The following is a 57,671-nucleotide window of genomic DNA, read 5'->3' as shown; positions in this document are numbered from 1 at the left end:
TAATAACCTGATTCATACAGTAAAAACAGGTTAGATGCCCGAAAAATATTTAATTTATCGCATTTCTCAGTGATTCATTGAGTTTTTTATTGTGAAAGGCTGTATTCCCTTTCAGTAAGCTGATAAAATCCTGCCCCATCACAACGTAACCAGCGTCGCCGTACAACGACGCTTATTTGCACAAATCCATTGACAAAAGAAGGCTGAACAGGCATATTCCTCGGCCTTTGAATTGTCCTCGATAGAATATATTTGGGAGTTGGACCTTGGCTAATATCAAATCAGCTAAGAAACGCGCCGTACAGTCTGAGAAACGCCGTCAGCATAACGCAAGCCGTCGTTCTATGGTGCGTACTTTTATCAAGAAAGTATACGCGGCTATCGCTGCTGGCGATAAAGAAGCTGCACAGAACGCATTTAATGACATGCAACCAATTGTTGATCGTCACGCCTGTAAAGGTCTGATCCACAAAAACAAAGCAGCACGTCATAAATCTGCTCTGGCAGCACAAATTAAAGCAATGTAATTCGTTGCTTTAATTATGCTGAAAAAAACCGGCTTTTGCCGGTTTTTTTGTATATACCCTTCGTCTTTCAAGCTGCCTCTTTGTTGGCTGCGCTCGTTCACCCCAGTCACCGTTTTTATAAACATACGGTTATCTATGCTCCCGGGGATTAATGAAAGGCTCCTGCCTTTCACCGAAGGTCAGCCTTTGGCTGTGCAAATTCGTTCCCGACGAATTTGTCTCTCCCTTGCCGTCGCGATGCAACTCGAAATCCACTGGGTATACTCACTGAGTTCATATCGGTATTATCTTTCTGGTTTATTTTTTAACGGAACATTGAATAAATCAGAGAAATCTTTGTTACATACGCGCTGAACCGCCGGATGTTGGATCATTCTTTCAGCAAAAATGACATAATACTCTTCTTGTACTGATTCCAGCCTGCCTATCTCAATAATATCGCTATCAGCAAAAGTATCATTGGCATAGAAAGACGGAGCGATAAAAATGGCATTATGGTACATGCCAAACGCTTTCATTAACGCTGCGTCGTCAAACTCTCCCAATACTTCAACCTCAAGATTTTTATTACGTATCCATGTCAGCAGTTTTCTGCCCAGCATTGAACGGCGGCCGGGGATCAGCAAACGACGCTCTTCCAGACACTCAGGGAAGGGTTTTTCCGGGATAGGTTCGCGGCAGTAAAAACTGATGCTGCACTCTCCCAGCTTGACGGAAAACAGGCCTTCCTGTTGCGTGGAATCAACCGGGCAATCAGATAAAATCATGTCCAGTTTATGTTGACTGAGTTGTTCAAGCAGCATTTCATGGGTTGATTCAAAGCAACGCAGATGGATTTTTTCATGCTCCACTACTGCGGTTTCTAATACCTTACTGACCAGACGTTTGGACAGGGCATCTGCGACGCCGACATCAAATAGCAGGTTTGATTCTCTGCTGTAGGTGACGATATCCAGCATTTCCTGACTGAGCATAAACATCTTATCAGCATAGCGGAAAATGAGTTGCCCCAGTTCTGACGGAACTAATCCTCTTCCCTGACGCTTAAACAGTTTTCCACCCAGGCGTTCTTCCAGCGCCTTAATTTGGCCGGTAATAGTCTGTGGTGTCAGGTATAGAGCCTCAGCAGCCCCGACAACAGAACCTTCTTTACAAACATGCCAAAAGTAGTAAAGGTGGTTAAAGTTTAAATGTGAAACCCGCATATATTTATCCTTGTGTATCACCTCACATCTGTACAACAGCCGTGACCTTACGTTTCAGGCTGCCAGATTATGATGCTCTCCTGTTTTCTTCTAATATGAATATTCACGGTACAGCAGGTGAGACGTTATACCGTGAATATTAAGAGGATGAATTAATTTGGAATTGTCTCGATTATGCGCTTAAATTAGTCTATTCGACGGCATTTGGCTATGTTTTTTTCTTTGCCAAAACTTTCTTTGGCAAGCGTTTATTGAGCAAACCATAGCCAATAAAAGCAGCAGTGGACGAGCCAATCAATATCCCTAAACGTGAGTAGGTACTGAAGTCTTCACTAAGTCCTTCAAATGCCAGACCGGAAATAAAAATAGACATTGTAAAGCCGATTCCACACAGGACAGAGACTGCAAAGATTTGCTGCATTCCAATTCCTGCTGGTAGTTTGGCAATACCCAGTTTCACTGAGAGCCAGCTAATCAGGAAAATGCCCAAAGGTTTCCCGATAAACAAGCCAAGTGCAACACCTACAGGTAACATCCCGCTTAAACCTTCCAGAGAGACTCCTTGTAGTGAAATCCCGGCATTGGCAAAAGCAAAGAGTGGCAGGATTAAGTACGCGACCCACGGATGCAAACCATGCTCAAGTGCTTCGGAAGGTGAATGACCGTTTTTGCAATGCAGAGGGATCAGGAACCCGACGATAACTCCCGCTAACGTGGCATGAACACCTGATTTAAGGATACAAACCCACAGAATTACTCCAACCATCAGATAAGCGGATGTTTTGGCAACACCGCGCCAGTTCATCCATACCAGAAGCCCTGTCATTACCGCAGCCAGCCCCAGTGCAACCAGTGAAACGCTTTTGGTGTAGAACAGAGCAATAATAATGATGACTCCTAAATCATCAATAATTGCCAGAGCGAGCAAAAATACTTTTAGTGCGGTAGGTACGCGGTTTCCTAAGAGAGCCATCACTCCAAGTGCGAATGCAATATCGGTGGCGGCGGGAATTGCCCAACCCTGACGGGTGATTTCATCATTGCCGTTAAAGAGGAGATAAATGAATGCGGGGGCAAGCATACCACCGACGGCAGCGATGGCAGGAAAAATCGCTTTATCACGGCTGGCTAAAGAACCTTCCATGAGTTCTCGCTTCACTTCCAGACCCACAATCAGGAAGAAAACAGCCATCAGTCCATCATTTATCCATAGTAATAATGGCTTATTGATTTCCAGTGCAGCAAACTGAACCGCAACGGGCAGGTTAAGAAATTGGTGGTAGATATTCTGCAATGGCGTATTGGCCATCACTAGCGCAATAATGGCAGCAATAATCAGGAGGATCCCCCCGGCTGCTTCTAATTTTAAAAATTGGCGAATAATTGCGGTCATAGATTAGTAATCCATAAGATAAATTAGTTTGTAGATCGTATGGCTATAGAATCTACGGTATTAAATGTTGTTGTTATGAATAATATGGGTATAAATAATGAAATGGAGAGTAATATAGGTCATAAATACTATGACAATTATTGTTTCGGAAAAAGTCGATTATTTGTGTTGTATTGATCGAAATATTCGAGTTGTGATGAAGTAATGTACATTTGAGCTCAGTTTTGTCACTCGGTTTCAATTCACTGTCGGTGTCAGATGAGGGAAGGTTTAAAAGATAAAGTGTATTTTGTTGATATCATCCGGATAAAGCTAGAATTCAAATAATTCATTGAAATTTGTCATCTGACCAATATTGACTATTTCACTATATATTGAATTTGTTAGCACTGATATTTATTTTGAATAGTGATAATAATGGGATGCTTTTAATCATGCTTTATTAAAAGTATTAAGTGAATTTATCTTTATAAGATTAATGTTATTCCGATGTTTTGTAGCGTGCTGTTTTCTATTATTTATTAACCATATTTAATGGAGGCTATTATGAAGTTTATAGAATTTTCAGAAGGATTTCATGTTATTGAAGACGTTTGCGCTAATAATGTTAGAAATGACTTACGTTTGAATATCTCATCTCATGGTGAAGTGGGTGTCATGAAAACACCAACGGGTCTTATAAAAGCAGATCAATTAATGAATATTTTAAAATCTAAACTGAATCTGTTTAAATATAACCATATCCGTTTGTTATTCTGCAATTCAGCAGATGGGTCTGATCCCTTCGCTGCCCAATTTTCTCGTTTATTAGATAGCTCTCGCCATGTGCTCGTAGAGGCCTACACAGGAGAGATTAATATATTTGGTATGGAATATTTTGGTGATTATGAGTATGAAAACGGAGAAATAAGGAAAGATGAGAGGCGAAATTTTACTTTCGAGTCAAATTTAAATGCTAACTACCCAATTTGGGAACATGTCAGAAGGGCACAAACAGAACATAAAAGAGAATATAATATCAGTCCGGTTAGAAATCCCAGTTCTGTCTTTGGCTATACCATGGGATTAGAAGAGTATAGTACTCGAATGGCTTCTTACTATAAGAATGCTTTTGAAGAGTTGGGGAATACTCGGATGAAAAGAATATTGAAAGATGATATTAATCCAGAATATTTATACCGACTTCGTAAAAATTCTGGAAAAGAACCTTATGAGCGGAAACTTTTGACGTATTATAAGAATATATTAGAAACCTATTGTGATACTCTTGAACCCGTGCATGAGATCGACCTGCTATCTAGCAGGATTTTCTTTTGTAACGGAAAAAGAGTAAGAAAAGATGATTGGATGAAAGAAATAAATGAAACTCGATATACATAAGGTATATTTTTGAATGCTGTAAAATCAAAACTCGTTTTGCCAGTTGTTTTCGCTCTTGAAAACCACATGAAATTAAGTTAAATATTATTTATCAATTATAATAAAAAAACAGGCGAAACGTTATCATGGATATGTTGGTATTACTTGCTGTACTTGGCGCAGCTTTATTACACGCAAGTTGGAATGCAGTAGTAAAAGTGAATGCTGATAAGTTGTTAGGGATCTCGCTTATCGCCTTTTTTTCCGGGTTGATATCAACTTTGGGGCTATTCTGGGTAGGATTGCCGACATTCAATTCTTTGCCGTGGCTGGCATTATCCTGTATTTTGCAAATTAGTTATTGCCTGTTTTTAAGCCGTTCTTATGCAATGGGGGATTTTAATCAGATCTATCCCATCGCCAGAGGGTGTGCGCCACTGATTACCGCGTTGTTGAGTTGGGTTATTTTACAGGAAACGTTACCACCTTTAGCGATGCTGGGTGTGGGTTTAATTATTGTGGGCGTTATTTTTATTGCATTTCCTTATGGGAAGAAATCTCTCCGGCTGGATCGCAGGGCATTGATTGCAGCGATGACAACTTCTTTTTTTACTGCCTGTTACACATTGTTGGATGGTGTGGGTGCCCGTGCCAGTGATAACGCCCTGACTTATATTTTGTGGCTGTTTGCTGTCTATGGTTGGGTAATGGGCGGGGTGATGTATTTCAAATACAGAAATACTGTTGGGCAAAGTATTCGTCAGTATTGGAAACCGGGGCTTCTTGGTGGATTAATGCAGCTGGGGAGTTATGGTATTGCCATTTGGGCCATGAGCCATGTTCCTATTGTACTGGTCGCTGCATTGCGTGAAACCAGCATATTGTTTGCAATGCTATTATCGGTTTTTATCTTACGGGAACCGTTTAGCAAAATGCGGTTGTTGGCTTGTGTGGTTATTGTAGCTGGTATCATTCTTACTAAAAGTTAAAATATGTATTTTATGCATCCTGAAAAATCATCATGCTACCATCACACTTTACTACTGCCATAGACGCTACTCTTTTTGAGCTTTCAGTTATAGCGTGATAGTTATGTTGTCTTAATGGTGATGGGCAATGCACATCTTGATCTTCTAGGTATATAGAGACTCCTTTTTCCACTAAATGCCATTTCAACATCTTAACTTTCCATCTGGTAACATACTCACTATATGGACAAGCTATCTTAGCCCATGGATCACAAATCCATGAATTGTTAAACGAAATCTCATAAATATTATCTAATTTTGGTAGATTTGATGAGTTTTCAGGTAAGGTTACAGCTACGAAAGAATGGTCATAAGGGTAGCTTAAACTTATACAGAGTACATAAATTGGTAAACTTTTATTATCACTGTTTCTTTTATCGTTGAAGTAATTTAAAATTTCTTGGGTCTTTTGTTCAGATAGATAAACAAATGCTGATATAGATAATTCACCACAGTTGCCAACTAACTCCTCACCAGAATTGAATCTAGATAAAGAATATTGATGTATATCTCTAATTAAATTAATGTTGTTAATTTTTTTTAAGAACTGCTTGTGTTTATCTACTCTTTTTACGATAGCCTCCGGTGTATGCATCGCTTGTTTATGTTTAAGTAATTTTGATACATCTCGGTAAATTTTATTCGATGTTTTACCACGATAAATCTTCCGAGCATATTTAATTGCATCTTCTAAAATAACTTCAATCATAGCCGACTCTTCTTTGTGATTAAAATAATCAATCAAAATATTCAAATTTTGAATCACTGATTGTAACTGTACCATCAGGGTTTATGATAGCTTGAGCCAAAACTTGGTAATCACTATGTAACATCATGTTCAATGTATAAGAACGTAATGGATATCCCGGATTGTCTGATGATAGTTGATCTATTGCTTTGTAGTCTGAAAGCCAAATATCGCTTTTTGCCTACCCATTCATGCATTTTGTTCTGCCAAATACATAAAAACAGCAGTAGATAATTCATTACAATTTTCAATCAATAAGTTTTCATGCTCATATTTTTGAATTATACGGGCATACTTTTCTTGTATTGTTGTAATAACGGATAGTTAATTTTGGAATTCGGTGAGTTTTCTCTCTCTGGTACGTAGACTTATCTGGTTTTCAGGGAAAGGCTTAAAATTAGCAGAAGAAATATTTGTGGTTTTTCCTTTGAAAATATTGTGTGAGTGTCTCATTGCATCCTTTAATATATCTTCTATCATTTTGATACCTTTATTACATTTTTAGCTCATTTAAAAATAACACTCTCTACTGTTTTTTTTAAAAATGCAATATTTATAAAATAGAAACTTGTTTAAACATCATTAAGTAATAAATAAAGTTAATCTGTTAGAAATAAAAAAATAAATAAACAAAAAAATCCCCCGGACCATCAATATATTATGAAAGCGATCAGGGGGATTTTTTATTAAATACTTTGTAATTTATTAAATTACTTAGTCAAATCATCAAAAAACTTCTTCACGCCATCAAGGAAGCTTTTGGAGCGTGGGCTATTGGTTTCCCCGCTTTTTCCGCCAAAAGATTCGCCCAGCTGACGCATCAGTTCTTTCTGTTCTTCGTTCAGTTTAACCGGAGTTTCTACGACAACACGGCACAGTAAGTCACCTTGTACGCCACCACGAACGGATTTAACGCCTTTACCTTTCATGCGGAACAGTTTGCCGGTCTGAGTTTCCGCCGGGATTTTCAGACTGACGCGACCATCAAGAGTCGGTACTTCAATTTCGCCACCCAGTGCCGCAGTTGCAAAGTTGATTGGTACTTCACAATAAAGGTTGCTGCCATCACGTTCGAAGATATGGTGCGCTTTAACCTGAACCTGAACGTACAAATCACCTGCCGGAGCGCCGTGTTCGCCAGCTTCACCTTCACCGCTTAAGCGAATGCGGTCACCGGTATCGACACCTGCCGGGATTTTAACGGACAGTGTTTTGTATTTTTCAACGCGACCGTGACCGTGGCATTTGTTACATGGTTCTTTGATGATTTTTCCGCGGCCATGACATTGAGGACATGGCTGCTGAACTGTAAAGAAGCCCTGACGCATATGTACCTGACCAGCACCCTGACAGGTAGAACAGGTTTCCGGGCTGGTGCCTGCTTTTGCACCACTGCCATGGCAGCTTTCACAGGATTCCAGTGTTGGGATACGGATCTCTTTGGTCACACCACGGACAGCTTCTTCCAGTGTCAAATCCATGCTGTAGCGCAGATCAGAGCCACGGCTTGGACGTTGTTGACGACGGCCACCACCGAAAATATCTCCGAAAACGTCACCAAAGATATCGCTAAAGTCAGCCCCACCACCGAAGCCGCCAGCACCGCCGCCCATACCACCTTGTTCAAAGGCGGCATGACCATATTGGTCATAAGCTGCGCGCTTCTGAGAATCGGTCAGGATCTCATACGCTTCTTTAATTTCTTTAAATTTGCCTTCAGCTTCTTTATCACCCTGATTACGGTCAGGGTGAAATTTCATAGCCAGTCGCTTATAGGCTTTTTTGATCTCTTTTTCATCAGCAGTCTTGGAGACACCCAAAACTTCGTAGTAGTCTTTTTTTGCCATCGTATTGTTTACCCCTAACACGCACAAACGGGCGTAGAGTGTTACCTCAACGCCCGTGCTAGTTAACAAGTAACAGGCGTCCTGTTACTTTGCCCGCTAAGGGCTATTATTTTTTGTCTTTAACTTCTTCGAATTCAGCGTCTACCGCGTCGTCGTCTTTCTTGGCGGTGTTGCCTGCGTCTGCATCAGCTGCGCCTGCCTGAGCCTGCTGCTGTGCGATTTCCAGAAGTTTCTTGGATGCTTCAACCAGAGCCTGAATTTTCGCTTCGATTTCAGCTTTATCTTCGCCTTTCACCGCAGTTTCCAGCTCAGAAACAGCTTTCTCGATAGCGGTTTTTTCGTCAGCAGTCAGTTTGTCGCCAGCTTCTTCAACTTGCTTACGAGTGCCGTGAACCAGTTGATCTGCCTGATTGCGAGTCTGAACCAGCTCTTCGAACTTACGGTCAGCTTCTGCGTTAGCTTCTGCATCACGTACCATTTGCTGGATTTCTTCTTCATTCAGACCAGACGATGCTTTAATGGTGATGTTCTGTTCACGACCAGAGTTTTTGTCTTTCGCAGAAACGTGCAGGATACCATCGGCATCGATGTCGAAAGTCACTTCGATCTGAGGCATACCACGAGGTGCTGGCTGAATGCCGTCCAGGTTGAACTGGCCCAGAGATTTGTTATCGCTGGAACGCTTACGCTCACCCTGCAATACGTGGATAGTTACCGCAGACTGGTTGTCTTCTGCTGTAGAGAACACTTGGCTGTGTTTAGTTGGGATAGTGGTGTTCTTCGTAATCAGAGAAGTCATCACGCCACCCATGGTTTCGATACCCAGAGACAGTGGAGTTACGTCCAACAGCAGAACGTCTTTCACATCACCTGCCAGTACACCGCCCTGAACTGCTGCACCCATTGCAACTGCTTCATCTGGGTTAACATCTTTACGTGGTTCTTTACCGAAGAAATCGGCAACAGCTTTCTGAACCATTGGCATACGAGTCTGACCACCAACCAGAATAACATCCTGAATGTCAGATACAGACAGGCCAGCGTCATTCAGTGCAACTTTCAGTGGCTCGATAGAACGTTTCACCAGATCTTCAACCAGAGATTCCAGTTTCGCACGGGTGACTTTAACGTTCATGTGCTTAGGACCGGTTGCGTCTGCAGTGATGTATGGCAGGTTCACGTCAGTCTGCTGAGCGGAAGACAGCTCGATTTTCGCTTTTTCTGCTGCTTCTTTCAGGCGCTGCATAGCCAGTGGGTCGTTACGCAGATCGATACCTTGTTCTTTCTTGAACTCATCAACCAGATAGTTGATCATGCGGCTGTCGAAGTCTTCACCACCCAAGTGAGTATCACCGTTGGTTGCCAGAACTTCATACGTTTTTTCGCCGTCAACTTCGTCGATTTCGATGATAGAGATATCGAAAGTACCACCACCCAAGTCGTAAACTGCGATAGTGCGGTTACCAATTTCTTTATCCAGACCATAAGCCAGAGCTGCCGCAGTTGGTTCGTTAATGATACGTTTAACTTCCAGACCTGCGATACGGCCCGCATCTTTGGTTGCCTGACGCTGTGCATCGTTGAAATAAGCAGGAACAGTGATAACGGCTTCTGTTACTGGCTCACCCAGATAATCTTCTGCGGTTTTCTTCATTTTTTTCAGGACTTCAGCAGAAACCTGAGGTGGTGCCATTTTCTGGCCTTTTACTTCCAGCCATGCGTCACCGTTGTCTGCGTTGGTGATTTTGTATGGCATGATAGCAACGTCACGCTGAACTTCTTCGTCCTGAAAACGACGGCCAATCAAACGCTTGATGGCAAACAGGGTGTTTTGCGGGTTAGTAACAGCCTGACGTTTAGCTGGTTGACCAACCAGAGTTTCACCATCCTGAGTATATGCGATGATTGAAGGGGTTGTACGATCACCTTCGCTGTTTTCAAGCACACGTGCTGTTGTGCCGTCCATAATTGCTACACAAGAGTTGGTAGTTCCCAAGTCGATACCAATGATTTTACCCATCTAAACGCCTCCACAAAGAATTCATATATTCGGTCAAGTTACTACGCTATATGAGGATGAATGTTTGCTTTTCAATGGCACTGTCTGCCAGAAATTCCTCACTGTATATTTTCAGCCGTTACTGAAGTGTCAGTAGTAACTGTAGTTGAGACTTAGATGGGGTCATTCAGCGCATCATCAAGGGGGAGATTGAAAAAAAATTGAGATTTAATAAAAAAATTTTTCTGGGGGCATTGTGTAGTTGATGCCATCACATTATGATCCGCGGCCTTTTATGGTTTTCTGGCGTAGAAAATCGCTATGAAAATATTTTTTAACATTTTGTTTTATTTGGATTTATAGGGAAAATATGAGTTCTAATCAGTTGGCGAACCCAGGCCCATTGGGTTTGATGGGTTTTGGCATGACAACCATTTTATTGAATCTGCATAATGCGGGTTTTTTCCCATTAACGTCTGTTATTTTAAGTATGGGAATTTTTTATGGTGGTTTGGCTCAGGTGCTGGCAGGCATCATTGAGTACAAAAAAGGAAATACATTCGGTGCAACTGCATTTACTTCTTACGGAATGTTCTGGCTGAGTCTGATTGGTGTGCTGTTCTTACCAAAAATGGGTCTGGCAGAAGCAACCAGCCCTGAATTCCTCGGCGTTTACCTTGCTCTGTGGGGCATTTTCACGCTGTTTATGTTCTTTGGTACTCTGAAAGCTAACCGCACTTTGCAGTTCATTTTCGGTAGCCTGACTGTGCTGTTCGCTCTGCTGGCGGTTGGTAACATCACTGGTAACGCCAGTCTGCTGACTTTTGCCGGTTTTGAAGGTGTTATTTGTGGTGCAAGTGCTTTCTATCTGGCAATGGCTGAAGTTCTGAATGAACAGTATGGCCGCACCATTCTGCCAATTGGTGAGAAAAAACACGCCTGATATCAGATGTAATTAGCTGATTGGCAAAAAGGAACAGGATGAGTCGTTTTACTCATCCTGTTTTTTTATCTTAATTATTTCTTGCGTTATATTGTCTGGTTACCTGATATTGTTTTTTTACTCAGATAAAGCCCTAATAACACCCCTATCGCAGACAGCATCAGCATGTAGTATGCGGGAGCTAATTGCGTATATTGCATTAACAGAGTGATGATAATTGGTGTTAACCCACCAAAAATGGCATAGGCCAGATTGTATGAAAAAGAAATGCCGCTGAAGCGGACTTCCGGTGGGTAGCTGTGAACCATAATAAAAGGTACAGCGCCGATGACTCCTACGGAGAATCCTACAATTGCATACGCACTGTATAACCTGATGGGGTCATGACTGATATTGTGATAGAAGAACCAAGCGGCTGCGCCCAGTAATATGCTGCCTGCCAGTAAAACCTTGCCAGCCCCCCATTTATCGCAGAAATGCCCGACCAATACGCAGCTAATAAAAAGTGACACAATCGCCAGACTGTTGGCTTTCAGTGTCATGGGTTGCTCAAGATGGAAAACTGTCTGCATATAGGTAGGCGCCATTAAAATGACGACGACAATACCCGCAGAAAGAAGCCAGGTCAGCAACATGGAAACAGTAATGGCTCGTTTATGATTCTGAATGACGGATTTCAGGGGTAAACCATCTGATAATGCTTTACGTGCCTGCATTTCCTTAAATATTGGTGTTTCATGCAGCCAGCGACGTAGGTACATGGCACATAGGCCAAAGAGACCACCGAGGAAGAAAGGCAAACGCCATGCCCAGTCTAGAACTTCCTGTTTACTGTAAACCGAAGTAATTGCTGTTGCTATCAGAGAGCCAAGCAAAATACCGAGAGTCAATCCCGCAGTCAGTATTCCGCAGGCAAAACCGATATGTTTACGGGGAACATGCTCTGCGACGAAGACCCATGCGCCGGGAACTTCGCCACCAATTGCCGCTCCTTGCATAATTCGCATAACTAACAGAAGTAGTGGGGCGATAATGCCAATTGTAGCGTAGGTCGGTAACATGCCGATAATTAATGTAGGTAAAGCCATTAGTAGGATACTGAGAGAAAACATTTTTTTGCGCCCGACCAGATCACCAAAATGTGCCATGATGATCCCGCCTAAAGGCCGCGCCAGATAACCGGCGGCAAAAATCCCAAAAGTCTGGAGTTGCCGGAGCCATTCAGGAATGTCAGCAGGGAAAAATAGCTCCCCCAGCACGACGGCAAAAAAGACAAAGATAATAAAATCATAAAACTCTAATGCACCGCCTAAAGCTGCCAGAGAAAGCGTTTTATAATCCTGTTTGTTGAGAGAACGATTATGATGTTGTGACATAAGGTACCGATTTATAGTTATAAAATATTTTTCATATGAGTTTATATACTTTATGGATCTCAATATGTAGTTAAGGAAATTTCATATTGAAAAACAACAGGTATACTGATGATTCTATCAGACTCTAATAAAGCTAAAAACAAATCTAATTTAATATTAAAAGGTATTTAATCTGTAGTTTTTGTAAGGTGGGGTAACATCATAATATTATAGATATTAATTTTCATTTTTAGAAAAAACAAGTCACAAGCAAAGTGAAAGTTTATCTTGTGGAAAATATTTTTATTTTATTTCAATGGGATGTGAAAAACCTTTAATCATTGCTTCATGATAATTCTTGAAAACATCAACAGCTTGACTAATTGTCCTATGATGTAAAACATCTTTCATACAATAAGTATCCAATTCTATTGGAATAACAGAAAGACACTACCATCAATGATAGCTCTCTTTCCTAATTATTATCTGGTTCAATCATATTGATCTATAAACATGGTATTGAATATATGAATCCATTCATTGTTTTCTATAAAATAAAACAATGAATTAAATTGACGATAAGCATTATCTGTTTCTAATAATATGATTTATTTTATTATTCTGATTTTGTACACAGCGCAGAGCCGTTATCGTGTCATCGCACTGTGTTTTGATAATCGAAAACCCTAAGAGATAGGCCTGTTACAGGCCTAATAATAAGCTATGAGGTTTTTTCAACATCCATTCCGGCATCTTTCCAGCCGGAAAAACCTTTTTTAAAGTGGCGGGCACGAATGCCTTTGGCACGTAGTAATTCAAGGGCATTGGCAGAAAGAACGCAGTAGGGGCCGCGGCAGTAGGCGATAAGATTTGAGCTGGAAGTCAGTTCATCTAATCTGCGCTCCAGTTCATCAATCGGGATATTGATGGCATTGGGTAAATGCCCCTGATTGAACTCCTCTTTTGGCCTGACATCTAATAGTATGGTGCTCTTTTCCTTGATTCGGTCTAACAGTTCATCCCATGAAATAGCTTCCTGATTATCCATATCATCAATCAATCTGCGCATTTCTGCCCGGTTAAACTCAGCATATTTCTGGATAGCGGTAATGATATCCATAACCGGACCATCCCCCGGACGATAAAAAACATGTTTACCGACTTTACGGGATTGCAGGATCCCTGAGCGTTTTAAATGTTGCAGATGCTGGGATGTGTTGGCAATAGACAGACCGGAAAGTTCTGACAGGCATTCGACGGATTGCTCAGAATTCATCAGGCACTCAAGTAATGTCAGGCGATGGACATTTCCCAGTACTTTGGCTATTTCGGCAATCTCAGCAAGAATTTGTTTATCAAACATTGACGTCTGGTTCCCAATATCATGATATTCAATGAATCTATTGAATATCATGATATCAAAGTTTTTCCGATGGTTCGAGCACTGGGCAAGGTGATGACTAATATGACTTGTATACTTCGCCTTTCAAGTTGCTTTTTTGTTGGCGGTGTTCACTCACTCAGTTACCGTTTTTATAAATATAGGGTTATCTAGGCTCATGGGGTGAACTCACTTATCGCCGTGACGCAGCTTGCTTTTAACGAGTATGAGTTATCTGGAATATCGCGATCATAGTCACATTTTCATGACGAAAAATTTGAGTGATTTACAAAAGAAACTAAGCTTTAAAATTGAATTATCACTATTTTAAACATTTACACAGATATATTTGTTGTTCTTTAAGTTGAAGTTATTGTCAGTTGCTTCACTTGAAGATTTTTAGGGTATAACTCCTGACAATGATTTCCTTACCTGCTGTATTGGAAGGGTTGTCAGGTTTTTTTTCGCCTGAATAAAGCGCACCACTTTGTATTCCATTCAATATACCCATAGTCTTTCAAGTTGTCCTTTTGTGGGCTGCATTCTACTCATTCTGGTTATCGTTTCATAAGTATAGTTTATCTATACTTCTGGGATGCTAAGAGGATTCTGCCTTTCACCGAGCAGTTGCTGCCACGGTATATCTTGAAATCCATGGGGTGTAGAAAAATAACACGCTATGGAAGAACGGGGAAAAAAATAGTATGAAATACCAGCTATTAGCTCAGGAAATTATTGCGGATGTTGGTGGTCAAGGGAACATCATCAGTCTTATCCATTGTGCAACCCGGCTACGATTTAAATTACGGAATAGTGCTTTGGCTGACATTGGCAAGTTAAAAGCTCAGTCAGGTATTATTACGGTTGTCGAAAGTGGAGGTCAGTTTCAGGTCGTTATCGGAAACCAAGTCGGCGATGTTTATCAGGCGGTTCAGCAAGAACTGGCTTCTGCTGAGCAAATATCAGATACCGCAGAGATCCCGAACCCCGCTAATAATAAAAAAGATAGTCTTTTTAACCAGTTTATTGATGTTGTATCCGGTATTTTCACTCCATTTTTAGGTGTTATGGCAGCGGCGGGTATTTTGAAGGGGATGCTTGCGGTTGCTGTTACTCTGAAATGGATGTCTCTTGATAGCGGGACTTATCACGTCTGGTATGCTGCCAGCGACTCTTTGTTCTATTTTTTTCCACTATTGCTCGGTTATACCGCGGGTAAGAAATTCGGCGGTAATCCTTTTATTACAATGGCTATCGGGGGAGCATTGGTTCATCCAATGATTATCTCTGCCTTTAATGCATCAACAGTGGCGGGAAGCACTACAGAGTACTTTATGGGTATCCCGCTCTCATTCCTGAACTACAGCGCATCGGTAATTCCCATTATTTTTGCTTCCTGGGTTAGCTGTAAAGTGGAGAGAAAGCTGAATGATCACATCCATGCCACGATTAAGGGATTTGTCACTCCTCTTATTTGCCTCATATTGATTGTTCCACTGGTGTTTCTGGTTATCGGGCCAATGGCTACATGGTTGAGCCAATTACTGGCGGGGGGTTATCAGGCGGTATATGGGGTGGCTCCTGCACTGGCTGGGGCGGTTATGGGAGCAGTCTGGCAGGTTTTTGTGATTTTTGGCCTCCATTGGGGATTTGTTCCTCTTGCTATCAATAATTTGACGGTTCTCGGGCACGATACACTAACACCTCTGTTGCTTCCCGCAGTGATAGGGCAAACAGGGGCAGCCTTTGGGGTATTTCTGCGTACCCGGGATGCGAAATTAAAAATGCTGGCGGGTTCTGCGGCGACGTCTGGTGTGTTTGGGATTACTGAGCCGGCGGTTTACGGTGTGACGTTGCCTTACCGACGCCCATTCGTTTTTGGTTGTATTGCGGGGGCAATTGGTGGCTCGGTTGTGGGGTATTACCATAGCGCAATTTATTCAGCGGGGCTGATGAATATTTTTTCCTTCACTCAGATGATCCCACCCACAGGCATTAATAACACGGTGTGGGGAGCGATGATTGGCACAGCACTGGCCTTTATCATTTCCACTGTACTAACGTGGCTGTTCGGGCTTCCGGCCTCTTCGAATCCTTCGCTCAAGCCTTCTACAAAAGAAAGTTAACAGTGAAAATATCATTAAAACAAGATTAATCAATTGGTTATTAACCCAAGAGGATATTTGTATGAAACAGTTTCCGACACATTTTTTGTGGGGAGGAGCCATTGCTGCCAATCAGGTTGAAGGCGCTTATTTAGCTGACGGGAAAGGCCTTTCTACTTCGGATGTCCAGCCGCAGGGCATTATGGGGCCGGTTATCGAGCGAAAGTCTGAGAGTACCCAATACCTTAAAGATATCGCTATCGATTTTTATCATCGTTATCCCGAAGATATTGCTCTGTTTGCAGAAATGGGGTTCACCTGTTTGCGTACTTCAATCGCATGGAGCCGGATTTTTCCTCAGGGCGATGAAACACAAGCCAATGAAGCGGGTCTGGCATTTTATGACCGGCTATTTGATGAAATGATGAAATACGGGATTCAGCCAGTCATTACATTATCCCATTATGAAATGCCGTGGACATTAGTTAAAAAATACGGTGGATGGGGAAATCGTAAATTAATTGATTTCTTTGAGCGTTATGCACACACAGTTTTTACGCGTTATCAGAAGAAAGTAAAATTATGGCTGACATTTAATGAAATCAATATGTCATTACATGAACCACTAACGGGTGTCGGGTTGCCGAAAAACAGTACTCAATCAGAAATCTATCAGGCTATTCATCATCAATTGGTTGCCAGTGCCCGCGTGGTAAAACTTTGCCATGAAATTATCCCTGATGCCCGTATCGGCAATATGTTACTGGGTGGGCTGATGTATCCACTGACCTGTAAACCGGATGATGTGTTGGCTACACTCCGGCAAAACCAGAAATGGCTGTTTTTCGGTGATGTTCAGGCTCGTGGGGCATATCCGGGTTATATGCTGCGTTATTTCTGGGAAAACGGTATTGAAGTCACGATCACTGAGCAGGATAAGCTTGAAATGCAAAATACGGTGGATTTTATCTCATTCAGTTATTACATGAGTGGATGTACTTCCGGCAATGAAGCGGACTATCAGAAAAAGCAGGGCAATATTCTGAATATGATCCCGAACCCACATCTGGCCAGTTCAGAATGGGGATGGCAGATAGACCCTGTAGGGTTGAGAACGTTACTGAATTTATTATGGGATCGTTATCAGAAGCCGCTGTTTATTGTTGAGAATGGTCTGGGCGCTAAAGATACCCTAGAAGTCGATGGCACAATTCAGGATGATTACCGTATTCGCTACCTTAATGATCATCTCGTGCAGGTCAGGGAAGCTATTGAAGATGGTGTGGATGTCATGGGTTATACCAGCTGGGGAGCCATCGATTTGGTTAGTGCCTCAAAAGGGGAAATTTCCAAGCGTTACGGGTATATCTATGTCGATCAGAATGAGCAGGGAACCGGAACACTGGAACGCCGTCGTAAGAAAAGTTTCTATTGGTATAAACAGGTTATTGAAACTCATGGTGGCAGCCTGATTTAAGCCAGCTCGGCTTCTCAAAGGTTCTGATGTATTCAGAACCTTTTCAAAACATAATTCCTGCTGGTTGAACAATAGCAAGCTGAGTAATGACACTTGTCAGCCAGCATTAAGATCTTAACGGCGGGCACTTTTAGGTCTGAAGGCTGAGACAATGCTGTCATCAGTTTCGATATAGGGGCCATCTAACAACTGAATGCAATAAGGCACACTGGCAAAAATCCCCGGAACTAAGACCTTGCCGCTATCATCTTTCAGCCCTTCCAGCGTTTCTGCAATAGCTTTAGGCTGCCCGGGTAAGTTAAGAATTAATGCCTGATTGCGGATCACACCTACCTGACGGGATAAAATTGCAGTGGGCACAAATTGAAGGCTGATTTGGCGCATCTGCTCACCAAATCCGGGCATTTCACGATCAGCGACGGCCAGAGTTGCATCCGGGGTGACATCACGACGAGCAGGGCCTGTTCCACCGGTTGTCAGAACCAGATGACAGCCCAATTCATCAACTAATTCGCATAGAGTTTGCTCAATCAGGATTTGCTCATCAGGGATCAGGCGGGATTCTATACTGAAAGGCGTCGTTACCGTTTTTCCCAACCATTCTTCTAATGCAGGTAGACCTTTGTCCTGATAAATACCATTGGAAGCACGATCAGAAACAGACACGAGGCCAATGCGTAATACATTCATGCGAACCTCAATTAACAGAAAATGATAAAAATAGTGAAAGTGAAAAAGGCGACACGGTTATTATGTCGCCTTTAAAGAAGAAAAAATATACACTTCGTCTTTCAAGTTGCCTCTTTGTTGGCTGCGCTCGTTCACCCCAGTCACATAGTTATCTATGTTCCCGGGGATTCTCTCCCTTGCCGCCGCGATGCAACTCGAAATCCATTGGGTATAGCGTACCGCTCAGGACTACAGTAAGTCAGCGATCATGCTCTCAAGTTTACCCTGATCGATAGCAAACTTACGGATACCTTCCGCCAGTTTTTCAGTTGCCATCGCATCCTGATGATGTTCCCAATAGAACTCGGCTTCAGTCATGGTCGCAGGGCGTGGCTTGATTTCACCTTCATAGCTGAGTTTGTGCTCAACTTCGCCTGCTGTTTCAGACAGCTCTTTTAACAATGCAGGAGAGATAGTCAGACGGTCACAACCCGCCAGTTCCAGAATTTCACCGGAGTTGCGGAAGCTTGCACCCATAACAACGGTGTTATAGCCGTGTTCTTTGTAGTACTGGTAAATTTCAGAAACGGAAATCACACCCGGATCTTCGTTTGGTGCGAATTCTTTCTTATCGCTGTTTGCTTTGTACCAGTCCAGAATACGGCCAACGAATGGGGAAATCAGGAAAACACCTGCTTCCGCACAAGCACGAGCCTGAGCAAAAGAGAACAGCAGAGTCAGGTTACAGTTGATGCCTTCTTTTTCCAGTTGCTCCGCAGCGCGGATACCCTGCCATGTGGAGGCCAGTTTGATCAGAATGCGGTCATTGCTGATACCCGCTTCGTTGTACAGTTTGATCAGACGTTTTGCTTTTGCGACACTGGCTTCGGTGTCATAAGACAGGCGGGCATCAACTTCAGTGGAAATACGGCCGGGGATCAGTTTCAGAATTTCCAGACCGATGTTAACCGCCAATTTATCGCCGGCATCAATGATCTGTTGTTCACGGGAATCGCTTTGAGCACGTGCCCATTCAATGGCGTCATCAATCAGTTGGCGATATTCCGGGATCTGGGCAGCGTTCAAAATCAGAGAAGGGTTAGTTGTTGCATCTTGCGGCTGATACAGTTTCATTGCCGCGATATCCCCGGTATCTGCTACAACTGTTGTCAGTTTACGCAGGGAAGTCAGTTTATCGGTCATGTTTAATATCTCATCGTTATACGTAAAATCTTTGGCATTGTTGCCTCGCCATCCTGTGATAATAACATGGTCAGGCTCGGCTCGTAAGCTAGGAAAATCCTATCGTTGTTATTCCCCTTTTTCCGGTTATTTTTGCTAAATTGGAGAGGAAAAGCCTCGATTATTGAGAATAACCATTCAAAAATTCGGAACAAAATCATGCTTATTACTATTTCACCGGCCAAAACACTTGATTATGAAAGTCCGCTTGCCACAAAAAAGTATAGTCAACCTGCATTACTGGAGGAGTCAAAACAGTTAATTGATGTCTGCCGTACGTTAACACCGGCACAAATCAGCAGCTTGATGGGGATCAGCGACAAACTGGCGGGGCTGAATGCTGCACGTTTCGGTGAATGGCAGCCGGATTTTACACCGGAAAATGCCCGTCAGGCGATCTTAGCTTTTAAAGGTGATGTTTATACCGGAATGCAGGCAGAAACGTTCTCAGATGCGGATTTTGATTTTGCCCAGACTCATTTAAGAATGTTATCCGGGTTATATGGCGTTTTACGTCCGCTTGACCTGATGCAGCCTTACCGGCTGGAAATGGGGATCAAACTGGAAAATCCACGTGGTAAGGATTTGTATAAATTCTGGGGGGATCGCATCACGGAAAACCTGAACGCGGCACTGGAACAACAGGGGGATGATGTTCTGGTCAATCTGGCATCCGATGAGTATTTTAAATCCGTCAATACGAAAAAGCTGGCAGCCCGAATGATTAAACCGGTGTTTCTGGATGAAAAAAATGGCAAATACAAAGTTATCAGCTTCTATGCGAAAAAAGCCCGTGGCCTGATGAGCTGGTTTATTATTCAGAACCAATTAACTGATCCTGACCGGCTGGTGGAGTTTAGTCTGGAAGGGTACGCGTTTGATGAATCCTTATCTAAAGAAAATGAGTTAGTGTTTAAACGCTCTGAGCAGAATTGATCAATGTTTCTCCATCGCTGATTGTCACTCCACAGTTATCTGTGGAGTGACAGATACCACGTTATTTCGATACTTTTTCCATCAGGAATTCGCGTAATGTCGCGAAATCAGCAGGCAGGAAGTGGGATAATAAATCCATATCTGCACGTTCTGCTAATTCTTGTGGCAAGGGTAATGTCTGGCCGAGTGTCTCTTCGACACTTTCCTTGAATTTTGCCGGATGTGCCGTTCCCAAGAATAAGCCATATTCACCATCCTGTAACTGATCACGCAGGATACGATAAGCAACCGCAGCATGTGGCTCAGAAATATAGCCTTTTGCTGCCAGTTCTCGCATGGTGTCCTGTGTGGTTTTGTCATCGACAACGCCATTGCCCAGTTCACTGAGTGCCCAGCCTTTACGACGGAACAGTTCTTCAATGCGTGGCCAGTTATTAGGCTGGCTGACATCCATTGCGTTGGAAAGGGTCGCAACGGTCTGATTCGGCAGCCATTTTCCTTCAGCCAGATAGCGGGGAACGGTGTCGTTAACGTTAGTTGCTGCGATGAAACGCTTCACCGGTAATCCCATTGATTTTGCCAGCAGACCCGCGGTCAGATTGCCGAAATTACCGCTCGGAACTGAAATGACCAGTTGGTCACGTTTTTCCGCGGGAATTTGTGCAACGGCTTCAAAATAATAGCAAATCTGTGCCAAAAGACGGCTGATATTAATAGAGTTTGCTGAGTTGAGATGCAGTGCCTGTTTCAGTTCTTCATCATCAAATGACAGTTTAACCAATGCCTGACAGGCGTCAAAGTCACTTTGAATCGCGACAGTATGGATGTTGCCACCCAATGTGCAGAACAGTTTTTCCTGTAGCGGGCTGATTTTTCCTTCTGGATAGAGGATCACAACTTGTACGTTATTCAGGCCATAAAAAGCATGGGCAACCGCCGCACCGGTATCACCAGAAGTTGCGGTCAGAATAGTGACTGGCTGCTCTCCTGCAATCTGGGCCAGAATCTGGGCCATAAAACGGCCGCCAAAGTCTTTAAAAGCCAGTGTCGGGCCGTGATAAAGCTCTAGTGAAGCGATATCATCTTCGACAGTTGATACGGGAGCCGGAAAAGCAAATGCATGCTTAACCCGTTCAGCTAGCTGGTCAGTCGGGATTTCATCACCAATAAAAGCGGAAAGTATACGCTGGCTGCGGCTGACAAAATCCAGTTTTAATAATTCATCAATTTCGGCACGACTGAATTCAGGTAAATCCTGTGGGAAAAATAATCCCTGCTGTTTTCCCAGCCCTTGTTTAACGGCTTGTGAAAAACTGACCTGCTCGTGATTGTCTTTTAAATTATATAATTTCATTATTATCCTACCTATTACCCTACCTGTCGTGCGCCTGCGAGATCCAGACGGCAAATGTGAACAAAACCTTCATCATTTTGTACGTAATGTTGTTGCAGCCATTGAGCGACTTCTTCAGCTATTGCCATTTCATTGCAAATTGCAAACAGTGTCGGGCCAGAGCCAGAAATACTGCATGTCAGCGCACCCAGTTTTTTTACTCCTTCACGAGCATTGGCAAATCCGGGTAAAAGTTGTGTGCGGTAAGGTTCGCCAACGATATCTTTCATTAAGTTGGCGGCTAAACCGGATTGCCGGGTATGGCAGGCATGAATAAATCCGGCAAAATAACGGCCATGATTAATGATATCACTGCGTGAATAGTGAGCAGGCAAAATAGCACGGGCTTCTGATGTAGAAACCTTGATGCCGGGGTAGGCCATCACCCACAGCCAGTCTTCAAAAGCAGGAATGGATTGGCAAACGGCATCTTCTTGCGCCGTGATGAGTTGCAGGCCGCCGAGATAACAAGGGGCGACATTGTCATAATGTACGCCACCGGAAATGCGTCCTTCCAGCTCTCCCATCATCTCCAGTAACTGGTCGCGATCAAAAGGGTGACCAGCATATTCATTTAAGGCGACCAGTGCAGCAACGACTGAACAAGCACTGGAACCCAGCCCGGAGCCTATCGGCATATTTTTTTCCAGCGTCATGGCAACGGGCAGCTCTTTACCCAAACGCTGACAAAAGAGTTGCCAACATTGGTAAACAATATTGTGTTTGGGATTTCCGGGCAGTTTGCTGACAAATTTCCCTTCATTACTTAACGTAAACTTTTCTGCGGCTTTGACTGAAACACAATCGCCAAGCAGTGAGCCATCAACCGGAGAAACTGCCGCACCGAGTACATCAAACCCAACCCCAACGTTTCCGATAGAGGCAGGTGCATAAACCCTGACCATCATTAAACTCCCAATTTCCATGACAAAGTGCGTAATATATCAGCAAAAACACCCGCTGCCGTGACATCATTTCCAGCACCGTAACCACGCAGTACCAGCGGGATAGGTTGATAATAACGGGTATAGAAAGCCAGTGCGTTTTCACCATTTTTAACTTTATACAGTGGATCATTGCCATCAACAGCAGCGATTTTCACCATACAGCGGCCCTGTTCAATAATACCGACATAGCGCAGCACCTTTCCTTGCTCTGCGGCATCTGCTACCCGGCGGGTAAATTCCTGATCCAATTGTGGCAGACGTTGCAGGAAGTCAGTGACATCGCCATTGGAATCAAATGAAGCAGGTAAAACGGGTTCGACGTGAATATCTTCCAATTCCAGTTCATAACCGGACTCACGGGCCAGAATTAAGAGTTTACGCGCAACATCCATGCCGGAGAGATCGTCACGCGGATCTGGCTCAGTGAAGCCTTTTTCTTTTGCCAGCAGGGTTGCTTGCGAAAGCGTCATACCTTCATCCAGCATACCGAAGATATAAGACAGAGAGCCTGACAGGATCCCGTTGAACTGAACCAGTTCATCACCGGCATTCAGCAAATTCTGTAGATTTTCAATAACCGGCAAGCCCGCACCTACGTTGGTGTCATACAGGAATTTACGTTTTGAGTTTTCTGCTGCCCGACGAATCTCACGATAGTAGGCCATGGAAAGCGTATTGGCTTTTTTATTCGGCGTCACAACGTTGAAACCATCACTCAGGAAGCTGGAATACTGTTCAGCGATAGATTGATTAGAAGTGCAATCAACGATAACCGGGTTCAGGAGATGGTACTCTTTTTCAATACGGATTAAACGGCTTAGGCTGAACGGCTCGCTGGCTTCTGACAACGCCTGCTGCCAGTTATCCAGACTGATGCCCTGCATATCGGTTAACATCGCCCGCGAGTTTGCAATTCCGCATACGCGCAGATCGATGTGTTTTTGCTTCAGCCATGACTGCTGGCGACGAATTTGTTCGATTAATGCACTTCCGACACCGCCAACACCGACAACAAAAACTTCAACCACCTGAGCGGTATTGAAGAGCATTTGGTGACAGAGACGCACTGCGGTTGTTGCGTTATCATTGCCAATCACTGCGGAGATGGAACGCTCTGATGAACCTTGCGCAAGGGCGATGATATTGATATTGGCGCGGGTCAGTGCTGAGAAGAAACGGGCGGAGATGCCACGCTGTGTACGCATTCCGTCACCCACGACAGAAATGATGGCGAGATTATCGATAACATCAATAGGATCAAGCGCACCATCTTTTAACTCCAGATAAAACTCTTCTGTCAGCGCTCTCTGTGCTCTGTTCAGCTCTTTTTGCGGTACACAAAAACTGATGCTGTATTCTGATGAAGACTGAGTGATCAGGACAACGGAAATACCCGAACGGGACATCACAGCAAAAACTCTTGCTGCCATACCTACCATGCCTTTCATGCCGGGACCTGAAACGTTAATCATCGCCATATGATTCAGGTTAGTGATCCCTTTAATAAGCATACTGTCGTCTTTTTGCCCGTTCCCGATAAAGGTACCCGGTGCATCTGGATTGACCGTGTTTTTAATCAGGCAGGGGATCTGGAACTGGGCGATAGGGGCAATAGTCCGGGGATGAAGCACTTTTGCACCGAAATAGGAAAGTTCCATTGCTTCCTGATATGACAGGCTTTTCAACAGACGGGCATCGGCAACAGATCGTGGATCACAGGTATAAACGCCATCTACGTCAGTCCAGATTTCACAGCAATCAGCTCGTAAACAGGCCGCCAGCACTGCGGCTGAGTAATCAGAACCATTACGTCCGAGAACGACAAGCTCACCATTATCATTACCTGCTGTAAAACCGGCCATCAGAATAATATGGTCAGAAGGAATATTCAGGGCTGCAATGCGTTTGGAGGATTCGTGAATATCAACAGTGGATTCGAGGTAATGCCCGTGAGCAAGCAGGTTTTGAACCGGATCGATCACAGAAACTTTATGCCCGCGGGCTTGTAATACGGCAGCCATAATCGCAATGGATAATTTTTCGCCACAGCAAATCAGGGAGGCATTAATGCTATCCGGGCACTGTTTTAACAGAGAAATACCATGCAGTGTTTGTTTCAGGTGAGCAAACTCATGCTCCATGAGCTTTTTCAGGTTTTCATAATCGAAATTCGGCTGATGCTCTTTTAACCCCGACAGTAAATCAGTAAATATTTGGATAGTATCGCTGATGTTAGAAACAATATCCTGCCCTGCAACTGTCTTAGCGACCATTGCCACCAAATGGTTTGTGATTTTTGCGGGGGCAGAAAGGACTAGGGCAACCTGCCCAAGGGGTAGCTCACTTTCAGCGATGTCGGCCACACTCAGTACGCGTTGGTAGTTTGCGACTGAAGTGCCTCCAAATTTAAGTACACGCATGGGTATTTCTCTCCTGACTAATGACTTACTGTTAAAAAAGCGTCAAAAAAAAGCCCGTATCTTGTTGGATACGGGCTTTTTACTATTTTATGTTATGCGTCAGCCCGCACCGTAACCTGTAGTTCCGGTGGTAATCGTGGTGATTGTGTTTGCAGTGATTACTTTTGACGTAATTGTATTTTTCGGGCTGATGTCTCGCATGGTTTCCTGTCTGTCTTTTTATTCTGTTCGACCCCTATTGGTTAAAGGAAACTGTGGTCGAAGTCAAATAATTTTTAAAATTACAGAGGGAAAAAACGCCATTTTCTGTGCTGTAATCGTTCAAAGTATCTTTAACTGATTTGGTCATTATCCGGCTTCAAATATTTTTACTAGCATTTAATTTTATAAAAAACATATTTTGTAATTATTTCGTCTTTATGATAAAACACGCTGATTTTAACATTTGAGTGTTGTGTGATCTCTTTAGAGGTTGGAGATAACACTGTTTTTCATTAACATAAAATCACCAAAAATATAACAATATTGTTAATTTAAAATTAACAATTACAAATAATGTTAACGTGCTACAATTGATTTTGATATGTATCAACAAAAGTTGGTTTTTTTAGAGGGCAAATGCATTACTAGCTGTTATATTGCTGTTAATAGACTAATATAGCTCCTGTTCTGATTGGGTTTTTTAGGTATGTACTCCCAGAGAAAAGTAACAGGTGCTTTTAGCGTAAAACATATCAACAACATTTATTTTTAGACATGAGCCGCGTTTTCTGTGATTCAGAACGAGAACAGAATATTTTCTATTAATAATAACGGCTTATGTCATACAGGTTCTATTTTTTTAGCGATTTTAGGTAGCAACTATGCAAACCCCGCACATTTTGATTGTTGAAGACGAAATTGTCACACGCAATACCCTGAAAAGCATTTTTGAAGCTGAAGGGTATGTTGTTTATGAAGCCACTGATGGCTCAGAAATGCACAACATTTTGTCAGATAACGATATCAACTTAGTGATTATGGATATCAATCTGCCAGGCAAAAACGGGTTACTTCTTGCCCGTGAATTACGTGAACAGGCGAATGTTGCCCTGATGTTTTTAACTGGGCGTGATAATGAGGTGGATAAGATACTTGGGCTTGAAATTGGTGCTGATGACTACATCACTAAGCCTTTCAACCCACGGGAGTTAACAATTCGGGCACGTAACCTGCTTTCCCGTACGATGAATCTGAGCCATGTAGGTGAAGAGCGTCGTCAGGTTGAAAGCTATAAGTTTAATGGCTGGGAGCTGGATATTAACAGCCGTTCTCTGGTCAGCCCGATGGGAGATCATTATAAACTGCCACGCAGTGAATTCCGTGCGATGCTCCATTTCTGTGAGAATCCGGGGAAAATTCAGACTCGTGCAGAATTGTTGAAAAAAATGACCGGGCGTGAGTTGAAGCCACATGATCGTACTGTCGATGTGACTATCCGCCGGATCCGTAAACATTTTGAATCTACACCGGATACGCCGGAAATCATCGCTACCATTCATGGTGAAGGTTACCGTTTTTGTGGCGATTTAGACGACTAATCGATACCACACCTGCCTCCGATTTATTCGAAAAAATATCGTATTTGTAAAAATACCTTATCTTTTAAAAAGCCCTGAACACCTAATGGTGTCAGGGCTTTTAACCAATCAAATAGATGATTGGTTATATTACCTTACTCTTTCCACGGCATAATCGGTACGGCACTGATGGCATTCTTTGGTGAGCCATCAATAACTTTATCGGAATAAGTCAGATAAATCAGAGAATTACGTTTTGGATCGAAAAAGCGAACAACCTGTAGCTTTTTAAATACCAGCGAAGTTCTTTTCTGAAAAACTACCTGCCCTTTTTTCGGGGATTTAAGGATTTTTTCTGCTACTTCGATCGGGCCGACCTGTTGACAGGAGATTGCGGCATCAGAAGTATCTTCCGCTAGTCCCAGACCTCCTTTGATACCTCCTGTCTTTGCTCGGCTTAAATAGCAGGTCACATTTTTAACATCAGGATCATCAAAGGCTTCAATGACTATTTTGTTATCCGGGCCAAAGAATTTGAACACAGTATCAACAGAACCTATCTCTTCAGCGTGCAGGATCATTGGAGAACACAACAGGACAACAGCAATCACTATTTTCTTAATTGTTACCATATTTAGTCCACTTTAATTAAATAAATGCAGTGAAAATATCCAGTACTAGCATATAATGCGAATGAATGATTTTTGTAACGCCATTTGATTAGTTTATGTATCTGCAAAGAAAAACATGGCATTATAGCTGAATATACATGTGAAACGAGTAAACAAAAGGGCTTTAAACTAACCTTCAGAATTCCAATAAATTTCTAAATAATGCGAAAAATTATTTCTTTAACGAAAGCCGCTGGAATCGAAGGTCAGATAGTTTTCATCTACTAATATAAACAGGTAGGAGAGGATTATCTAATTATTGATCTTTTCATTTGTTGTAAAGGATCCTAAAGCTAAGCTTGCAAATGATCAGATTTACTATTAGTTTATTCCAAGATTTTTCTTGTTTAATTTGGTGTCAGGTCTTTATCCATTACGATGATGTCATGGGGCTTTGTTTTATAATGCAAGAGAAAATGCCGCTAATCTTAGGTGTGGCAATAAAATAACGTTTGTTTGGATAGCCACAATAATAGATATTGCTGTCATGACAGGGAAATGGACTGTGTTGTGAAAACGACGGTATGCCTGATGAAGTGAAAAATCAGGCAGTTAAAATCATCTCAGTGTTTGGAAATGATAGGTGCTCATTATTAATCAATCTATATAGCATTTTCATCCTTAAATTTTTTTATAACAGTCAGTTATCTTACAGTTGTATGGTTTTCTTTTTGTCTTGATGAATTAGGGAGATGTATGGATCAAACCAACATCATTCGAGATCTGCTGCATTGGCTGGATAATAATCTGGATCGTCCGCTGTCCCTTGATCATGTTGCAGCAAAAGCAGGTTATTCCAAGTGGCACTTACAGCGCATGTTTAAGGATGTTACAGGACAAGCGATTGGTTCTTATATCCGAGCCAGACGGCTGTCTAAAGCTGCTGTTGCGCTGCGTTTGACTGGTCGCGCCATTCTGGACATTGCTCTGCAATATCGTTTTGATTCTCAACAAACCTTTACCAGAGCATTTAAAAAGCAGTTTAATCGGACGCCAGCTTCTTACCGCCGAAGTGAAGAGTGGTGTGCTAGCGGGCTTTGTGCTCCTATTATGTTGGATAACAAACCGTTACCTGAACATAAGTTTGTGATTCTGGAAGATCAATTGCTGACGGGTATTGAGCATAGTTGCTCTTACACTCTGGAGCAATGGTCAAAAGCCTGTACGGACATGCGCCACAATTACTGGATTTCCTATTTGCAACACGCTGAAGTCTTACCGCCTAAATTGTATGGCTTGCATCACTCGACCATCAGCACGGAGCATGAAGATGAGCAGACAGTTTTCTATACCACGGCAATAGAGCCGGAGTATGCAACCTTTGACACCAAGGATAGCCAGCCGGTTGTTTTGCCGGGTGGGGAGTACATTTCATTCAGTTATTTTGGTAAAGAAGATCAGCTCGATGAGTTTCTCTTCAATATCTACACTGTCTGTTTACCTCAATTAAATATTACCCGCAGAAAAGGGTATGATATTGAGCGATACTATCTGACTAATCTTGAAAGGAAAAAATTGCAGGATGAGTCTCAAAGCCACGTTGTGGAATTTGAATATCTCATCCCGATTCAGCGCTAACCTTGCAGCTCATCTAGCGCGGGCATATCCAGATGTGTGATATCGCCCGCTGTTTCAACGATCCAGCCAGAAGCCAGCCATGGGCTATCCTGATAATCCACTCTTGAGATAGAACAGTTTCTCAGCCGTAAACGACGTTCAGAATTAGCCGGTAATCCTAAAATTGAACAGACCAGACTGACTAATGCCATCCCGTGGCTTACCAGTAAAGGACGGCTTCCGGCTGGCAGGTTACGGCAACTTTCCAGTGCGGCACGCATCCGTTCGGATAACTCATTCATGGATTCGCCTTCTGGTATCCGCCCATTTGGTGTACCATCAACGAGACTTTTGCGCCATGTCTCTTCTTCTTGGGTCAGGGAGTTCAGATCACGGTTTTCCAGAACACCCATGTTTATTTCCCGCAAACGAGGCTCTAATATCACTTCACAGCCACAAGCTTGTGCGATAATTTCTGCGGTTTGGCGTGTGCGACCGAGGTCACTAGTGATAACATGTGTGATGTTCTCTGATTTCATTTTTTGTGCTACCAAGAGTGCCTGACGTCGTCCGGTTTCAGTTAATGGGCTGTCAGATTGTCCCTGAATACGACGAGCCAAGTTCCATTCTGTTTCGCCATGACGAACAAGATATACCTGTAACATATTTATTTTCCGTTATACTGCATCATGAAATAGTTCAAAGGATTACTTATTTATTATGTACCATGTTATTGCTGCAACCACTAACCCTGCGAAAATAAAAGCGATTAGCCTTGCATTTGATGATGTTTTTGGAGCAGGAACATATCGTATAGAAGATGTCGATGTAGATAGCAGTGTTCCTCAACAGCCAATTGGTAATACTGAAACTCGTACTGGTGCCCGCCATCGGGTTATGGCTGCTCGTCAGGTTCGGCCGGAAGCCGATTTTTGGGTCGGTGTTGAAGCCGGAATCGAAGATGACATGACATTTGCCTGGATGGTTATTGAATACAAACAAATTCGGGGTGAATCGCGTTCTGCCAGCCTGATGCTGCCTGAAAAGGTACTGGAAGGCATTCGCGAAGGGCGTGAGCTTGGTCACGAAATGGCTTATTTGACCGGTGTTGATAATATCAAACAGAAAGGTGGGGCAATTGGCTTTTTTACCAATGGTATCCTGACTCGCACTAGTGTTTATCATCAGGCATTGATACTGGCTCTCGTTCCTATTCATCATGAAATTTACAAAGATATTGAATAACCAACTTTTATGATTCAGTCACAGAAGGCCATGAAGTTATGGCCTCTGCCTTTATACATTTCGTCTTTCAAGTTGCCTCTTTGTTGGCTGCGTTCGCTCATTCCGATCACATAGTTATCTATGCTCCCGGGGATTCACTCTCTTGCCGCCGCGACACACCTTAAAATCCATTGTGTATAATAATATCGAAATACTCTTTTCTAACCGATTATTGCGACAATAGATTTACTTCAATAATTGTGTTTCCAGCCATTCTTTGACGTGAGCTGGCGCTGATTTCAGGCTATTTGAACCACGCGTGATCGTTGCAATCCCAACACTAAGTTCGTTTTTCAGCTCGCGCTGGCTCATTTGCCCTCGCATTAATTCTTGAATAATCCGAACTCTGGTCGAGAGTGCTGTACGTTCATCGGGTGTCAATAATAACTGCAAAATCTGATGTTGCAAATTTTGTTCGAATGCTGTTTGTAATAATTTTACAAAAGCAAACCAGTCATCTCCCTCTTCTGGGGAAAGTGCAGGGTCAATCAAATGATTTTGTGTCATAATTTTCAGCCATACTATTTAACTAGTACAAAATGATACCATAAGAGTATCTGAGATTAGTACCGTCTTTGCCATTCTGAATCCGTTAATACATTAACTAATTTTCCCATAAAATTATGGTAAAACATGTCATAAGCCAGAACATTTTTGACGTAATTACGTGTTTCAGCAAATGGAATACTTTCGATGAATGCGATGGCATTGATGTTTCCCGCACTGTTGGCCAGCCAACGCTCAACATTTCTGGGGCCTGCATTATAAGCAGCACTGGCGAGTATGCGGTTATAGCCGAAACTCTGGTACACCGATTCCAGATATGCAGTGCCAATTTTGATATTCATAGTTGGGTTCATCAATTGGTTACTGCTGGCGTAGCCATCAATCTTTTTACTCTTTGCGGTATGCTCTGCTGTTGCTGGCATGAGTTGCATTAACCCGCTTGCCCCTTTTGATGAGCGAGCCTGTGGGTCCCACGCACTTTCCTGTCGTGCAATAGCCATGGCATAACTTTGTGAAATACTTTTATCTGAGGTGAAATGAGCAAATTCATTTTTCCATGCCAGAGGAAAGCGCTCTTCAAGATGATCCCACATTTTTCCGACAATCGTAGCCTGCACACTGAGGGTAGGCCAGTTCTGCTCAAAAGCGTAGCGGGCGAGCTGTTCTTTTTTTGTGCTGTTTTGCGTTGAAACTAGGTTGATCCATTCTGAACGAGCCAAATCATCCATATCCCAATACATTAATTCACGTATCCGTTTAATCTGTGGCAACTTCGCAATAGAAGCGTCAGGCCTTTCTGATTTATTGATAACCAGAGGATAGGGCAGATGTAATTTCTGTGCTGCTACCATAGGATAGAAACCACGGTGCTCCATCAGCTTACGTAGGATTGAATCTCCTTCTTTTTTCTTTCCTGCATTCAGCAAAGTGATGGCGCTCCAGTATTGCCATTCATCTTTTTGCAGGACATTTTTAGGTAACAGACTTAGCCATGCCGCTAACCCTTTTTCATCAGCATTCCTGAGTGCCAGACGGGCACGACGTTCGATTAATGTGCTCGAATGTGATTCACGAATTGCGTTATCCCGCCACTTTTCCTGTTCCGATGTAATCTCTCCCATTAATTGCCAGGCCACGATATCTTTTAATTTCTGCCTTTCTGTTTCATTCATTTTTTGTGCCCGGGCGATAAAAGGAATACTGAGCCGGGCTTTTTCAGTATTTTTACGGGCAAAATGGGAAAACGCATGAGTGACAAAAAAGCGGGTAAAATTCGTAGGTTTTACGGTTTTGGCAAAATGTTCAACAGATGTGGGATCATTTTGTAGTTTTTCTAACTGAATCTTTAGGCTATGGTAGTCGAAGGGTAGGCGATTAATAAGATAATTGGCAAGTGTCGTGTTATTCTCGCTTACGGCAAGCTCGATACGTTGCAATATTAAATTCACGGACAAATACCCGGAACGTTCCCAGACGTTCAGCAAACTATCACAATCCTCGGGTAACGAACTACCACGTAACCAAAGTTCTCTGGCACCTTCCCACGCCGTTTTTTGTTTTCCCGTTACCCAATGAGCAAAATAGTAATTACAGCTTGCTGCTACGCTATTGGGTTTATGGGGGCTGAATGCCAGAAGGCTATGCCAGTTTCCGTCACTCGCCAGTAAATTGATATATCGTGATGACAGGGAATTAGCGGGTGGCAGGGTTGGGTGAGTGTCAATAAAATGGCGTATCTGCTGAGGAGATGTCGTTTTTAGATTATGAACTAATTGCCGATATTCAAGATAAGGATACAGAGGATAATCCTTCAGAGTGGGCATCAACCGTTCAACTTCTTTCATGTTTTTCGCATCCCATGCGAGTTTTATTGCCTGATACCGCTTACGCTGAGCTTCCAGAGAATCAGCCTGTGCTATACCAACAACAGAAGCCAGACTGACAGCCATGATAAAATGCTGCCACTTATTTATAGTCACATATTCCTCCAGAAAATTGACGGTAACGAACAATACATTAATGGTTTTAATTATAATAATATTGACGTGTTTTATCATACAGAATGAATGTAAAAATTAGTGGTTTGATTGCAAGTTTAGGTAAGAAAAAAGATATGATTTAAATATTATTGCCATAATCGGTTATTAATTTATTTGATTTATGCAATACGTTAATTATTTCAAACAGATGATAAAATAGAAAAGCTACATTTAGGTATTCTTGAATCCCAATGAATTTTAAGGTACATCGCGGTAGCCTGAAAGATAAAGAGTCATTACCTCACCTCTGTTTGATCGCGTGAAAAGAATGCTAAACAGGTAGCAACACGACGGCATTAATTTAGGGTAGAATACGCCATCCAAGCCCCTTAAACGTCAATGAATATTATATATTCCCTTAATTATCAAAAAGGTACATTACTTTGGCTCAATATGTTTATAGTATGCACCGGGTTGGAAAAATTGTTCCCCCGAAAAGGCATATTCTGAAAAATATCTCTCTTAGTTTTTTCCCCGGAGCAAAAATCGGTGTTCTTGGTCTGAATGGTGCTGGTAAATCGACCTTACTGCGTATCATGGCGGGCATTGATAAAGATATTGAGGGGGAAGCCCGCCCACAGCCCGGGATTAAAATCGGTTATTTGCCACAGGAGCCTAAACTTAATCTTGAGCACACTGTTCGCGAAGCGGTAGAAGAAGCCGTTGGCGAAGTGAAACATGCGCTGACACGTCTTGATGAAGTGTATGCTGCATATGCCGATCCTGATGCGGATTTTGACAAGTTGGCAAAAGAGCAGGGTGAACTGGAAGCGATTATCCAGTCTCACGATGGTCATAATCTGGATAATCAGCTTGAGAGAGCGGCGGATGCTCTGCGTTTACCTGCATGGGATGCTAAAATTGAGCACCTGTCAGGGGGTGAACGTCGCCGTGTGGCAATTTGTCGCCTGCTGCTGGAAAAACCAGACATGCTGCTGCTGGATGAACCAACCAACCACCTTGATGCAGAATCTGTGGCGTGGCTGGAACGCTTCCTGCACGACTATGAAGGTACTGTCGTTGCTATTACCCATGACCGTTACTTCCTCGATAATGTTGCTGGTTGGATTTTGGAACTTGACCGTGGTGAAGGTATTCCGTGGGAAGGTAACTATTCTTCATGGCTGGAGCAAAAAGATGCTCGTCTGGCGCAGGAAGCTGCTTCAGAAGCGGCTCGCCGTAAATCCATTGAGAAAGAACTGGAATGGGTTCGCCAGAATCCAAAAGGGCGTCAGGCTAAAGGTAAGGCACGTTTGGCTCGCTTCGAAGAGCTTAACAATGTTGAGTATCAAAAGCGTAATGAAACCAGTGAGTTGTTTATTCCACCAGGCCCACGTCTGGGAGACAAAGTACTGGAAGTCAGCAACCTGACCAAATCTTATGGTGATCGTGTTCTGATCGATGACCTGAGTTTTTCTCTGCCAAAAGGTGCGATTGTCGGGATCATTGGTCCGAATGGTGCCGGTAAATCAACTCTGTTCCGTATGCTGTCCGGTCAGGAACAGCCTGATTTCGGTTCAATCGCGCTGGGTGAAACAGTGACACTGGCTTCTGTTGACCAGTTCCGCGATGCTATGGACGATAAGAAAACCGTATGGGAAGAAGTTTCCGGTGGGCAGGATATTATGCGCATTGGTAACTTTGAGATCCCAAGCCGCGCCTATGTTGGCCGCTTTAACTTTAAGGGTGTGGATCAGGGTAAGCGCGTGGGTGAATTGTCCGGTGGTGAGCGTGGTCGTCTGCATCTGGCAAAACTTCTACAAGTTGGTGGCAACATGTTGCTGCTGGATGAACCAACCAATGATCTGGATATTGAAACACTGCGCGCGCTGGAAAATGCTCTGCTGGAATTCCCGGGCTGTGCGATGGTTATTTCCCATGACCGTTGGTTCCTTGACCGCATTGCAACGCACATTATCGATTATCAGGATGAAGGTAAAGTGACTTTCTTTGAAGGAAACTTTAGCGAATACGAAGATTACAAGAAGCGCACTCTGGGTGCTGAAACACTGGAACCGCATCGTATTAAGTATAAAAAAATCAGCAAGTAAAACTGATTTCAGTGAAATAGAAAACGGCCTGATATCAGGCCGTTTTTTTAAGGAAACTACAATCAGGATACCATTACTCTTCGTTCCTGAAAGGACTCATATGTCTTAACAATTTTACCGCTTTCCAGAGTAATCATGCTGTCAGCATATTGAATCAGGCGCTTATCCTGAGAGGCGATAACGACGGTGCCTTTCTGCTCATGAGCGATAAATTTAAAGATATCAATAAACATCCTTAATTCCTGATGATTCAGGTGACGAGTCGGTTCATCAGCAAACAAATACTCAGGTCTTTTCACGATGGCTTTTGCCATAGCAGCTCGCTGTCTTTCATTTTCAGAAAGCTCACCTGGATAGTAACGGCTCTTATCACCTAATTTCACAATATCTAACGACTTCTGTGCAATTTTTACTGCCAGTTCCCGGGAAAGGGATAATCCGTAAGAGTTGGACAATAACAAGTTATCTAACAACGTAAGTTCACTGGATAAATTAAAACTCTGAAAAATGAACCCACTACTTTGTGAATGAAACTGACCTAGCTCGGAATCACTCATTAGTTTTAGCTTGTTATTATTAATGAATACATCTCCTTGATCTGGTTGTAACATACCCGAAGCAATCGATAGCAATGTGCTGTTTGTAGATGCTTTCGGCCCTGTTATCAAAGTAATTTCACCTGGTATAATAGAAAATGTGATGTCTGAAATCATTTCATAATTAACTGTATTACCAGTTAAACCATATGAAATATTGATAACTTCAATCGATTTAAATTGATTTAAGTTCATATTCTCAACACAATTAGGTTAAAAAGTTAAAGCTTTTTCCTTAAATATGTTATCTAAATCTATTTACAGTATTATTAATATCAATAAGACATAGTATGAATTTAAATAGTTCACATATGAAATATCTCGGTAATAATATACTAAACTTATGTCAATTATTATTTACAATTATTATATGATAAATGAGATATTTCTTAGTCTTAGAGTAAAATGTTAATGATGTTCGTCGTTACTAAGAAAAAGACAACATACATAAAAAAGGTATAAATTATTCTGTTTTTATTCCAATTTTATAATAAGGAAAAAAGTCATTTTACTCATATAAAAAATATAATGTTTTTTTTACATCACCTCCATCCTTAATAAAAATCACATGTAAAATGTGTGGTTATCATTGATAATAAAAGAATTTTATATAGATAAATCAACAGGTCCGTCCATTAAATGACTTATCTCCTGACAATTCAAGCCCAAACGGAGAAACCTAAGCATCAAAAAATATTATTAACACAATCTATTTTGTTACTGTTGTAAAAATAACTAAACGAAACATTTAATTAGAGTACAATCGAAAATAAAACATAAAATAACGAAAATTGCTATAGAAAATAAATCATTTTAATTAATCATTACACTAATAACAGTTTAGGCTAATAGTATATATACTTTAATCTTTCAAGTTGCCGCCCGGTATAATTGTTTATTTTCGGTTGCTGCAACTTGAAATTTATTTGTGAGAATATGAATAATTGTTAAGATGCTAACATTTCCTGAACCAGTTCTACACACTGAAGAAAACGTTGATCATAATCGGGTGAGTTAACACACACATAATCAATATTGTTTTTCTTCAACATACTTTCAAGCAATTGCTGAAACGCTTTACGATCTTGCTCACTTCCCAGGCTTCTTAACCCATCAGCGACCCAAGGCGTGTTATTTTCTAACAGGATGACCAAATCAAATCGATATTCATCAATCAGTGCCTGAACGAAAGGATGCTCTTTCCCTTCATAGCGCTTACAAAATGCTTGTGTTGTGACGAAATCCGTATCAATAAAAGCAACTTTGTTTGCGTATTTTACACAAAAATCAATATATTGAGCGTGACCTAAAGCTATTTTATCGTAATCAGAGTATTGCAGCGCCATCTCATCTCCCCCTAAATGGGAAAATACATACTCACGCCCATATTCCCATGCACTGGTTGTGTTAAACATATTTGCCAGTTTATTGACCAGTGTGGATTTCCCGCTGGATTCGCCTCCGAGAATGGCAACCGTGCGTACAAAGAAGGGTTTTACTTCTGTCGGAATATATTCCCAATAGTGGAAAGGTGCCTGCCGTATCTGGCTACCACTGATATTCATAAATGAACGTTGTGGATCGACAAGAATAGTTTCAATGCCAAAATGCTCTTTATAAAGGGGAACGTCTTGTGCTTCGCTGGAATAGATATACTGAGGATTAATGCCTTTTGCAGACATAAATTGTTTTGCGCTCTGACTCCATTTTTCCCAGCCGTTTGGGTAAGGTTCTATTCCTTGTTCATCAAAAGAGTGGATATGAATATTTTTTTGATATTTAAATGTTTGCAACAGCCATCTCAGGCGATCACTGACAGTCGGTTGCTGAGACATGGAACTGTTGATAAACAACTCCCGATCCCGTAATTCATCGTAACAGAGAAAAACGTGCAATTCATCGACCTGACTGGATGCTCGCTGGATCAAATAGATATGCCCAGTATGTAACGGGTAAAATTTACCAAACACAACACCGATAGTTTTCTTTTCCATAGGGTACGCCAATCCTAAATATTGATGAAGAGATGCTAATTTCTGTGCACTCGGGCTTTTTATCTTGCCGTTAATGAGCTGGCTTAAATAGCCTTTTGTCATGCCACTTGCATCAGCAACTTGTTGTAAAGTGTGATTCGCCTGTTTAATTGCCTCTTTTAAATAGTCAAATTGCTCCATATAACCCCCTATGTTGTTTAGTATACTAAACAACATAGCATGCCTACAGGGAAAGGTACAAACAAAACAGGCCGGTTATCGGGCTATACACAATGGATTTTAAGGTGAGTCGCAGCGGCAAAGGAGAGACAAATCCGTTGGAAACGAATTCGTCCAGCCAATAAATAGGCAACTTGAAAGACGAAGTGTATATTAATCATCCAGCTCATCAAGAACAGACAAAGCATCTGACAATTTTTTAACGCCGAATACTTTCATGTCAGGTAATGATTTTTTGGACATATTGGCATAGGGCACAATTGCCCGTTTAAAGCCATGCTTAGCCGCTTCTGAAATACGCTCCTGACCGCTGGGAACAGGGCGGATCTCTCCTGCCAGCCCGACTTCACCAAAGACAACCAAATCACGGGGCAGTGGACGGTCACGGAAGCTGGAAACTAAAGAAAGCAATAAAGCAAGGTCGGCGCTGGTTTCTGTGACTTTCACCCCCCCCACGACGTTAACAAAGACATCCTGATCAGCCATTTGCAAACCGCCATGTTTGTGTAATATTGCCAGCAGAATTGCCAGCCGGTTCTGCTCCAACCCCACCGCTACCCGACGTGGATTAGGCATCATAGAGTGATCGACCAGTGCCTGAATTTCTACCAGCAAGGGGCGGGTTCCCTCCCAGACAATCATGACAGAACTGCCGGAAGTAATTTCATCACCACGGCTTAAAAAGATAGCGGAAGGGTTATTGACTTCCCGTAGCCCCTGTTCCGTCATGGCGAACACGCCCAGCTCATTAACTGCACCGAAACGGTTTTTATGGCTGCGGAGAGTACGGAAACGGGAGTCGGCTTCACCATCCAGCATCACTGAACAGTCAATACAGTGTTCCAGTACTTTCGGGCCTGCCAGAGAGCCATCTTTCGTCACATGGCCGACCATAATGATCGCAACTCCCCGGGTTTTGGCAAATCGGGTCAGATAAGCGGCTGTTTCTCTGACCTGTGCCACACTGCCGGGAGAAGACTGAATATCCGCCATATGCATAACCTGAATGGAGTCAATAACCATCAGTTTAGGTTGCTCTTGTTCGGCAATCAGGCAAATCTGCTCAATACTTGTTTCTGACAGCATGTTCAGTTTATCTGTCGGCAAGCCTAGCCGGTGTGCTCTCATTGCGACCTGCTGTAACGATTCCTCACCGGTGACATATAAGGTTTTCATTTGTTCAGATAGCAGGCACATGGTTTGCAGTAACAGAGTACTTTTCCCCGCTCCCGGATTACCACCGATCAAAATAGCGCTACCGGGAACGACGCCTCCACCCAGCACACGGTCAAACTCTTTAAATCCGGTCGAAAATCGGGGCAACTCTTCCAGACTGATTTCAGAAAGTTTTTGTACTTTGCTGACTCCGCTATCCCCTGCATAACCGCTGAAACGTTCATTGCGGGGAGAGGACGCTGCGGCTAAACGGATTTCCGTGATGGTATTCCATGCCTGACATGCAGTACATTGCCCCTGCCAGCGGGGGTAATCTGCCCCACATTCGTTACAGACAAATGCCCGTTTTGCTGCTTTTGCCACTCTATTCTCCCTCTACTTTCAGATATGACGGCTTAAATAATTTTAACGTTCTTCGTGTTTCAGTCCACCACTCAGAACACACAGAACGCCCATTAGATCCGCATGGCGAATACCGACTTTAGCATGCGTATACACCTTTGGTTTTGCATGATAGGCAATGCCCAGACCTGCTTTGCGGATCATTTTCAAATCGTTGGCACCATCGCCTATGGCGACAGTCTGGCTAAGAGGGATATCCAGCTCTTTTGCCAGCCGTATTAGTGTGGTGGCTTTGTATTTCGCATCAACAATCGGCCCTTTGATTTTGCCGGTTAATTTGTTGTCCTTTATTTCAAGTTGGTTAGCAACGGAGGCAAAAAGGCGTAGTTTTTGGCGCAGAGTATCGGCGAAGAAGGTAAAACCGCCAGAAGCAATAGCGACATGCCAGTCGAGGGATTGCAGTTTGCGGACAAGGCTGGTTAAACCGGATGTAAGAGGCAGAGTGTCCATGACTTGCTGCAATATTGCGGCATCAGCACCGGCCAGTTGAGCAACCCGTTGATGCAGGCTTTCTGAGAAATCTAACTCCCCCTGCATGGCCCGTTCTGTAATTTCAGCAACTTTATCACCCACACCAGCCAACCGTGCAATTTCATCAATACATTCAATCTGAATGGCAGTTGAATCCATATCCATGACTAATAAGCCCGGTGAACGCAGACGTGGGATCTGCCCCAACGGAACAACATCAAGGCAGCATTCATCTGCCAGTCGTTTGATACGTGGCGACAAGCTGCCGGCAATACGAACAACCTGATAATCATCAATGCGCCATGAGGAAACAACAACAATAGCCACTCCCAGACGATGCTGAAAATCACTGATCCGCTGTTTATCCAGATTACGGCCATACAGCAGCCAGCCTCTGTCCCCTGCTCGGTAATCCAGTGGCATAACTTCATCTCCACTGAGAGATAGTGGTAATCCCGGCCATTTATGGATTTCATCGGGTAAGTAACGATAGGCCAGATTGTTGGACATGAATATCGACTCCTGTAATTCCATGTAATAAATAAGGCAGGCAAAAAATGCTTTTCAAACTATCCTATCACTACTGCATCTGGCAACATGGAATGTAACGAGCATTAGGTGGGATAACTATGAGTAAAGCAAAACTAAAATTTCGACTGCACAAAACCGCAATTATCTTAATATGTATAGCATTATTGGTCTTGTTGATGCAGGGTGTATCCTATTTTAGCCGTTCACAGCAACAGGCCCATATGGATCAGTTTGAAGATCTGGCAAGGACACTGGCAAAACAGGTTGCATTCAGCTTGTCTGTTTATATGGAGAATGGCAGTAAGGAAGTCAATAATCAAAAAATTATGGATAACCTGAACTATTTAACTAATAAAAGTCGTATTCTCGATGCCAGTGTTTATCTGGAAAACGGAACACAGGTTGCGCGGAGTGGTGAATTGGTTTCTGTTCGTGAGCGGTTATCTTTGGATGGTAAAAAAGCGGGCAGTTATTTCAATCAGCAAATTGTGGTTCCTATACCGGGTAAAAATAAACCGAAAGGTTTTCTGCGCCTGACTCTGGACACACACAGGTTGGCAACGGAAGCCAAGCAAGTGGATAATACGACTAATTTGCTCAGGGTTATGTTGCTATTAGCTCTGGCGATCGGTTTTATTCTTGCCCATAATTTATTACAGCTAGCTCCCAGCCGTTGGCAGCAATCCCCTTATTTGTTGACGGCTAAAACTAAATCATCGGATGAAAATAATAAAGAAGATGAACCTGCCCGTTAACTGGCATTGGCGTCAGAATTCTCTTTATTTAAAAAAAGCGATTTAAATAAAAAGTTCTTTAAGAAATAGTTATCCGGGCAGAAAAGAAACGGTGCTGTATTGCTCAAAATGAGACTAAACACAGCGCTGTTCCTTACCGCTATTTATCGTAATACAATTTGACGCAAATAGAATAAATCACACAATGTAACAATGCTGCCGCTATTGAACCATAAAAAATGATGGTGTGATGTGGCAGGGATGAACTGAGCAGCGGAATATGGTCAAAACGGAAAACATACATATGAAAAGAAATCGCCAGAATTGTCAGTATAATTCCTGAAACATTGTGATAAACATGATGCGATAATAAAAGACGCTTTATTAAAAAGAAAAAAGGGATAAGCATAAATAAAGAAATTATTATGTAAGTCATTATCATTTACTCCGGTATTATAAAATTTCGCCATGAAAATGTTTTCTGATTATCACTATAAATAAACGTATTCCTTTTATTAACCCTTGTTTTCCTTTTCCGCTGTGCAATCTATTTTTGTCTTATCTAAAGTGATGCAGTAAAGATAGACCTCACTTTATATATAGATACTAAATATAGTGATTATTTATATTTCCTATAATGTTAATGAGTTTTTTAATTATCATTCCCACTATGAGAATATAGGAATATTCTGCTTTTTATCTATGTCAGTATTCAGTGATTGAATCTTAGAGGTAATGCAAGGCCAATTATCAGAAATAATAATATGACTAATGCCGTATTTATTAAAACAGACAAAGGGTGTTTTGGTTGGGTTAAAACCGGCTCTTTAACTTCTGTGCTTTTTTCGTCTAATAAATACTGATTATCATAAATACCCGAAAGTATTTCTTCAGCACGTTGATGCTCAGAGGCATGAACCAGTAATTTCACACCACCAAAGGCATAGGAGCACATATAAGTATTCCATACCACTCCCTCATCTATTATTTGGACATAGATGCCTTCTGATAGCATTCTGCCCCGAATAATATGAGCTTCTATCGGCGACATAAACGTTGCCAGATATTGCATAGATCCTCTTTCTGGAGAGATATTCCACATAAGCACTCCTTAATCAAACAGTCAGCCATATTCGTATCTATTAACCAAAGTATAATTTAACATCAGATATGAGCCTATTTAAACAGCCTGAATTCTGTAGAAAACAGAATTCAGGCCTGATTGGAGGAGCGATTTCATCGTTTATTAAGGCGGATCATTCGGTAGTTTTGTATGAGCATCATCCTAAATTGAGAACTGTCAGATTATAAGTATCTGGGTTGGGGCCAAGGCGTTTACCAATATCCAATCCAGCCATGATAGTCAGATCCTCTTTCTCCAGCCTGAAATCAAAAACATCAAAGTTTTCTTTAATGCGAGCAGGTGTTACTGATTTAGGAATAGCAATCATGCCACTGTCGAGGTGCCAGCGGATAACTATCTGAGCAGGCGTTTTATCATATTTAATTGCCAGACTTTCAACTAATGGATGATCAAAAACACCTTTACCGCCCCGAGATAACGGACTCCAGGACTCAGTGATAATCTGGTGCGTGGCATTCCATGAATGCAGTTGCCTCTGTTGCATTAGGGGATGAAGTTCGATTTGATTGATGGCAGGCACAATGCCTGTTTCTGAGAATAGTTTCTGCAAATGTTCAATATGGAAGTTACATACCCCGATACTGCGGGCGAGTCCCGATTCTTTTAACTCAATAAATTGTTTCCATGTTTCAACATACTTATCCTGCTGGGGAACCGGCCAGTGAATTAGAAAGAGATCAATATACTCCAGCTGTAATCTGTCCAGACTCTCTTGCAGGGCGGTTTTTGCATCCTGATGGCGATCATTCCACAGTTTAGTTGTGATAAAAACGTCCTCACGCGGAATACCGCTTTCCCGCAATGCTTTTCCGACGCCTGTTTCATTGTGATAAATCGCTGCTGTATCAATAGAACGATAACCAACACTCAACGCGGTGTGAATAGCTTTAACAACCTGTTCATTACTCGCCTGCCAGACTCCGATACCTAATTGCGGCATGAGATTCCCGTCAACGAGTTTAATAATTGTCTGCTGACCCATTCTTACCTCCTCCAGATTTGGAATATCAGATGGACGCCTCGTAAATCCGCTTGCTAACTTCAAGCGTAATATCCTGGTGTTCACCTAAAGCAACCAAACCCTGCTGTTCTAGTTTTTGGAGCATTCCCGGTATAGTGCTGCCATCAAGCTGATAATCAGAGAAATGGGTTTTCACACCGAGACTTTCAAAAAATTCACGAGTGGCATGGATTGCCTGATCAATGCGCTGTTCTTCCGTTCCTTCCGTGAAATGCCAGATACGCTCAGCATATTGCAAAAGTTTTGCGTGTTTAGTGTCGCGTTTTTCCTGTAGGAGATGCGGCAAAATAATTGCCAGAGTCTGAGCGTGATCTAAATGGTGAAAAGCTGTCAACTGATGTGCCAGCATGTGGGTTGCCCAGTCTTGCGGAACGCCTGCACCTACAAGACCGTTGAGGGCCTGAGTTGCCGTCCACATAATATTGGCCCGTGCATCATAATCTCTGGGATCTTTGAGCACCTTCGGCCCTTCTTCCAGCAATGTGAGAAGTAAACTTTCAGCGTAGCGATCCTGTACCTTTGCATTAACAGGGTAAGTCAGATATTGCTCCAGTGTATGTACAAATGCGTCTACAACACCATTTGCGGTTTGGCGTGGAGGAAGGGAGTAAGTGACCTCAGGATCGAGAATAGCGACTTTGGGATAAATAAAAGGTGATGCAAAATGCTGCTTATCGTGTGTTTTCAGGCGACTGACAACCGAAATATTATTGGTTTCAGAGCCTGTGGCGGGTAGTGTCAGAACGCATGAGAACGGAAGTGCAGAGGTGATATTTGCGCCGCCGGTTGTCAAAATGTCCCATAAATCTTCATGGGGATAATTGACCGCAGCAGCAACGAATTTTGTGCCATCAATGACCGAACCGCCACCCACAGCCAGTAAATAATTGATATCATGATGGCGTATATATTCCACCGCTTTGAGGAGCGTTTCATAGGCTGGGTTTGGCTCAATGCCACCGAATTCTTCAACGGGATAACCTTCCAATGCAGCGTGAACCTGAGCAAGAACGCCATTCTTTTTAATACTGCCACCACCATAAAGTAGCAAGATTCTGGCATCCTGAGGGATTTGATTGCGTAATTCGGATATCTGCCCTTTACCGAAAATGACTTTGGTTGGGATGTATAGTGTGAAGTTCTGCATAATAACAATCCTTACTAACTGAATAACATAAACTTTCCCCAAGTCTTAGCATTCGGTTATTGAGTTATGTTGGTTTATTGCAGTGATAGAGTCCACTCTATGCAGGATCATGTTCTTAATGCCGGATGACTGGCTATTATGATGCTTGTCTGAGTGGACTCGGATTGTTTAATTTTTTTGTTGATAAGCTAATCGCTAGAAAAAAATAGTGTGATTTTGGGAACAGCGGTAAATAACCGATGTGCTCATTGGTTTTTATGTGATGATGCTTTTTTATGACGCCAGTACATCAATAGCGAAGCACCTAGTCCGCTAATTAACAGGATAACAGGTAAGATCATCAAAATATTCATGACCAAATCCTGATGCGCTTTAACAAAGGGTATCTGATTCAGGGCATAGCCAAAACTCACAATTATGATGACCCATAAGAAGCCACTTAACCAATTAAAAAATTGAAAGCGTTTGCTGTTCAGACCGGAAATACCTGCGAAGGTGGGTAGAAGAGTGCGGATAAAAGCGAGGAAACGGCCGATTAGCAATGCCGCTAAGCCGTGTTTGGCAAATAAAACATTTGCCCGCTGGCGCTGCTCTGCCGGAAGGTGTGATAGCCAGTTTTTAATAATCCGGGTGTGTCCCAGCCAGCGCCCCTGTAAATACCCCAGCCAGCACCCGAGGCTGGCAGCGATCGTCAATAATATGACAGTCGGAATAAACCCCATGACACCTTTGGCAATTAAAGCGCCGGTGAGGATCAGAAGGGTGTCACCGGGTAGAAATGCGGCAGGTAATAAACCGTTTTCCAATACCAGTGTGACGAAGATAACACCATAAATAATCCAGATGACATCGGGATTGGCGAGTAGGGTAAAGTCATGCTGCCAAAGCGCTTGCACGATCCCGCTTAACGTTTCCATATTTATCCTGTAATTTCGGTACAATATCTTTATGACAATTTTTGTACAACCAGTGTCATACAATCGAATTAATCATACAAGTCCATGTGTTCCAGTGTACCGCAAAACGACCTCAGGATAGTTGATTTGATTCAGCATATACACATCATGGATTACAAGATGCATTGTGGTGGCGGGGGGAGCGGCCAGCAAAGAGGCACCTGTAAAATGAGGCGTATAAAAATAAATACCGTTAACTCAATGCAATGCGGGAGAAGCCAGCCTCCAGATCAGCGATTAAATCCTGAGGATCTTCCAGCCCGATATGCACACGAATTAACGTTCCCGTTTTTTGGGGGAAATTATAATTACGCAGGATTGCAAGTGACTCAGGGGAAATGCCCAGAATGAGTGATTCAAACCCTCCCCAGGAAAATGCCATTTTAAAATATTGCATATTATCCAGATAGTCAGAAAGCTGCTCAGAAGTCAGGCTGACATTCAGCATAAAAGAAAACAGCCCGCAGGAACCCGTAAAATCGCGTTTGAAATAGTCATGACCGGGGCAGGAAGGCAGAGCTGGATGATAAACCTCAGCGACTTCACTGCGTTGGGCGAGCCACTTAGCAATGATCAGGCTGCTTTCTTCATGCTGCTTTAAGCGGACAGCCAGAGTATGTAACCCACGATTTGCGGAATAAACGGTATCAGGATCAGCAATCTGCCCCATCAGATAAGAGTTTTCCCGTAATTGATCCCAACAGCGTCTATTGGCGACAGCCGTACCAAGCATGCCATCTGAATGGCCGATAATATATTTTGTCGCAGACTGAATAGAAATATCGACACCAAAATCCAGCGCTTTGAAAAGAACACCCGCTGCCCAAGTATTATCGATCATAATAACGATATCGGGATTAACTCGCCGGGCCGCCTGTACAATGGCAGGAATATCCTGAACCTCCATAGTGAGAGAGCCGGGGGATTCAAGAAAGATGACTTTTGTGTTTGGCTGAATGAGTGAGGCAATCTCTTCACCGAGCCGAGGATCAAAATAATCAGTGGAGATATGCATCTTTTTAAGAACGTGGTTGCAAAATTCCTGAGTCGGTTCATAAGCTGTACCGGTTAGCAGAACATGGTCACCTGTTTCTACAAATGCCAGAATACTGTTAGTAATCGCGGCAGTGCCCGAAGGATACAGAGCACAGCCCACACCCCCTTCCAGTTCAGCCATTGCTTCCTGAAAAGCAAAATGCGTCAGCGTGCCACGACGCCCGTAAAACAGCTCACCGTTAGCCCGGTTTTTTATCGCATGCCTCATATCCTCAACCGTCTTGAAAATGACGGATGAAGTACGCTGGATAATAGGATTAACCGCTCCCTGTGTGTACTTACGCTTTCTCCCGACTTCCACCAGTCTGGTTTCCAATTTTTTTTCTGACATATAGCCCTCCCCCTGACTCATCACGATTGCTTAAATAATCATTAGCAAGTTAAAAGAATAGTCCGGTTTTTTACAAAGGGATTCTGACAACTTGACAAAAATTCAAGGTGAGTGAGAACGATAAAAAAGAAAAAACGGCTGGGATAACTCCTTTTTATTACCACTTTTTTTATTAAATAGTAATGATAATTACTATCAAATCGCTCAATGTCTGATATCATTCGGAACGGACTTTTTCCCTTATGTGATGAAAAACGTGAAACCGGGCAAAAAGTAATAAAACATATACCTAATGAATTTCGAGTTTCAGCCCATAAAGAGGCGGCTTGAAAGACGACAGATATATCAGGATTAGCAAGATGAGTAGCGATTCACTGCTAAGTAACAGAATCTATAAAAAAGAGAGTAAGGCTAACTGATGCGTAATTTGACAGCTTCTATTCTATTGGCATTCGGGTTAACAGGTTCAGCATGGGCTGATACTACACCAGCTAATACCGCACCAGCTAATACTGCACCAACTACAGCGGTTACCGCACCAGAAAATCAGGCTGCCACTCAGGTAGCAGCTCCGGCAACACCGGTATCTTCCGTGGCTCCACAGGCAAGTGAAGTGAAAACAGAGACACAGCAAGGTGAAGCGCAGAAAACGGATGAAGCAGCGACGGCAGAACAGCCAACAGTCACTACAGAAGTGACTGAAATAACAGAAGCTGGTGCAGTAGAAACCGCGGTGGCGGCAGAAGCCGAAAACCTATCCAGCGGTTTTGCAACGGATCTTTCCGTTTTTGGTATGTATCAGAATGCTGATGCAGTCGTAAAAAGCGTCATGATTGGTCTGGTGATCGCCTCTATTATTACATGGGCACTCTTTTTCTCTAAAGGATCTGAACTGTTAATAGCGCGTCGCCGCTTACGTAAAGAACAACTGGCTTTAGCTGATGTTGCCAGTCTGGATGAAGCAGTAAAAATTGCCTCGGATTTCGGTAAGAACAGTATTAGCCGTCTGTTACTGAGCGAAGCACAGACTGAGCGCAGCTTATCTGCCGAAAGTACCGATAAAGACGGCACAAAAGAGCGCACTTCATTCCGTATGGAGCGTGCAGTTGCTGCAATCAGCCGTCATATGGGGCGTGGAAACGGTTATCTGGCAACTATCGGTGCAATTTCCCCGTTTGTCGGCCTGTTCGGAACCGTTTGGGGGATCATGAACAGCTTCATTGGTATTGCCCATTCACAAACCACTAACCTTGCCGTTGTTGCACCGGGTATTGCAGAAGCTCTGCTGGCAACCGCACTGGGTCTGGTTGCGGCAATTCCTGCGGTCGTTATCTATAACATTTTTGCCCGTGTTATTTCATCATACCGTGGGCAGGTTGGTGATACTGCGGCACAGGCAATTTTGTTGCTTGGTCGTGATCTTGATTTGGCTGACAGAAAAACGGATAAAGCAGAAGCAAGGTAATTAATTATGGCAATACGTCTTAATGAAGATTTGGACGATAGCGGTGAATTACACGAGATTAACGTCACACCTTTTATTGATGTCATGTTAGTGTTGCTGATCATCTTTATGGTGGCAGCACCACTGGCAACTGTTGATATCAAGGTTGATTTACCGGCATCCACAGCTAAACCACAGCCACGGCCGGAGAAACCGGTCTTTCTGACGGTAAAAGCTGATAGTCAGTTATTTGTCGGTGATCAACAGGTTGACCGTGATTCGCTCTCTTCAGTATTGGATCAAACAACACAGTCCAATAAAGAAACCACGATTTTCTTCCAAGCGGATAAAAGCGTGGATTATGAAACGTTGATGAGCGTCATGGACTCTCTGCGTAAAGCGGGCTACCTCAAAGTGGGGCTGGTCGGAATGGAAGCGGTAGAAGCGAAATAAACGCTACAAAATTAATTTTGTATGAATAATAAACCCTGCCAGAATAATAAATTCTGGCAGGGTTTTTCTATCTGGCATCAATTAAAAATAAAAATGATTACATGTTTTTCCAATCAAACGGTAATAACTCACCTAATGATAAAACCACCTCTTTGTTTACTTTCACTTCGGTATGTATATTCTCCCGATTTATCTGGCTGATAAATTCCCGACAACGACCACAAGGAGAAATAATATCGCCGGATTTATTAACCGCGATAACTTTAATTATCCGATTTTCTCCATGCTTTATCATATCGGCAATGGCACCATGTTCTGCACAAAATCCCATAGAACAGGAAGTGTCAATACTCACTCCGGTATAAATATGGCCGGATTCACACTGAATGGCCGCAGCGACGTGACCATATTTAATATATTTATTTAATTGCGTCGGAGAAATAAGCTGATGTGCAATGTTTTCCATTTCATCAAAAGAGACCATAATTTATTTCCAATAAATAAACAATAAAGTTTACTCTTTAATACTACGAATAAGATCAACAACGGATTTCGCCATTTCCTCTTCGTTTTCTCCTTCTACCCGAACAATAATTTCCATGCCATTTTTAATTCCCATCGACATAATTTTGAACATGCTTTTTAAATTAGCGACTTTATCTCCTCTGATAATTTCTACTGTGCCACTATAAGTCTTAGCTAAATTACAGAGTTGTGCCGAAGGCCGGGTATGTAGCCCCGAAGGGGCTGTGACTATTACGGAATATTCAGTCATTAGGTCACTTATTCCTATTCTATTCGTTTAATGAACCACCACGTGTCTGGATAACATTCTGATACCAGTAAAATGAATCTTTCTTATAACGAGCGAGATCTTTGAGGTCATCATCAGTACGGTTGACGTAAACAAAACCATATCGCTTTTTATAACCATTGCTGGTGGAAAGAAGATCAATAAAACTCCACGGGTTATAGGAAAGCACGACAACGCCGGAATCCATTGCCCGTTTAATCGCCTGTAGGTGCTGCTTTAAATAATCAATGCGATAACTGTCATGAATGGTGCCATCAGATTCCAGAATATCATCAGCGCCAAAACCATTTTCGGTGATCATTAATGGCTTTTGATAACGGGTATATAAATCGCGTAATAGATACTCAAGCCCAAGCGGATCAATAGACCAATCCCAGTCGGTAGTATCAAGCTGTGGGTTTTTGTGGATCTGATAGTAATCAGGCTGGATCTCATAACCGTCCATTTGCCCTTTGATACCTGTCGGATTAAAGCCATCCATGCGCCTCTGAGCACCTGCTGGTGCGGCGGCGGCTGCATGGCTGCAATAGTAATTGAGGGCCAGGAAATCAGAATATCCTTCTTTGATTAACGCCATATCCCCATCTTCGATATTAGGTGCCAGCCCCTGACTTTTCAGGTAGATCAAAGCGGATTGATTATATTCGCCTTTCAAATAAATATCGGTGAAATAGTAATTACGCAGATCATTGGCATTCTGGGCTGCCAGATTATCTTCCGGTTTGCTGGTCAGCGGATAAATAGCCGAATATCCCAGTGCCGCACCAACCTGACCTTTCGGTACCCATTGATGGACTAATTTACAGGCGATGGCGTGAGCCAGATTCATGTGATGATTTATCTGATATTTAATCTGTTCGTTATCGAGATTCTGTTCAGGGATAAAGCATTTTTTCGTCCAGAATTGTACGATAATGCTCTGTTCATTAATCGTCAGCCAGTACTTGGCTTTCCTGCCGTATTCTCTGATAACAAATTCAGCATAGTAGGCAAAATCATTGACACTTTGCCGGTCAATCCAGCCGTGGTATTTTTCCACCAAAGCCATTGGCATATCATAATGATAAAGCGTTGGAATTGGTGTAATGCCATTTTCTAATAATTCATCGATAAGATTATGGTAAAACTGCACGCCTTCATCATTGGGTTTCCCGATGCCATCAGGAAAAATACGCGACCATGCGATAGAAAAACGATAGGCTTTTAATCCCAGTTCTTTCATTAATGCAACATCTTCTTTATAGCGATGATAATGATCACTGGTAATATGAGAATCAGCTAACCCGGGTTTATTATTGAGAATATCTTGCTGTGATAATTTCTTACCATATTTTTCTGCTGCGCCTTCAACCTGATAAGCGCTGGTTGCTGCACCCCAGAGAAACGTTTCAGGAAATAGCGTGTTACTTTTCGTCATGATGATTTTTTCCTTTATTATCGTTCACACTTTTAATGTGTTTATATAAACCAATCATTTCCTCTCTCAGGAGTAACTCGCTGCGTATCGTCATTAGCGTATCCTGAGCATGAATAAATAGCAGACTCAAATTAATATCAGCGCCCTGAGTCTCTTTCTGAATAACATCAGTTTGTGTTTGGTGAGCTGATAACATCATCTTTCGTGCTTTTTCCATATATAGGCGAGCATTTTCAAAATCGCCATTACGAGCGAATTTCATTGCTTTTTCACTTTTTTCTCTGGCATTACCTGCATCGAGAATAATTTCCATAGAAATAGCAATTAAGATATTTTCCTCACTATTCATGATTTTTTTTCCTTGTAGTAGAGTTCGGCATGAATGATTTATACACTTCGTCTTTCAAGTTGCCTCTTTGTTGGCTGCGCTCGCTCACCCCGGTCACATAGTTATCTATGCTCCCGGGGATTTACTCCCTTGCCGCCGCGACGCATCTTGAAATTCATTGTGTATATGCTGCGTTGAGGCTTTCTTCTTCAATACGTTTTTTCTCGTACACTTTAAAGAAGGGATACCAAGTAACGAGGAACACGGCCATGAGCACCAAATAACAGATGATCGCCCGCCAGTCCTCAGTGATCATGACGCTGGAAAATGGAGCGGGTATTTGACCGACCTGAATCATTTTGGCAGGGATGTTCAGCCAGTCGGAGCGCATAAACACCCAGATAATGATTGGGCTGGTGATCGCATTAATCCACATCGGCAGCATGAGCAGTGGGTTGAGCACAATGGGTGTACCAAACACCAGCGGCTCATTGATATTGAAGAACGAAGGCCCGATACAGATATAACCTGTTGCCTTGAGATCTCTGGATTTTGAAAACAGCATTAAAAGATTCAGTGCGAGAGTGGCACCGGTTCCACCCATTGTGATCAACGCCGCTGTATACATGGTTTCATAAGTCACAATATTGGTCGGGGGCTGACCTGCCGCTACCAAAGTAATATTGGTGCTGATACCAAGCATAAAAATAGGCATTTGCAGACCGGTAAATGTCCAGACTGAAATCCCCATTGAGAATGCAATAGCCGGAATTAATGCCATCAGTATAAAGCCCGGCAGAGTCTGACCGAATGCAGCAATAGGTGAAAAGAGGTAAAGGAGACGGGAGAAAATATCAATTTCTAAGGTGAATACTAATAATGTTCCGACTCCGATAGAAAGCAGAATCGGAATAATGGCGTGTATCCAGCCAGTGACAAAATCAGGTAGCGTACTTTCTTTCAGAAAACCTATCTTTGTGTATAAGTGGAAAAGGTAGGAAACAAACAGACCGGTGACAATGCCCAGTAAAATTCCCGCAGGGCCGAATCGTTCAAAACTGACAATCATATTACCGTCAGAAAACTCTGGCTTAATGAACATCATATAAACACAAATGGATGTCAGGCCAGCGATCAGGGTATACCGGAAATGATGAAGCTTTTCCATCATCTGATTGGCAATCATAAACGCTGTAATTAAGCCGAGCATACCAAAGGAATATTCGGCTATTCGACCAAGATTGGGTAAAAAGGGAAGATAAGAACGAAATACATTATAAAAAAATATGAGTGAACCCGCTAAAATAAACGGGATGTTTTTTTGCATGGAACCAGAAATAGCTGCAACCCATGGTCGTTTAGTGAAATTTTGCATTGCTGGTGCAAACGAATCAGATAACCACGACATAAATGCTTTCATTTTGCATCTCTCTTTATTATTTTCTATTCCGTCAATTGGATATAAATAAAAAACCCCGGTGCTGTAAATAATAAGGTTAATGATTCAATTTATTTGTTTAGTGTCTCTATAGCTAATTCCAGTAATGCTTCGCCATCCAGTTTGCCATAGATATTTTGTGGTACAACAATGACGGGAATATTATAAATATCAGCATGTTTCTGGAACTCTTCTTTTTGGGCAGCGTAATGAGGGCCAAGAAACAAAATGTCTATCACTGAAAAATACTCAGCAACTTCGCTTTCACTTCTGGCTTCAACAGTAATGGATAACTCTTTTTTTCTGGCAGCATTTCTGGTTTTTGTGGCCAGCATTCCACTAGAAATACCCGCTCCACAACACAGCATAATAAAAATGTTTTTCATATAAACTCCTCATTATTTTGTCGATAATTGATTTTTGTTTTCGGATATATAAACTACTATCTTCAATTTTGGTTTGATATTCAATTATCTGTTTTCACTTCAGGAGGGCAATTTTCTATTTTTTTAATTGATTTAATTTGTAAGTTTGAGGTGTTACTTGTTCATTTAATAGGGGGGTTATAATGCTAAGGCCTAAGCAGAAAGAATTATTGAATTATTTAATGGAACAAAATAACCCGACTTTAGCTGTTAAATTATCTCAGGTCTTAAATGTTTCAATCAGAACCGTCAGAAATTATGTGATGGAAATTAATGAGTTCTACAGGAGAAAAATCATTATCTCCAGCCGTTCAGGGTATGTTTTATCCCCTGATTCAAATCTTACATTGAAGAAAAAACTCAGTGAGTTTCCGCGAACCTATCAGGAAAGAGCATGTTATCTGATTAAGTCTATTCTGTTATTCAAAAAAAGTAATAAAATTCATGATCTCAGTGCTGATTTATATATCAGTGATTCAACTTTAAAATCAGTGATATATAAAATGAATGGCTCTTTTGAAAAATTTAATGTCAGGTTTTTATGCAAAAATAACCGCTTTGAAATTATAGGCTCTGAACTGGATTTAAGAGAGTTAGCCTATCATACCATCATGGAACAGGCAGACTACAGAACTCTGGATTTAAAAAAACTGGCAGTATTATTCGGAGAACAACAGGTTGAAATCATATCTAATATCATTGCGCAGGTATTTAACAAGCAGGATTATTCTGTTTATGAACTTTCATATACAAATCTCGTGTTGCACTTTTTGATACTGCTCAAGCGATTAAGTTATGGGAAGTATTTAAGTCACCCATTGGCCTTTACGGAAGGAAATCAGGGGTTACAATCAATAACAGCGGAGTTATGTGACCGGTTACAAGGTACTTTTAATATTCCTATTGCAGAGGATGAAAGGAAATTTTGTTACACTTTACTGAAAATAAACACTAATATTACTCGGGCAGGAGACAGTAAATTAATTGAATCAAATCAAGCGGGTTTATATCAACTATCCAGACAGGTTGCTGAATCGGTAGCGGAGCATTATCTGATTAACTTAGCAACGGATGATTTTATTTCATTATTTTGTTTGCATATCTCAGGGTTGAAAACACGCTTGCAGCATAATGTTCATACCAGAAACCCTATGTTGGATATGATAAAAAAAGAGTGCCGTACTATTTTTGATATCGCTGTTTTTATTTCCCTACAATTGAATGAATTTTTTGGTAAAAAACTGAATGAAGATGAAATTTCTTTTCTGGCTTTACATGTCGGAGCTGAATTTGAACGGCAAAAAACGAAAGGCCATAAAGTACAGACAGTACTTTTATGTCCGGTGTATAAGGGAATTGAAAATAAAATATACCATCAGTTATTACGTGATTTCGGGGATGAAATAAATATTATCAAAATAATATCGCAGCCTTCTGAACTGGAATGTTTTGAATTCGAGTTATTGATTACGACTATAAACATTCCTTCCAGTCATAAATACGAAACGGTGTGTATCTCTCCTTTTCAGATGCGAGATAGACGTGCACAGTTGCTTGGTAAAATTGATATTGCTAATGCGAACAGGAAAAGAAAGGCGCTAGAACGTAATTTTGATCTGTTTTTTGAACCGGGGTTATTTTGGTTTGAACCCGGTTTTCAACATCGGGATGAGCTTATCGATGTACTTTGCCAAACTATGTTTGCAAAGGGTTATACCGAGGCTGATTTTGTCAGGTATGTTTATCAGCGGGAAAGAGCGTCTTCAACTGCTTTTGGTTTTCTGGCATTACCACATTCAGCAAAGATAGATGCGATAAAGACCGGTATTGCGGTCGCTATCAGCCCTAAAGGTATTCTCTGGGGGGAAAATGAGCGTGTGCATGTTGTTTTTTTGATTGCGATAAACAGAATAGACAGGGTGTGTTTTGCGGAATGTTATGATGCATTATTGGACGTTTTCAGTCAGGATAAAATGATTAATCAGCTAAATAAAATAACTTGCTTTGAACAGTTTCGGAGGATCTTCATCAGATCAGGTGATAATATTGATATTGAAAGATGAGTGTTGTATTAATTATTAAAAAGTAGGCGTTGAATTTTATTATAATCTCAACGCCAATTCTTTTGCTGTGAAATAAAATTAGATTAGAAAGATTTATTTCTTATCTGACTCAGACGATATTAATTTTATTATTGCCGTAATTTTCGGTGAAATGTCTGTTTCTGGTAAAGGTGGGATAAGCCCTAATACCATTTTCCTAAGTGGCTCTGCAATGACCATAGCAATAGCCAGATCACTGAAAGTATTATAATTAAACTTCTTCAAAACGCCGCGTTCATGTTGATTGTTCAGCCAGTTTTCCAACATGATTTTACTGTTTTCGATACCGTTTTTTTGATACTTCTCCAGTAATATATTTCTGTGAGGGAAATCAGACTGTAATAATTTAAATAACCCCACTTCATTTTCAGATAAATATTTATCAGAAATATCCTTTAAATATTTTTCTAATAATATTATCACTTGATGGGAAGTACTGGCATTTTTGGTTAGAGGTGGAGGGGGATTATCTTTCCAGTCTAATACGACTTGCTCAATTAACTCTTCTCTGTTTTTAAAAAAACGGTAGAGTGTTTTTTTAGCAATTTTAGCGTTTTGGGCAATAACATCCATGGTTGTTTTGTTATAGCCCTGATTTAGCAAGAGAGAAAGAGTAATATCATGAATTTTTTGGCGTATTTCTGATTCCGGGATTGCTGGTCTGCCTCGTGCACGTGGGGAGTTTTCTGCCATTTTAGCACCTTATAGGTTGTTAATATTTATTGTACTGCATTGGCGTTATTCATTTAGAAAATAGGGAATGGTTCCTCGGAATAAAAGGAAATATCCCAATTTCCACGAAATACAGAACTCTCCGGCAGTTGTCAATATTTACAATAAGTGATTATCATGTGGCCCATAATACTTAACAGTGAAAAATGCTGTTTAGGGTTATATCATCTCTTTTTCATCACGGGTCTGATTTTTTATAACTTACTGTTTTTAATAACTAATTGACATAATCGATACGATTGAAGTCTTGAGTGTCTGCTCACTATGTGACCTGCTTCACAGGATAGCACTTTTGGATAAATTTTGTTAGCAAAAGGTTAAATTGGATCTTAGTATCGCTATTGCTAATTACAAAATTAACCATAAAGTAACAAAGATTGCTAAATGTTAATCCGCCTAATTAATTTTTTGGGAAATTTCTTTATTGAATAAGTGTTTCTTAGAAAGTGTATTTCATGGCGGTGGCAAAAGGTAAATAACAATACATGTGAGGACCACAATAATGACAAAACACAACGTAATAGCAATGGCAATAGCAATGGCAATTCCGGCTTGTTTTATAACTGGAACTGCAAATGCGGCTGAAATTTATAATAAGGATGGTAATAAAATAGATTTATATGGCAAAGCTGAAGTTCAGCGTTATTTTGCTAAATCAAAAAGCAAAGAAGCAGGGGATAATTCCTTTGGTCGTATTGGGATTAGAGGAACTACCCAGCTGACGGATTCTATTTCCGGGTACGGGCGTTGGGAATTTAATATGGGTGCCAGTAGAACTGAAGTTGAAAGCAGCCAATTTGCAAGAACGCGTCTGGCTTTTGTCGGCTTTAAACTGGGTGAATACGGTACTCTGGATTACGGGCGTAACTTTGGTGTTGTCTATGATGCTAACGCTCTGACAGATATGATGTCTGTGTTTGGTGGGGATAGTATGGCCGCCACTGAGAACTTCATGATGGGTCGTGCAACAGGGTTGTTAACTTATCGTAATACTGACTTCTTCGGATTAGTAAACGGTTTGAATTTCGCCCTGCAATATCAGGCTAAAAATGATGGTGGCACGCTAAATACCCGTAATGATGTTGCGCGACAGAATGGTGATGGCGTCGGTCTTTCCAGCTCCTATAATTTGGGGCATGGTTTTACGATTGCTGCATCTTATGGCAATTCTAACCGGACGACAGATCAGAAAAACGGTACTGCATTAGCTAAGGTGCTGGCAAAAGGGAATAAAGCAGAAGCCTGGCTGGTATCAGCAAAATACGATAAAAATAACGTTTATCTGGCCGCTATGTATGGAGAAGCTCGTAACCTGACCCGATTCGGCAGCTCAGTGGATAACCGTGTGATGTTCGCGAATAAAACTGAAAACATTGAGTTAACCGCTCAATATCAATTTGATTTTGGTCTGCGTCCGGGGATTGCTTATGTTTACTCCAAAGGTAAAGATTTAGGTAAGGATCTGGGTGAGAATAATCTGTTAACAAACAAAAATTCTGAAGATTTGGTGAAGTATATTTCTGTCGGTGCATCTTATAATTTCAACAAAAATCTGGGCACATATGCTGAATATCAGATTAATCTTTTGAAAGATAATGATTTCACAAAAGCAACTAAGCTTAATACTGATAACGTGATGGGTGTTGGCCTAGTATATCGTTTCTAATAATAGCTGAAGTAATGAGCCTCAATGGTGCTGTCATTGAGGCTCTACCCAATATAAATTAGACTTTAATCAGTTAGATCCGTCTATACACAATGGATTTTAAGATGCATCGCGGCGGCAAAGGAGCAACAAATTCGTCGGGAACGAATTTGCCCAGCCAAAGGCTGGCCTCCGGTGAGAGGCAGGAGCCTCTCAGTAATCCCCTGAGCATAGATAACTATGCGACTGGGGTGAGCGAGTACGGCCAACAAAGAGGCAGCTTAAAAGATGAAGTGTATATTAACCTGAATTCTGGATAAGAAATTGACGAGAGGCCTGTTTCAGGAGCAAAGTTTTGGTGAAAGCCTAAAACTACTCCGGGGAGGAACAGGCCATGGACAAGTTAGTTGAAATTTTCTGCGATGTCGACGACTTTTGTCGTCTTTTCATCCC

47 protein-coding genes, 1 pseudogene and 1 other annotated feature are annotated in these 57,671 nt (G+C 42.0%); of the genes and pseudogenes, 16 read left to right on the top strand and 32 right to left on the bottom strand.

Annotated features, from left to right (window positions below; translation table 11 throughout):
* The first annotated feature begins 266 nt into the window (after window positions 1–266).
* Window positions 267–527, top strand: a complete 261-nt coding sequence (gene rpsT / locus AAC855_RS14040; protein ID WP_092513125.1) for a 30S ribosomal protein S20 — start codon at window positions 267–269, stop codon at window positions 525–527.
* 284 nt (window positions 528–811) lie between these two features.
* Here the strand turns inward: rpsT and nhaR are convergent, their stop codons facing one another.
* The gene (gene nhaR / locus AAC855_RS14035; protein ID WP_340610425.1) at window positions 812–1,732 is read right to left on the bottom strand and encodes a transcriptional activator NhaR; all 921 of its coding nucleotides are present in this window, start codon (window positions 1,730–1,732) and stop codon (window positions 812–814) included.
* Window positions 1,733–1,940: 208 nt separating this feature from the next.
* Window positions 1,941–3,125, bottom strand: coding sequence for a Na+/H+ antiporter NhaA (gene nhaA / locus AAC855_RS14030; protein WP_340610423.1), 1,185 nt, complete (start codon window positions 3,123–3,125; stop codon window positions 1,941–1,943).
* A gap of 546 nt (window positions 3,126–3,671) precedes the next feature.
* On the opposite strand from nhaA, the gene AAC855_RS14025 reads away from it, so the two are divergent.
* Both AAC855_RS14025 and AAC855_RS14020 read left to right on the top strand, forming a co-directional pair.
* Entirely contained in the window at window positions 3,672–4,505 is an 834-nt protein-coding gene (locus tag AAC855_RS14025) for a hypothetical protein (protein WP_340610422.1), read from the top strand.
* Between the two features lie 125 nt (window positions 4,506–4,630).
* Window positions 4,631–5,473 carry an EamA family transporter gene (locus tag AAC855_RS14020; RefSeq protein ID WP_340610421.1) on the top strand — a complete coding sequence of 281 codons (843 nt, stop codon included), beginning with the start codon at window positions 4,631–4,633 and terminating at the stop codon, window positions 5,471–5,473.
* Window positions 5,474–5,483: 10 nt separating this feature from the next.
* Here AAC855_RS14020 and AAC855_RS14015 read toward each other — a convergent pair whose 3' ends face one another.
* The 3 genes from AAC855_RS14015 to dnaK form a co-directional block, all read right to left on the bottom strand.
* Entirely contained in the window at window positions 5,484–6,296 is an 813-nt protein-coding gene (locus AAC855_RS14015) for a hypothetical protein (RefSeq protein ID WP_340610420.1), read from the bottom strand.
* 674 nt (window positions 6,297–6,970) lie between these two features.
* Window positions 6,971–8,107 carry a molecular chaperone DnaJ gene (gene dnaJ / locus AAC855_RS14010; RefSeq protein ID WP_340610510.1) on the bottom strand — a complete coding sequence of 379 codons (1,137 nt, stop codon included), beginning with the start codon at window positions 8,105–8,107 and terminating at the stop codon, window positions 6,971–6,973.
* A gap of 106 nt (window positions 8,108–8,213) precedes the next feature.
* Window positions 8,214–10,127 carry a molecular chaperone DnaK gene (dnaK, locus tag AAC855_RS14005; RefSeq protein WP_340610419.1) on the bottom strand — a complete coding sequence of 638 codons (1,914 nt, stop codon included), beginning with the start codon at window positions 10,125–10,127 and terminating at the stop codon, window positions 8,214–8,216.
* Window positions 10,128–10,476: 349 nt separating this feature from the next.
* Between dnaK and satP the strand changes: the two genes are divergently transcribed.
* Window positions 10,477–11,049 carry an acetate uptake transporter gene (gene satP, locus AAC855_RS14000; protein ID WP_340610418.1) on the top strand — a complete coding sequence of 191 codons (573 nt, stop codon included), beginning with the start codon at window positions 10,477–10,479 and terminating at the stop codon, window positions 11,047–11,049.
* An 86-nt stretch (window positions 11,050–11,135) separates the two neighbouring features.
* On the opposite strand, the gene AAC855_RS13995 is transcribed toward satP, so the two are convergent.
* Together AAC855_RS13995 and AAC855_RS13990 are read right to left on the bottom strand one after the other, a co-directional pair.
* Window positions 11,136–12,425 (bottom strand): MFS transporter, encoded by a 1,290-nt coding sequence (locus AAC855_RS13995; RefSeq protein ID WP_340610416.1) that lies wholly within the window; start codon window positions 12,423–12,425, stop codon window positions 11,136–11,138.
* Between the two features lie 700 nt (window positions 12,426–13,125).
* A complete protein-coding gene (locus AAC855_RS13990; RefSeq protein WP_340610414.1) occupies window positions 13,126–13,767 on the bottom strand; it encodes an ArsR/SmtB family transcription factor in 642 nt (213 codons plus the stop codon).
* A 722-nt stretch (window positions 13,768–14,489) separates the two neighbouring features.
* Between AAC855_RS13990 and AAC855_RS13985 the strand changes: the two are divergent.
* A pseudogene (locus AAC855_RS13985) lies at window positions 14,490–15,872 on the top strand (PTS transporter subunit EIIC); the annotation flags it as partial.
* A gap of 100 nt (window positions 15,873–15,972) precedes the next feature.
* A complete protein-coding gene (locus tag AAC855_RS13980) occupies window positions 15,973–17,367 on the top strand; it encodes a glycoside hydrolase family 1 protein (protein ID WP_340610413.1) in 1,395 nt (464 codons plus the stop codon).
* Between the two features lie 114 nt (window positions 17,368–17,481).
* Here the strand turns inward: AAC855_RS13980 and mog are convergent, their stop codons facing one another.
* Window positions 17,482–18,057, bottom strand: a complete 576-nt coding sequence (mog, locus tag AAC855_RS13975) for a molybdopterin adenylyltransferase (protein ID WP_340610412.1) — start codon at window positions 18,055–18,057, stop codon at window positions 17,482–17,484.
* A gap of 228 nt (window positions 18,058–18,285) precedes the next feature.
* Window positions 18,286–19,239: a transaldolase gene (gene tal / locus AAC855_RS13970; protein WP_340610411.1), complete on the bottom strand. Its 954-nt coding sequence runs from the start codon at window positions 19,237–19,239 to the stop codon at window positions 18,286–18,288.
* Window positions 19,240–19,437: 198 nt separating this feature from the next.
* On the opposite strand from tal, the gene yaaA reads away from it, so the two are divergent.
* A complete protein-coding gene (yaaA, locus tag AAC855_RS13965) occupies window positions 19,438–20,214 on the top strand; it encodes a peroxide stress protein YaaA (protein WP_340610409.1) in 777 nt (258 codons plus the stop codon).
* Between the two features lie 61 nt (window positions 20,215–20,275).
* On the opposite strand, the gene thrC is transcribed toward yaaA, so the two are convergent.
* Genes thrC through thrA form a run of 3 tightly spaced genes read right to left on the bottom strand, consistent with a single transcriptional unit; the run spans window position 20,276 to window position 24,974 of the window.
* The gene (gene thrC, locus AAC855_RS13960) at window positions 20,276–21,568 is read right to left on the bottom strand and encodes a threonine synthase (protein WP_340610408.1); all 1,293 of its coding nucleotides are present in this window, start codon (window positions 21,566–21,568) and stop codon (window positions 20,276–20,278) included.
* Between the two features lie 14 nt (window positions 21,569–21,582).
* Window positions 21,583–22,533, bottom strand: coding sequence for a homoserine kinase (thrB, locus tag AAC855_RS13955; protein ID WP_340610406.1), 951 nt, complete (start codon window positions 22,531–22,533; stop codon window positions 21,583–21,585).
* Complete coding sequence (thrA, locus tag AAC855_RS13950; RefSeq protein WP_340610404.1) at window positions 22,515–24,974, bottom strand: bifunctional aspartate kinase/homoserine dehydrogenase I; 2,460 nt, start codon at window positions 24,972–24,974, stop codon at window positions 22,515–22,517. The genes thrB and thrA overlap by 19 nt, the downstream gene beginning before the upstream one ends.
* A 43-nt stretch (window positions 24,975–25,017) precedes the next feature.
* Window positions 25,018–25,133 (bottom strand) — a sequence feature (Thr leader region).
* A gap of 704 nt (window positions 25,134–25,837) precedes the next feature.
* Here thrA and arcA point away from each other — a divergent pair.
* Window positions 25,838–26,554, top strand: coding sequence for a two-component system response regulator ArcA (arcA, locus tag AAC855_RS13945; protein WP_340610403.1), 717 nt, complete (start codon window positions 25,838–25,840; stop codon window positions 26,552–26,554).
* A 134-nt stretch (window positions 26,555–26,688) separates the two neighbouring features.
* Here the strand turns inward: arcA and creA are convergent, their stop codons facing one another.
* On the bottom strand, window positions 26,689–27,165 hold the full coding sequence (gene creA / locus AAC855_RS13940) for a protein CreA (RefSeq protein WP_340610402.1): 477 nt from the start codon (window positions 27,163–27,165) through the stop codon (window positions 26,689–26,691).
* Between the two features lie 735 nt (window positions 27,166–27,900).
* On the opposite strand from creA, the gene robA reads away from it, so the two are divergent.
* Window positions 27,901–28,782: an MDR efflux pump AcrAB transcriptional activator RobA gene (gene robA, locus AAC855_RS13935; protein ID WP_340610401.1), complete on the top strand. Its 882-nt coding sequence runs from the start codon at window positions 27,901–27,903 to the stop codon at window positions 28,780–28,782.
* On the opposite strand, the gene gpmB is transcribed toward robA, so the two are convergent.
* Entirely contained in the window at window positions 28,779–29,426 is a 648-nt protein-coding gene (gpmB, locus tag AAC855_RS13930) for a 2,3-diphosphoglycerate-dependent phosphoglycerate mutase GpmB (protein WP_340610400.1), read from the bottom strand. The two genes, robA and gpmB, sit on opposite strands and share 4 nt — an antisense overlap.
* Window positions 29,427–29,481: 55 nt before the next feature.
* Between gpmB and yjjX the strand changes: the two genes are divergently transcribed.
* Complete coding sequence (gene yjjX, locus AAC855_RS13925) at window positions 29,482–30,006, top strand: inosine/xanthosine triphosphatase (RefSeq protein WP_099108792.1); 525 nt, start codon at window positions 29,482–29,484, stop codon at window positions 30,004–30,006.
* A gap of 225 nt (window positions 30,007–30,231) precedes the next feature.
* Here the strand turns inward: yjjX and trpR are convergent, their stop codons facing one another.
* On the bottom strand, window positions 30,232–30,552 hold the full coding sequence (trpR, locus tag AAC855_RS13920; protein WP_340610398.1) for a trp operon repressor: 321 nt from the start codon (window positions 30,550–30,552) through the stop codon (window positions 30,232–30,234).
* A gap of 56 nt (window positions 30,553–30,608) precedes the next feature.
* Complete coding sequence (sltY, locus tag AAC855_RS13915) at window positions 30,609–32,525, bottom strand: murein transglycosylase (protein ID WP_340610508.1); 1,917 nt, start codon at window positions 32,523–32,525, stop codon at window positions 30,609–30,611.
* A 449-nt stretch (window positions 32,526–32,974) separates the two neighbouring features.
* Here sltY and ettA point away from each other — a divergent pair, with 449 nt between their 5' ends.
* Entirely contained in the window at window positions 32,975–34,642 is a 1,668-nt protein-coding gene (gene ettA / locus AAC855_RS13910) for an energy-dependent translational throttle protein EttA (protein WP_340610397.1), read from the top strand.
* A 62-nt stretch (window positions 34,643–34,704) separates the two neighbouring features.
* Here the strand turns inward: ettA and AAC855_RS13905 are convergent, their stop codons facing one another.
* The 4 genes from AAC855_RS13905 to serB form a co-directional block, all read right to left on the bottom strand.
* Entirely contained in the window at window positions 34,705–35,433 is a 729-nt protein-coding gene (locus AAC855_RS13905) for an ATP-binding cassette domain-containing protein (RefSeq protein ID WP_340610396.1), read from the bottom strand.
* A 752-nt stretch (window positions 35,434–36,185) separates the two neighbouring features.
* Window positions 36,186–37,412, bottom strand: coding sequence for a multifunctional transcriptional regulator/nicotinamide-nucleotide adenylyltransferase/ribosylnicotinamide kinase NadR (gene nadR / locus AAC855_RS13900; protein ID WP_340610395.1), 1,227 nt, complete (start codon window positions 37,410–37,412; stop codon window positions 36,186–36,188).
* Between the two features lie 192 nt (window positions 37,413–37,604).
* The gene (gene radA / locus AAC855_RS13895) at window positions 37,605–38,990 is read right to left on the bottom strand and encodes a DNA repair protein RadA (protein WP_340610393.1); all 1,386 of its coding nucleotides are present in this window, start codon (window positions 38,988–38,990) and stop codon (window positions 37,605–37,607) included.
* Window positions 38,991–39,032: 42 nt separating this feature from the next.
* Window positions 39,033–40,010 carry a phosphoserine phosphatase gene (gene serB, locus AAC855_RS13890; RefSeq protein ID WP_340610391.1) on the bottom strand — a complete coding sequence of 326 codons (978 nt, stop codon included), beginning with the start codon at window positions 40,008–40,010 and terminating at the stop codon, window positions 39,033–39,035.
* 119 nt (window positions 40,011–40,129) lie between these two features.
* Here serB and AAC855_RS13885 point away from each other — a divergent pair, with 119 nt between their 5' ends.
* Window positions 40,130–40,786 carry a YtjB family periplasmic protein gene (locus AAC855_RS13885; RefSeq protein ID WP_340610390.1) on the top strand — a complete coding sequence of 219 codons (657 nt, stop codon included), beginning with the start codon at window positions 40,130–40,132 and terminating at the stop codon, window positions 40,784–40,786.
* A gap of 691 nt (window positions 40,787–41,477) precedes the next feature.
* On the opposite strand, the gene AAC855_RS13880 is transcribed toward AAC855_RS13885, so the two are convergent.
* The 5 genes from AAC855_RS13880 to metC all read right to left on the bottom strand — a co-directional run bounded on the left by AAC855_RS13880 (window position 41,478) and on the right by metC (window position 46,420).
* Entirely contained in the window at window positions 41,478–41,867 is a 390-nt protein-coding gene (locus AAC855_RS13880) for a putative signal transducing protein (protein WP_340610389.1), read from the bottom strand.
* Window positions 41,868–42,045: 178 nt separating this feature from the next.
* Window positions 42,046–42,891, bottom strand: coding sequence for a 2,5-didehydrogluconate reductase DkgA (dkgA, locus tag AAC855_RS13875; protein ID WP_340610388.1), 846 nt, complete (start codon window positions 42,889–42,891; stop codon window positions 42,046–42,048).
* Window positions 42,892–42,916: 25 nt separating this feature from the next.
* A complete protein-coding gene (yqhD, locus tag AAC855_RS13870; protein ID WP_340610387.1) occupies window positions 42,917–44,077 on the bottom strand; it encodes an alcohol dehydrogenase in 1,161 nt (386 codons plus the stop codon).
* Between the two features lie 245 nt (window positions 44,078–44,322).
* On the bottom strand, window positions 44,323–44,994 hold the full coding sequence (locus tag AAC855_RS13865; protein ID WP_340610386.1) for a DedA family protein: 672 nt from the start codon (window positions 44,992–44,994) through the stop codon (window positions 44,323–44,325).
* Between the two features lie 232 nt (window positions 44,995–45,226).
* Window positions 45,227–46,420 carry a cystathionine beta-lyase gene (gene metC / locus AAC855_RS13860; RefSeq protein WP_340610384.1) on the bottom strand — a complete coding sequence of 398 codons (1,194 nt, stop codon included), beginning with the start codon at window positions 46,418–46,420 and terminating at the stop codon, window positions 45,227–45,229.
* Between the two features lie 418 nt (window positions 46,421–46,838).
* On the opposite strand from metC, the gene exbB reads away from it, so the two are divergent.
* Together exbB and exbD are read left to right on the top strand one after the other, a co-directional pair.
* Window positions 46,839–47,885, top strand: a complete 1,047-nt coding sequence (exbB, locus tag AAC855_RS13855; protein WP_340610382.1) for a tonB-system energizer ExbB — start codon at window positions 46,839–46,841, stop codon at window positions 47,883–47,885.
* Between the two features lie 6 nt (window positions 47,886–47,891).
* Window positions 47,892–48,317, top strand: coding sequence for a TonB system transport protein ExbD (exbD, locus tag AAC855_RS13850; RefSeq protein WP_099108776.1), 426 nt, complete (start codon window positions 47,892–47,894; stop codon window positions 48,315–48,317).
* A 97-nt stretch (window positions 48,318–48,414) separates the two neighbouring features.
* On the opposite strand, the gene AAC855_RS13845 is transcribed toward exbD, so the two are convergent.
* The 6 genes from AAC855_RS13845 to AAC855_RS13820 all read right to left on the bottom strand — a co-directional run bounded on the left by AAC855_RS13845 (window position 48,415) and on the right by AAC855_RS13820 (window position 52,700).
* On the bottom strand, window positions 48,415–48,801 hold the full coding sequence (locus tag AAC855_RS13845; RefSeq protein WP_340610381.1) for a cytidine deaminase family protein: 387 nt from the start codon (window positions 48,799–48,801) through the stop codon (window positions 48,415–48,417).
* 30 nt (window positions 48,802–48,831) lie between these two features.
* Window positions 48,832–49,092 carry an HPr family phosphocarrier protein gene (locus AAC855_RS13840; RefSeq protein WP_099108775.1) on the bottom strand — a complete coding sequence of 87 codons (261 nt, stop codon included), beginning with the start codon at window positions 49,090–49,092 and terminating at the stop codon, window positions 48,832–48,834.
* A gap of 19 nt (window positions 49,093–49,111) precedes the next feature.
* Window positions 49,112–50,548, bottom strand: a complete 1,437-nt coding sequence (locus tag AAC855_RS13835; protein ID WP_340610380.1) for a glycoside hydrolase family 1 protein — start codon at window positions 50,546–50,548, stop codon at window positions 49,112–49,114.
* Complete coding sequence (locus AAC855_RS13830) at window positions 50,535–50,897, bottom strand: PTS sugar transporter subunit IIA (protein ID WP_340610378.1); 363 nt, start codon at window positions 50,895–50,897, stop codon at window positions 50,535–50,537. The genes AAC855_RS13835 and AAC855_RS13830 overlap by 14 nt, the downstream gene beginning before the upstream one ends.
* Window positions 50,898–51,051: 154 nt before the next feature.
* The gene (locus AAC855_RS13825) at window positions 51,052–52,296 is read right to left on the bottom strand and encodes a PTS transporter subunit EIIC (protein ID WP_340610377.1); all 1,245 of its coding nucleotides are present in this window, start codon (window positions 52,294–52,296) and stop codon (window positions 51,052–51,054) included.
* A gap of 89 nt (window positions 52,297–52,385) precedes the next feature.
* Window positions 52,386–52,700 (bottom strand): PTS sugar transporter subunit IIB, encoded by a 315-nt coding sequence (locus tag AAC855_RS13820; protein ID WP_340610376.1) that lies wholly within the window; start codon window positions 52,698–52,700, stop codon window positions 52,386–52,388.
* Window positions 52,701–52,882: 182 nt separating this feature from the next.
* Here AAC855_RS13820 and AAC855_RS13815 point away from each other — a divergent pair, with 182 nt between their 5' ends.
* A complete protein-coding gene (locus AAC855_RS13815; protein WP_340610374.1) occupies window positions 52,883–54,802 on the top strand; it encodes a BglG family transcription antiterminator in 1,920 nt (639 codons plus the stop codon).
* Between the two features lie 93 nt (window positions 54,803–54,895).
* Here AAC855_RS13815 and AAC855_RS13810 read toward each other — a convergent pair whose 3' ends face one another.
* A complete protein-coding gene (locus tag AAC855_RS13810) occupies window positions 54,896–55,534 on the bottom strand; it encodes a TetR/AcrR family transcriptional regulator (RefSeq protein WP_340610372.1) in 639 nt (212 codons plus the stop codon).
* A 541-nt stretch (window positions 55,535–56,075) separates the two neighbouring features.
* Between AAC855_RS13810 and AAC855_RS13805 the strand changes: the two genes are divergently transcribed.
* On the top strand, window positions 56,076–57,239 hold the full coding sequence (locus tag AAC855_RS13805; RefSeq protein ID WP_340610371.1) for a porin: 1,164 nt from the start codon (window positions 56,076–56,078) through the stop codon (window positions 57,237–57,239).
* Window positions 57,240–57,671: the final 432 nt, after the last annotated feature.

Source organism: Xenorhabdus bharatensis, assembly GCF_037996705.1.
GTDB classification, from domain to species: domain Bacteria; phylum Pseudomonadota; class Gammaproteobacteria; order Enterobacterales; family Enterobacteriaceae; genus Xenorhabdus; species Xenorhabdus bharatensis.
The sequence above is the reverse complement of the archived record's forward strand: the minus strand, read 5'-3'. Positions and strand labels throughout refer to the sequence as shown.

What these genes read in the sequence shown, in the direction of transcription:
- nhaR (WP_340610425.1), bottom strand. Translation starts at nt 1,732, where the DNA reads ATGCGGGTTTCACATTTAAACTTTAACCACCTTTACTACTTTTGGCAT.
- nhaA (WP_340610423.1), bottom strand. Translation starts at nt 3,125, where the DNA reads ATGACCGCAATTATTCGCCAATTTTTAAAATTAGAAGCAGCCGGGGGG.
- AAC855_RS14025 (WP_340610422.1), top strand. Translation starts at nt 3,672, where the DNA reads ATGAAGTTTATAGAATTTTCAGAAGGATTTCATGTTATTGAAGACGTT.
- AAC855_RS14020 (WP_340610421.1), top strand. Translation starts at nt 4,631, where the DNA reads ATGGATATGTTGGTATTACTTGCTGTACTTGGCGCAGCTTTATTACAC.
- AAC855_RS14015 (WP_340610420.1), bottom strand. Translation starts at nt 6,296, where the DNA reads ATGGTACAGTTACAATCAGTGATTCAAAATTTGAATATTTTGATTGAT.
- dnaJ (WP_340610510.1), bottom strand. Translation starts at nt 8,107, where the DNA reads ATGGCAAAAAAAGACTACTACGAAGTTTTGGGTGTCTCCAAGACTGCT.
- dnaK (WP_340610419.1), bottom strand. Translation starts at nt 10,127, where the DNA reads ATGGGTAAAATCATTGGTATCGACTTGGGAACTACCAACTCTTGTGTA.
- satP (WP_340610418.1), top strand. Translation starts at nt 10,477, where the DNA reads ATGAGTTCTAATCAGTTGGCGAACCCAGGCCCATTGGGTTTGATGGGT.
- AAC855_RS13995 (WP_340610416.1), bottom strand. Translation starts at nt 12,425, where the DNA reads ATGTCACAACATCATAATCGTTCTCTCAACAAACAGGATTATAAAACG.
- AAC855_RS13990 (WP_340610414.1), bottom strand. Translation starts at nt 13,767, where the DNA reads ATGTTTGATAAACAAATTCTTGCTGAGATTGCCGAAATAGCCAAAGTA.
- AAC855_RS13980 (WP_340610413.1), top strand. Translation starts at nt 15,973, where the DNA reads ATGAAACAGTTTCCGACACATTTTTTGTGGGGAGGAGCCATTGCTGCC.
- mog (WP_340610412.1), bottom strand. Translation starts at nt 18,057, where the DNA reads ATGAATGTATTACGCATTGGCCTCGTGTCTGTTTCTGATCGTGCTTCC.
- tal (WP_340610411.1), bottom strand. Translation starts at nt 19,239, where the DNA reads ATGACCGATAAACTGACTTCCCTGCGTAAACTGACAACAGTTGTAGCA.
- yaaA (WP_340610409.1), top strand. Translation starts at nt 19,438, where the DNA reads ATGCTTATTACTATTTCACCGGCCAAAACACTTGATTATGAAAGTCCG.
- thrC (WP_340610408.1), bottom strand. Translation starts at nt 21,568, where the DNA reads ATGAAATTATATAATTTAAAAGACAATCACGAGCAGGTCAGTTTTTCA.
- thrB (WP_340610406.1), bottom strand. Translation starts at nt 22,533, where the DNA reads ATGGAAATTGGGAGTTTAATGATGGTCAGGGTTTATGCACCTGCCTCT.
- thrA (WP_340610404.1), bottom strand. Translation starts at nt 24,974, where the DNA reads ATGCGTGTACTTAAATTTGGAGGCACTTCAGTCGCAAACTACCAACGC.
- arcA (WP_340610403.1), top strand. Translation starts at nt 25,838, where the DNA reads ATGCAAACCCCGCACATTTTGATTGTTGAAGACGAAATTGTCACACGC.
- creA (WP_340610402.1), bottom strand. Translation starts at nt 27,165, where the DNA reads ATGGTAACAATTAAGAAAATAGTGATTGCTGTTGTCCTGTTGTGTTCT.
- robA (WP_340610401.1), top strand. Translation starts at nt 27,901, where the DNA reads ATGGATCAAACCAACATCATTCGAGATCTGCTGCATTGGCTGGATAAT.
- gpmB (WP_340610400.1), bottom strand. Translation starts at nt 29,426, where the DNA reads ATGTTACAGGTATATCTTGTTCGTCATGGCGAAACAGAATGGAACTTG.
- yjjX (WP_099108792.1), top strand. Translation starts at nt 29,482, where the DNA reads ATGTACCATGTTATTGCTGCAACCACTAACCCTGCGAAAATAAAAGCG.
- trpR (WP_340610398.1), bottom strand. Translation starts at nt 30,552, where the DNA reads ATGACACAAAATCATTTGATTGACCCTGCACTTTCCCCAGAAGAGGGA.
- AAC855_RS13905 (WP_340610396.1), bottom strand. Translation starts at nt 35,433, where the DNA reads ATGAACTTAAATCAATTTAAATCGATTGAAGTTATCAATATTTCATAT.
- nadR (WP_340610395.1), bottom strand. Translation starts at nt 37,412, where the DNA reads ATGGAGCAATTTGACTATTTAAAAGAGGCAATTAAACAGGCGAATCAC.
- serB (WP_340610391.1), bottom strand. Translation starts at nt 40,010, where the DNA reads ATGTCCAACAATCTGGCCTATCGTTACTTACCCGATGAAATCCATAAA.
- AAC855_RS13885 (WP_340610390.1), top strand. Translation starts at nt 40,130, where the DNA reads ATGAGTAAAGCAAAACTAAAATTTCGACTGCACAAAACCGCAATTATC.
- AAC855_RS13880 (WP_340610389.1), bottom strand. Translation starts at nt 41,867, where the DNA reads ATGTGGAATATCTCTCCAGAAAGAGGATCTATGCAATATCTGGCAACG.
- dkgA (WP_340610388.1), bottom strand. Translation starts at nt 42,891, where the DNA reads ATGGGTCAGCAGACAATTATTAAACTCGTTGACGGGAATCTCATGCCG.
- yqhD (WP_340610387.1), bottom strand. Translation starts at nt 44,077, where the DNA reads ATGCAGAACTTCACACTATACATCCCAACCAAAGTCATTTTCGGTAAA.
- AAC855_RS13865 (WP_340610386.1), bottom strand. Translation starts at nt 44,994, where the DNA reads ATGGAAACGTTAAGCGGGATCGTGCAAGCGCTTTGGCAGCATGACTTT.
- metC (WP_340610384.1), bottom strand. Translation starts at nt 46,420, where the DNA reads ATGTCAGAAAAAAAATTGGAAACCAGACTGGTGGAAGTCGGGAGAAAG.
- exbB (WP_340610382.1), top strand. Translation starts at nt 46,839, where the DNA reads ATGCGTAATTTGACAGCTTCTATTCTATTGGCATTCGGGTTAACAGGT.
- exbD (WP_099108776.1), top strand. Translation starts at nt 47,892, where the DNA reads ATGGCAATACGTCTTAATGAAGATTTGGACGATAGCGGTGAATTACAC.
- AAC855_RS13845 (WP_340610381.1), bottom strand. Translation starts at nt 48,801, where the DNA reads ATGGTCTCTTTTGATGAAATGGAAAACATTGCACATCAGCTTATTTCT.
- AAC855_RS13840 (WP_099108775.1), bottom strand. Translation starts at nt 49,092, where the DNA reads ATGACTGAATATTCCGTAATAGTCACAGCCCCTTCGGGGCTACATACC.
- AAC855_RS13835 (WP_340610380.1), bottom strand. Translation starts at nt 50,548, where the DNA reads ATGACGAAAAGTAACACGCTATTTCCTGAAACGTTTCTCTGGGGTGCA.
- AAC855_RS13830 (WP_340610378.1), bottom strand. Translation starts at nt 50,897, where the DNA reads ATGAATAGTGAGGAAAATATCTTAATTGCTATTTCTATGGAAATTATT.
- AAC855_RS13825 (WP_340610377.1), bottom strand. Translation starts at nt 52,296, where the DNA reads ATGAAAGCATTTATGTCGTGGTTATCTGATTCGTTTGCACCAGCAATG.
- AAC855_RS13820 (WP_340610376.1), bottom strand. Translation starts at nt 52,700, where the DNA reads ATGAAAAACATTTTTATTATGCTGTGTTGTGGAGCGGGTATTTCTAGT.
- AAC855_RS13815 (WP_340610374.1), top strand. Translation starts at nt 52,883, where the DNA reads ATGCTAAGGCCTAAGCAGAAAGAATTATTGAATTATTTAATGGAACAA.
- AAC855_RS13810 (WP_340610372.1), bottom strand. Translation starts at nt 55,534, where the DNA reads ATGGCAGAAAACTCCCCACGTGCACGAGGCAGACCAGCAATCCCGGAA.
- AAC855_RS13805 (WP_340610371.1), top strand. Translation starts at nt 56,076, where the DNA reads ATGACAAAACACAACGTAATAGCAATGGCAATAGCAATGGCAATTCCG.